The 52,536-nt window shown below is 33.5% G+C and carries 56 protein-coding genes and 2 pseudogenes; 9 read left to right on the forward strand and 49 right to left on the reverse strand.

The window, feature by feature from the left end; all coding sequences use genetic code 11:
• Positions 1 to 172: 172 nt before the first annotated feature.
• From WQ54_RS14670 to WQ54_RS32675, 13 genes are all read right to left on the reverse strand, one after another.
• The gene (locus WQ54_RS14670; RefSeq protein WP_046517722.1) at positions 173 to 1,147 is read right to left on the reverse strand and encodes a metallophosphoesterase; all 975 of its coding nucleotides are present in this window, start codon (positions 1,145 to 1,147) and stop codon (positions 173 to 175) included.
• Positions 1,148 to 1,217: 70 nt separating this feature from the next.
• On the reverse strand, positions 1,218 to 3,011 hold the full coding sequence (locus WQ54_RS14675; protein WP_046517806.1) for an ABC transporter ATP-binding protein: 1,794 nt from the start codon (positions 3,009 to 3,011) through the stop codon (positions 1,218 to 1,220).
• 13 nt (positions 3,012 to 3,024) lie between these two features.
• Complete coding sequence (locus WQ54_RS14680) at positions 3,025 to 4,215, reverse strand: nucleotidyltransferase family protein (protein WP_046517723.1); 1,191 nt, start codon at positions 4,213 to 4,215, stop codon at positions 3,025 to 3,027.
• Positions 4,208 to 4,627 (reverse strand): lasso peptide biosynthesis B2 protein, encoded by a 420-nt coding sequence (locus WQ54_RS14685; protein WP_046517808.1) that lies wholly within the window; start codon positions 4,625 to 4,627, stop codon positions 4,208 to 4,210. Before WQ54_RS14685 ends, WQ54_RS14680 begins: the two co-directional genes overlap by 8 nt.
• Positions 4,628 to 4,694: 67 nt before the next feature.
• Entirely contained in the window at positions 4,695 to 4,991 is a 297-nt protein-coding gene (locus WQ54_RS14690) for a lasso peptide biosynthesis PqqD family chaperone (protein ID WP_046517725.1), read from the reverse strand.
• A gap of 3 nt (positions 4,992 to 4,994) precedes the next feature.
• Positions 4,995 to 5,924, reverse strand: a complete 930-nt coding sequence (locus WQ54_RS14695) for an aldolase (protein WP_046517726.1) — start codon at positions 5,922 to 5,924, stop codon at positions 4,995 to 4,997.
• A gap of 143 nt (positions 5,925 to 6,067) precedes the next feature.
• Positions 6,068 to 6,196, reverse strand: a complete 129-nt coding sequence (locus WQ54_RS33615; RefSeq protein ID WP_046517728.1) for a paeninodin family lasso peptide — start codon at positions 6,194 to 6,196, stop codon at positions 6,068 to 6,070.
• Between the two features lie 4 nt (positions 6,197 to 6,200).
• Positions 6,201 to 8,144, reverse strand: a complete 1,944-nt coding sequence (locus tag WQ54_RS14705; protein WP_046517730.1) for an asparagine synthase-related protein — start codon at positions 8,142 to 8,144, stop codon at positions 6,201 to 6,203.
• A 556-nt stretch (positions 8,145 to 8,700) separates the two neighbouring features.
• Positions 8,701 to 9,750: a UDP-glucose 4-epimerase GalE gene (galE, locus tag WQ54_RS14710; RefSeq protein WP_046517731.1), complete on the reverse strand. Its 1,050-nt coding sequence runs from the start codon at positions 9,748 to 9,750 to the stop codon at positions 8,701 to 8,703.
• A gap of 383 nt (positions 9,751 to 10,133) precedes the next feature.
• Complete coding sequence (locus WQ54_RS14715) at positions 10,134 to 10,616, reverse strand: hypothetical protein (protein WP_046517733.1); 483 nt, start codon at positions 10,614 to 10,616, stop codon at positions 10,134 to 10,136.
• Positions 10,617 to 10,646: 30 nt separating this feature from the next.
• Positions 10,647 to 11,891: a hypothetical protein gene (locus WQ54_RS14720; RefSeq protein ID WP_046517734.1), complete on the reverse strand. Its 1,245-nt coding sequence runs from the start codon at positions 11,889 to 11,891 to the stop codon at positions 10,647 to 10,649.
• Between the two features lie 12 nt (positions 11,892 to 11,903).
• Positions 11,904 to 13,064, reverse strand: coding sequence for a ThiF family adenylyltransferase (locus WQ54_RS14725; RefSeq protein WP_046517736.1), 1,161 nt, complete (start codon positions 13,062 to 13,064; stop codon positions 11,904 to 11,906).
• A 212-nt stretch (positions 13,065 to 13,276) separates the two neighbouring features.
• Entirely contained in the window at positions 13,277 to 13,423 is a 147-nt protein-coding gene (locus tag WQ54_RS32675) for an anti-repressor SinI family protein (protein WP_156177957.1), read from the reverse strand.
• A gap of 277 nt (positions 13,424 to 13,700) precedes the next feature.
• Between WQ54_RS32675 and WQ54_RS14730 the strand changes: the two genes are divergently transcribed.
• On the forward strand, positions 13,701 to 15,746 hold the full coding sequence (locus WQ54_RS14730; protein ID WP_046517738.1) for a LuxR C-terminal-related transcriptional regulator: 2,046 nt from the start codon (positions 13,701 to 13,703) through the stop codon (positions 15,744 to 15,746).
• A 544-nt stretch (positions 15,747 to 16,290) separates the two neighbouring features.
• Positions 16,291 to 19,674, forward strand: coding sequence for a chitobiase/beta-hexosaminidase C-terminal domain-containing protein (locus WQ54_RS31945; protein ID WP_052737803.1), 3,384 nt, complete (start codon positions 16,291 to 16,293; stop codon positions 19,672 to 19,674).
• Positions 19,675 to 20,184: 510 nt separating this feature from the next.
• Here the strand turns inward: WQ54_RS31945 and WQ54_RS14740 are convergent.
• The 22 genes from WQ54_RS14740 to WQ54_RS14840 all read right to left on the reverse strand — a co-directional run bounded on the left by WQ54_RS14740 (position 20,185) and on the right by WQ54_RS14840 (position 42,834).
• The gene (locus WQ54_RS14740) at positions 20,185 to 21,273 is read right to left on the reverse strand and encodes an acyltransferase (RefSeq protein WP_046517739.1); all 1,089 of its coding nucleotides are present in this window, start codon (positions 21,271 to 21,273) and stop codon (positions 20,185 to 20,187) included.
• 175 nt (positions 21,274 to 21,448) lie between these two features.
• Positions 21,449 to 22,993, reverse strand: a complete 1,545-nt coding sequence (locus WQ54_RS14745) for a lipopolysaccharide biosynthesis protein (protein ID WP_046517741.1) — start codon at positions 22,991 to 22,993, stop codon at positions 21,449 to 21,451.
• 59 nt (positions 22,994 to 23,052) lie between these two features.
• On the reverse strand, positions 23,053 to 23,613 hold the full coding sequence (locus WQ54_RS14750; RefSeq protein ID WP_046517743.1) for a DapH/DapD/GlmU-related protein: 561 nt from the start codon (positions 23,611 to 23,613) through the stop codon (positions 23,053 to 23,055).
• 1 nt (position 23,614) lies between these two features.
• Complete coding sequence (locus WQ54_RS14755; protein WP_046517745.1) at positions 23,615 to 24,799, reverse strand: glycoside hydrolase family 88 protein; 1,185 nt, start codon at positions 24,797 to 24,799, stop codon at positions 23,615 to 23,617.
• Positions 24,800 to 24,816: 17 nt separating this feature from the next.
• A complete protein-coding gene (locus WQ54_RS14760) occupies positions 24,817 to 26,004 on the reverse strand; it encodes a glycosyltransferase (protein WP_046517747.1) in 1,188 nt (395 codons plus the stop codon).
• 13 nt (positions 26,005 to 26,017) lie between these two features.
• Complete coding sequence (locus tag WQ54_RS14765) at positions 26,018 to 27,211, reverse strand: glycosyltransferase (protein WP_046517748.1); 1,194 nt, start codon at positions 27,209 to 27,211, stop codon at positions 26,018 to 26,020.
• Between the two features lie 13 nt (positions 27,212 to 27,224).
• Entirely contained in the window at positions 27,225 to 28,385 is a 1,161-nt protein-coding gene (locus WQ54_RS14770) for a polysaccharide pyruvyl transferase family protein (protein ID WP_046517750.1), read from the reverse strand.
• A gap of 15 nt (positions 28,386 to 28,400) precedes the next feature.
• Entirely contained in the window at positions 28,401 to 29,432 is a 1,032-nt protein-coding gene (locus WQ54_RS14775) for a glycosyltransferase (RefSeq protein ID WP_046517752.1), read from the reverse strand.
• Between the two features lie 41 nt (positions 29,433 to 29,473).
• Positions 29,474 to 30,667 (reverse strand): glycosyltransferase, encoded by a 1,194-nt coding sequence (locus WQ54_RS14780; RefSeq protein ID WP_046517753.1) that lies wholly within the window; start codon positions 30,665 to 30,667, stop codon positions 29,474 to 29,476.
• A 9-nt stretch (positions 30,668 to 30,676) separates the two neighbouring features.
• A complete protein-coding gene (locus WQ54_RS14785) occupies positions 30,677 to 31,414 on the reverse strand; it encodes a glycosyltransferase family 32 protein (RefSeq protein ID WP_046517755.1) in 738 nt (245 codons plus the stop codon).
• A gap of 24 nt (positions 31,415 to 31,438) precedes the next feature.
• The gene (locus WQ54_RS14790) at positions 31,439 to 32,602 is read right to left on the reverse strand and encodes an aminotransferase class I/II-fold pyridoxal phosphate-dependent enzyme (protein ID WP_046517757.1); all 1,164 of its coding nucleotides are present in this window, start codon (positions 32,600 to 32,602) and stop codon (positions 31,439 to 31,441) included.
• On the reverse strand, positions 32,589 to 33,233 hold the full coding sequence (locus WQ54_RS14795) for an acetyltransferase (RefSeq protein WP_046517759.1): 645 nt from the start codon (positions 33,231 to 33,233) through the stop codon (positions 32,589 to 32,591). Before WQ54_RS14795 ends, WQ54_RS14790 begins: the two co-directional genes overlap by 14 nt.
• Positions 33,230 to 33,838 (reverse strand): sugar transferase, encoded by a 609-nt coding sequence (locus WQ54_RS14800; RefSeq protein WP_046517761.1) that lies wholly within the window; start codon positions 33,836 to 33,838, stop codon positions 33,230 to 33,232. Before WQ54_RS14800 ends, WQ54_RS14795 begins: the two co-directional genes overlap by 4 nt.
• A 170-nt stretch (positions 33,839 to 34,008) precedes the next feature.
• Positions 34,009 to 35,079, reverse strand: a complete 1,071-nt coding sequence (locus tag WQ54_RS14805; protein ID WP_046517762.1) for an EpsG family protein — start codon at positions 35,077 to 35,079, stop codon at positions 34,009 to 34,011.
• A gap of 23 nt (positions 35,080 to 35,102) precedes the next feature.
• Positions 35,103 to 35,984 carry a glycosyltransferase family 2 protein gene (locus WQ54_RS14810; RefSeq protein ID WP_046517765.1) on the reverse strand — a complete coding sequence of 294 codons (882 nt, stop codon included), beginning with the start codon at positions 35,982 to 35,984 and terminating at the stop codon, positions 35,103 to 35,105.
• Between the two features lie 5 nt (positions 35,985 to 35,989).
• On the reverse strand, positions 35,990 to 37,099 hold the full coding sequence (locus tag WQ54_RS14815; RefSeq protein ID WP_046517766.1) for a glycosyltransferase family 1 protein: 1,110 nt from the start codon (positions 37,097 to 37,099) through the stop codon (positions 35,990 to 35,992).
• Positions 37,084 to 38,238, reverse strand: coding sequence for a glycosyltransferase family 4 protein (locus tag WQ54_RS14820; protein WP_046517768.1), 1,155 nt, complete (start codon positions 38,236 to 38,238; stop codon positions 37,084 to 37,086). The genes WQ54_RS14815 and WQ54_RS14820 overlap by 16 nt, the downstream gene beginning before the upstream one ends.
• A 55-nt stretch (positions 38,239 to 38,293) precedes the next feature.
• Positions 38,294 to 39,178: a UTP--glucose-1-phosphate uridylyltransferase GalU gene (gene galU, locus WQ54_RS14825; protein WP_046517770.1), complete on the reverse strand. Its 885-nt coding sequence runs from the start codon at positions 39,176 to 39,178 to the stop codon at positions 38,294 to 38,296.
• Positions 39,179 to 39,196: 18 nt separating this feature from the next.
• Positions 39,197 to 41,020, reverse strand: a complete 1,824-nt coding sequence (locus tag WQ54_RS14830) for a nucleoside-diphosphate sugar epimerase/dehydratase (RefSeq protein ID WP_046517772.1) — start codon at positions 41,018 to 41,020, stop codon at positions 39,197 to 39,199.
• 21 nt (positions 41,021 to 41,041) lie between these two features.
• Positions 41,042 to 41,197, reverse strand: coding sequence for a hypothetical protein (locus WQ54_RS34285; protein ID WP_197089599.1), 156 nt, complete (start codon positions 41,195 to 41,197; stop codon positions 41,042 to 41,044).
• Between the two features lie 241 nt (positions 41,198 to 41,438).
• Positions 41,439 to 42,116, reverse strand: a complete 678-nt coding sequence (locus WQ54_RS14835; RefSeq protein WP_331435121.1) for a CpsD/CapB family tyrosine-protein kinase — start codon at positions 42,114 to 42,116, stop codon at positions 41,439 to 41,441.
• Positions 42,097 to 42,834 carry a YveK family protein gene (locus WQ54_RS14840; protein WP_046517775.1) on the reverse strand — a complete coding sequence of 246 codons (738 nt, stop codon included), beginning with the start codon at positions 42,832 to 42,834 and terminating at the stop codon, positions 42,097 to 42,099. The genes WQ54_RS14835 and WQ54_RS14840 overlap by 20 nt, the downstream gene beginning before the upstream one ends.
• A gap of 493 nt (positions 42,835 to 43,327) precedes the next feature.
• Here WQ54_RS14840 and WQ54_RS14845 point away from each other — a divergent pair, with 493 nt between their 5' ends.
• Together WQ54_RS14845 and WQ54_RS32680 are read left to right on the forward strand one after the other, a co-directional pair.
• A complete protein-coding gene (locus WQ54_RS14845; RefSeq protein WP_046517778.1) occupies positions 43,328 to 43,711 on the forward strand; it encodes a helix-turn-helix domain-containing protein in 384 nt (127 codons plus the stop codon).
• Positions 43,704 to 43,841: an anti-repressor SinI family protein gene (locus WQ54_RS32680; protein ID WP_084822083.1), complete on the forward strand. Its 138-nt coding sequence runs from the start codon at positions 43,704 to 43,706 to the stop codon at positions 43,839 to 43,841. Before WQ54_RS14845 ends, WQ54_RS32680 begins: the two co-directional genes overlap by 8 nt.
• Before the next feature lie 87 nt (positions 43,842 to 43,928).
• Here WQ54_RS32680 and WQ54_RS14850 read toward each other — a convergent pair whose 3' ends face one another.
• Entirely contained in the window at positions 43,929 to 44,168 is a 240-nt protein-coding gene (locus WQ54_RS14850; RefSeq protein ID WP_046517780.1) for a hypothetical protein, read from the reverse strand.
• Positions 44,169 to 44,287: 119 nt separating this feature from the next.
• On the opposite strand from WQ54_RS14850, the gene WQ54_RS14855 reads away from it, so the two are divergent.
• Positions 44,288 to 44,602, forward strand: a complete 315-nt coding sequence (locus tag WQ54_RS14855) for a DUF3889 domain-containing protein (RefSeq protein ID WP_046517783.1) — start codon at positions 44,288 to 44,290, stop codon at positions 44,600 to 44,602.
• A gap of 216 nt (positions 44,603 to 44,818) precedes the next feature.
• Here the strand turns inward: WQ54_RS14855 and WQ54_RS14860 are convergent, their stop codons facing one another.
• The 13 genes and pseudogenes from WQ54_RS14860 to WQ54_RS14900 form a co-directional block, all read right to left on the reverse strand.
• Positions 44,819 to 45,010, reverse strand: a complete 192-nt coding sequence (locus WQ54_RS14860; protein ID WP_046517787.1) for a YqzE family protein — start codon at positions 45,008 to 45,010, stop codon at positions 44,819 to 44,821.
• 33 nt (positions 45,011 to 45,043) lie between these two features.
• Positions 45,044 to 45,559 (reverse strand): shikimate kinase, encoded by a 516-nt coding sequence (locus WQ54_RS14865; RefSeq protein WP_046517789.1) that lies wholly within the window; start codon positions 45,557 to 45,559, stop codon positions 45,044 to 45,046.
• A 43-nt stretch (positions 45,560 to 45,602) separates the two neighbouring features.
• On the reverse strand, positions 45,603 to 45,983 hold the full coding sequence (gene comGG, locus WQ54_RS14870; RefSeq protein ID WP_046517792.1) for a competence type IV pilus minor pilin ComGG: 381 nt from the start codon (positions 45,981 to 45,983) through the stop codon (positions 45,603 to 45,605).
• Between the two features lie 3 nt (positions 45,984 to 45,986).
• Positions 45,987 to 46,355 (reverse strand): competence type IV pilus minor pilin ComGF, encoded by a 369-nt coding sequence (gene comGF / locus WQ54_RS35650; protein WP_084822085.1) that lies wholly within the window; start codon positions 46,353 to 46,355, stop codon positions 45,987 to 45,989.
• 52 nt (positions 46,356 to 46,407) lie between these two features.
• On the reverse strand, positions 46,408 to 46,734 hold the full coding sequence (gene comGE, locus WQ54_RS14875) for a competence type IV pilus minor pilin ComGE (protein WP_046517794.1): 327 nt from the start codon (positions 46,732 to 46,734) through the stop codon (positions 46,408 to 46,410).
• Entirely contained in the window at positions 46,721 to 47,167 is a 447-nt protein-coding gene (comGD, locus tag WQ54_RS14880) for a competence type IV pilus minor pilin ComGD (protein ID WP_046517796.1), read from the reverse strand. The genes comGE and comGD overlap by 14 nt, the downstream gene beginning before the upstream one ends.
• Positions 47,148 to 47,459: a competence type IV pilus major pilin ComGC gene (gene comGC / locus WQ54_RS14885; RefSeq protein WP_046517798.1), complete on the reverse strand. Its 312-nt coding sequence runs from the start codon at positions 47,457 to 47,459 to the stop codon at positions 47,148 to 47,150. Before comGC ends, comGD begins: the two co-directional genes overlap by 20 nt.
• 9 nt (positions 47,460 to 47,468) lie before the next feature.
• Positions 47,469 to 47,882 carry a type II secretion system F family protein gene (locus WQ54_RS31950; protein ID WP_197089600.1) on the reverse strand — a complete coding sequence of 138 codons (414 nt, stop codon included), beginning with the start codon at positions 47,880 to 47,882 and terminating at the stop codon, positions 47,469 to 47,471.
• 32 nt (positions 47,883 to 47,914) lie between these two features.
• Complete coding sequence (locus WQ54_RS31955) at positions 47,915 to 48,301, reverse strand: hypothetical protein (RefSeq protein ID WP_231597536.1); 387 nt, start codon at positions 48,299 to 48,301, stop codon at positions 47,915 to 47,917.
• A gap of 53 nt (positions 48,302 to 48,354) precedes the next feature.
• Positions 48,355 to 48,483 carry a hypothetical protein gene (locus WQ54_RS35300; RefSeq protein WP_269431574.1) on the reverse strand — a complete coding sequence of 43 codons (129 nt, stop codon included), beginning with the start codon at positions 48,481 to 48,483 and terminating at the stop codon, positions 48,355 to 48,357.
• 6 nt (positions 48,484 to 48,489) lie between these two features.
• Positions 48,490 to 48,861, reverse strand: a pseudogene (locus WQ54_RS14895) (ATPase, T2SS/T4P/T4SS family); the annotation flags it as partial.
• A gap of 51 nt (positions 48,862 to 48,912) precedes the next feature.
• Positions 48,913 to 49,080, reverse strand: coding sequence for a hypothetical protein (locus WQ54_RS33620; RefSeq protein WP_231597537.1), 168 nt, complete (start codon positions 49,078 to 49,080; stop codon positions 48,913 to 48,915).
• Between the two features lie 160 nt (positions 49,081 to 49,240).
• Positions 49,241 to 49,729 (reverse strand): GNAT family N-acetyltransferase, encoded by a 489-nt coding sequence (locus tag WQ54_RS14900; RefSeq protein ID WP_046517800.1) that lies wholly within the window; start codon positions 49,727 to 49,729, stop codon positions 49,241 to 49,243.
• 135 nt (positions 49,730 to 49,864) lie between these two features.
• Between WQ54_RS14900 and WQ54_RS14905 the strand changes: the two genes are divergently transcribed.
• The 4 genes and pseudogenes from WQ54_RS14905 to WQ54_RS14915 all read left to right on the forward strand — a co-directional run.
• Positions 49,865 to 50,188 (forward strand): metalloregulator ArsR/SmtB family transcription factor, encoded by a 324-nt coding sequence (locus WQ54_RS14905; RefSeq protein ID WP_046517802.1) that lies wholly within the window; start codon positions 49,865 to 49,867, stop codon positions 50,186 to 50,188.
• A 267-nt stretch (positions 50,189 to 50,455) separates the two neighbouring features.
• Positions 50,456 to 51,322, forward strand: coding sequence for a permease (locus tag WQ54_RS14910; protein WP_046517804.1), 867 nt, complete (start codon positions 50,456 to 50,458; stop codon positions 51,320 to 51,322).
• A gap of 19 nt (positions 51,323 to 51,341) precedes the next feature.
• Positions 51,342 to 51,518 carry a hypothetical protein gene (locus tag WQ54_RS33625; protein WP_156177961.1) on the forward strand — a complete coding sequence of 59 codons (177 nt, stop codon included), beginning with the start codon at positions 51,342 to 51,344 and terminating at the stop codon, positions 51,516 to 51,518.
• Between the two features lie 159 nt (positions 51,519 to 51,677).
• A pseudogene (locus tag WQ54_RS14915) lies at positions 51,678 to 52,536 on the forward strand (IS1182 family transposase); the annotation flags it as partial.

Genomic DNA, 52,536 nt, shown 5'->3' on the forward strand with positions numbered 1-52,536 from the left:
TTGCCGCTCACTTCCTTCAGATTCCATGTCACCATAGACACCCTTGTGTTAGGCTAACTGTTACTTCTGTCTTCACAGTTCGGGACTTTCACCCTATAGATTACACCCATGCTGGGCGCACTTAGACTAAAAAAGGTCATAGGAATATGACCTTTTTTGAACGATAAAATATTTAGTCTTTTTTCTTTAATGTAAGCACATTTATTTCAGGAGTATTAAACAAGCGAAACTTCAAGAAAGAAATCGTTTTGCTGCTCCCTAACCCGGCACTGACATATTGCTTCGTTCCTTTATACTCCCAAAGTCCCTTTACTCTGTCTTGCGGCGGGAAAAGCCCGCCATTGTCATAGTATGGTTCCGGGACAAATAGAGCGCCAATGAATGGGAGTCTGATTTGTCCACCGTGGTAGTGGCCTGCGATGATAAGGTCGTAGTCTCTGAATTTACGAGTTCGATCGTTGATCAGTTGGTCGATTTTGGCGTCTACAACAGGATAGTGAGTTAAGGCGATAAGTGTATCAGAGGAATTAGCTGAATCAAACTTAGACATTTCACCTAATAATTGATTTTGATGACGGACATGATTTGCTAATCTTTCTCCCTTTGGTATGGCTGCTCTCTTTCCTGTATCAAGCGTTGATAACTCAAAATCAACAAAGTGCAGATAAGAATTTCCCTTTTTTACTGTATGGAATGATTCGAGAAGCTTCACTCCTCTTTTTTCTAACCCTTCAATAAACTCATGTTTTATCATATTATGATCCAAATCATACACATACGTCCAAGGGTCTGAATTACCTGGGACAAAAATGGCGTTCTCTTTGTTGTTGATTCCATCTAGTAATTCATATATTGGCTTATAATTTGTACTGATTTTGTCAGATAACAAATCACCAGTTAAGAAGATTGCATCATAATCAATCGCATTTATTTTCTCTATCAATTTTAACTGATTATCACCAAATTCTTTTTCATGAAGATCTGTTATCTGGAGTATTTTATAGTTTTCAAATTCTGTTGGTAAATTTTCAATTTCTATATCTTGTTTCACTACTGTTATACGATTATTATCCCAAACTGTATAACTAACTAAAATAATTAACATTAGCAGCAGACATATAATCACTTTACCAACCGCTTTCCCCATTTACATCTCTCCAATTTCTATATTTACATCATAAAATTAAAGGCGAAAACACCCACCATTTAAGTGAGTGCTACAAAGTGACTTTAATTTGGTGACTTAGCAGTTCCCGAAACATACTTCGTTTATCATCTGCAAGCTGACCAAATTCCCCTTTTTGAATAATTGAGCCGTTATCCAATACAACAACTTGATCTGCGTTACGTATCGTAGATAAACGGTGAGCAATAACAACAATGGTCATTCTTCCTTTTAAGCGATCAATGGCTTGTTGAATTTTTGCTTCATTTTCCGTATCAAGTGCACTTGTCGCCTCATCTAATACAAGGATTGAAGGATTACGTAAAATAGCCCGCGCAAGAACGATCCGCTGACGTTCGCCGCCAGAAAGGCGAATACCTCTATCTCCTATAAGTGTATCTAGACCATTTGGAAGCTTCCTAACAAATTCTGCAGCTGAAGAAAAATTCAATGCCTCCCAAATTTGTTCTTCTGATGCTTCTGGTGCAACTATTTTCAAATTCTCTTTAATGGTTGTATTAAAGAGAAAAGGATCTTGCGGAACATAACTTATGGCCTTTCGTAAGGCTATCAGTTTTTCATTGGTTAGAGGAGTACCATCTATTAATAACTCCCCTTTTTGCGGTTTATTTAACCCCATCAACAGGTCAATTAGCGTACTTTTTCCAGCTCCAGACCTTCCGACAAAAGCTGTCATTTTATTAGCGGGAATCACTATATTTATATTCCCTAGAGCGTATGAATCATTTTGCTGATAACTGAAACATACATTACGACACTCAATTTCCTGCAAAACTTGAACTGGCTGTGATTCTAGGTCTTCACTCAAAGTAAACTCTCGCGCCTCTCTGCATTCGTCCTGTAATTTCTTAACCGCTTTAAACGAAGGAAGAGTTGTGGCAATTTGCTCCATTGAACTTTGAATACCAGCAACTCTCGGCCATAATCTTGAAAAGATAATGATAATAAGCATTAACTGCCCGCCCTGAGCATGAAAGATATTTACCGCAAGATAAATAAACACAGCAATTAAGACAGCCGAAGCAATTTTATAGTACATTTGAGAAGTCGTTTTCATTTTTGAATATTCGATTTGTTCATCTAACATCCCTTTGGTTACCTTACGAAACCAGTCCATTCTTGAATCTTCTAAGGTGTTACTTTTTATATCTTTTATTCCATTTATTTGATCCGTTACTCCCGCAAGATATTCCTTACCTAACGTATAATTTTTGTTTCCTAACGCGAAGGATTTTTTTAGAAACTTACGATTGAAAAAAATAAGGACTAACCCACACAGCAATACAAATACCGTAATATTTGGCGAAAGTAAAAAGGCTAAGCCAACTTGTATAAAGGTAAAAATAAGAGAGGACATAAATTGTAAAAAAGAATGAGTTCCCGCGCTCGAACGAGCAATTTCGACTGTTAATAAATTAATAAGATCTGATTTTCGGTGTTTGATAAAAAAATCCCATTTTGCATGCAGCAAAGCTTCATATGTTTCGATACGTAAATAACGAAAAAAGCCATGTTGAATGTTTGTATTTCGAATCGTAATATTACGCTGGATCAGATTTTGGCCAATTACGATTAAGACATAGATTGCTAGGATGACAGATAAACCTATTGTATTTGGGATATCTTGCAGAAAACCAGAGAAGTCAAAAGGAAGTGAGTTACCTGCATCTATATTGACGATTCCGCTCATACTAATCATCGGAATTAACAGTAAGATTCCTACTCCATCTAATAGACTGATCAAAACCATCGCCATTAAATTGAGGTATAGTATGTTCCCTGCATAGGAATGAATTTGCTTTAAAAAATACAATACATGTGACAAGAGCTCCCCTCCCTTACGATAGTGCATGCTTCCTCGTTCGCCTCCAGATCCATAAGAAAGGACGTAAAGGGAAATATAAGAAATGCAATTGTTTAGGCAATGGCAAAGTTTCGGTATCCTCAAAATATGGATGCAGCATACTTAAGTAAAATAATACTTTTTGTCTTACAGACATTAATGATACGATATGACGTAAATGATAACGAGAAACATCTTCAGGAATCGGTTCTGTGTGTAAATTAACCATATGTTCAAGATAAAAAATGGCATCTTGCGCCAGTTGAAAAGAATGTTTGCTATCTAATATAGGCTTCATCTCTTCCGAAATGTTTGAATTTAAAAGTTTGGCAGCTAAATGCAAAGCCTGTGCCCCAATATGTTGGAAATGGTATTTTCTTAATAAGTTGTATACCTTCTTCCAATCCATGTCTTTTTCAATCATCATGTGTACATCTAACAACCAACGAAGCCTTGACCAGCCGTGCCTTGCACCATGCGAAGCGAGGAATAAAAATAAGTCTTCTTTTCCTAACAAATAAACCGAACTATGTGTAAGAAGATGACTCTTCCTTTTTCGTTTCCATAATTCATCGAACCTAGGTTCAAAGCTTGGACCAGGATTTAATCGCCAATGAATTTCAAGCTTTATTCTTTTTTCGGGATGGAAATATGCAACATGATGATGTCTCCATTTCCAGTCATTCAAGACAGATTTAATATAATCGTCCTTTTCATAGCCAAGTTTTCGCAAAATATCCTCTGCTTTAGAAAGGTCTTTTATAGGGATAAGAAAATCTAAATCACTAGATGTCCGTAAAGAAATATCTCCATATAAGTCATGAGCGATCACTGGCCCCTTTAAGAAAAGAACACGTATTTTATCCTCAGCAAAAACCTTACTCACTTGCTCCATTTCTGCACTTAATTGCAGCATGTTAATTGTATTTCTTTTATAATCGTTGGCTAGTTTTTGCATAACAAATGGAGGGATAAGGCCTTCCCCTATTCCTTTTAACTTAGAATACAGAACTGGAAACAAGCGGTGATGATGGGCCAGCTTTAGAAACAGATTCCAATCCACTCCAGCAAATAGCTCTGAAAATTTTTTTGTCATACATTCACGGTTGGTATTCTTTAGCAATTCAAGAATAACCGTTAATTCCTTGGGTACGTTTGCTAGATTAAGATCAGATTGTTTAATCATCGTTGTTTCCTCCAAGTTTTTTAGCAAATTTCCCTACAACCGTAAACTTGTGCATTTCTTCAAAGCCAGTTATGTAATAAGGACCACTGCGCAACCAGGCATGTGCAATAAGTTCGCCATTCTGATCTCGTGCTGTGCCTAAATAAAGAGTGCTTTCAATTTGCCGTTTTTCTAGCATTTTCATTGCAGCAATCGCTTTAACAAGACATTGACTTTCCCAAAATGTATAACGGCTCATGATTTGAATAGCTTGCGAGATTTTAGGTAACACTTTTTTATTCACGACTGGTGGATCAAAAGTCGTTTCTTCCATATGTTTACCTAATGTTGGAGCTACTTTTGAAAAAGGAATACTCTTTAGATATTTGCCAATTCCTAAATAGAAAAACGATTCCATTAGAAGCCGTTTCATTTCCCAATCCAATGATAAAAAAATCTTTAGCTTATTCAAGGTCTCACGTTCCCTCTTCGATATCCTTTTATTGTTCTTTGATAATGATTAAATCTTCTTCATATAATTTCTTTAAAAAAGAAAGAACCTGTTCCTCGCATTCCTCTTTTTCTACTTCATATTGTTCAAGCAGAGTATGAACCAATTGATTCAATGTGATGGGTGATTGAATCAGATCCCAAATCTCTCCGCCCATTTCACCCAAATTATAATATTTACCGTTTGCAATATTTAACATGACTTTTTCTCCGTCCATATCGCTAACAATATTTCCTTCTTTTTGACAGACGATAGACGCAGATGAAATTTGTAAAGTTTTACTCATGCACTACTCCCCCTTAGTTATTCTAGTTAACATTAAGTTTGTTACATCCTGTACTGTAAAACGTGAAAGCGGACGACACAATTGAAAAATATCAATATGTTCACAAATCTTAGCAGTTAGATTAAAATGCCAATCCATTAAGCCTGCTGGGGCAATAAAAAAATTACGGTATGTGTGCTTATATAGTGTGTGTAGTCGAAATAGATTCTGAATGGATTGTAATTCAACCTCATTACCTTCTGTTTTAACGAGCTCAAAAACACCTGCAAGCGGCAGTGGCGTTGAAACAAAATGATCTGTAACAGGAATTGCAAATTTTGTTTCTCTATCGAAAATTGGACGGTAGTCATTCGATTCCATTCCAAAGTGATTTAAACTTTCTAACCATAACTTTTGCTGTGGATAAGCTGGAGTTACCATTGGAATCATCTCTTTATTTAATGTGACTGGTATGACATCATCACTTATGAGCCGATATCCTTTATTTATAAGTGCTGAAGCAAGTGTTGATTTACCGGCGCCTGAATCCCCGACTATTGCATATGCCTTCCCATTAATTTCGATTGCGCTGCCATGTAATGGAAGAATTTTTCTTTGCATTAGAAGTGCACCCATACAAGTTCCTAGGAGATAAAGACGAATGTGATCTTCATTTATATCCTCGATAGGAGAATAATAGATTTCTGTACCATTTTGGATTTTAAAAATTGTTTTATTTGGCAATTGGAACATGATGATATCTTCTTTTACAACAAAATATTTCTTATTTTCACCAATTTCATTCCATAATCCAGTTAGATCTTCTTGTTGGATGAGAATATCTTCTCTATTTCCTTTATCTACGGACAGTGGCAATTCTGGCAGTTGAATGTCACTTAACACATTCAAACCAAAAGCATTATAACGTTTCTTATTTGTAATAAATGTGTTCAAACTTAACTTCCTCCATGAAAATTTTCCAATCTATCAAAAGATAGAGAAAACATATGCTTTTTTCGTTTTGAAGGTGTTTATTTTTAAAACCCCTACACAAAGAATGTATAAGGGCATTAAATTCAACTTAAGATTTTAACTGATTAGCTTTCATAGTGAATTGTTTCATTTGGATCAGGTTGTACTGCGTCTGGAATTGTAGATCCTGGACCTGCCATTGTCATATTAACATCAAGAATTTCTAATTCTGGTGTTTTCCATGTCTTTTTCATAAAATCACCTCCTTTCAACGTGTTTTAAAAATCGATAAAGTATAAGTGTTCGCATTAATACTTTAAATTCAAAATTGTATATCATTTCAGGCTTTGGACTATTTTTAATTCTTTCTATTGAATCATGAACAATTTTTGGGTTTATCAGTTCGGACAATGTAGAATCAGTTGTAAGTTGTTTTAGCTCTTCGATAAACGGCTCCCAAGAATTAAGCATTCTATTAACACCATCTGCTCCCTGAATTCCTCGAGATCTTTGGTTAAGTCTTATCTTATCCGGTAAGTAGCCTTTTGTAGAACGACGGATAAGAGAACGATCGACGCCATTTTGCACATATTGATCCTCAGGTACATTCAAACAATATTGAACCACGCGTAAATCGTTTGTAGGATCACGTTCCCATAAAGAATACCGAAGAGACAACTTTGTTCCTATCGTACCGTTAAGCCCCCAAAAATGTACTTGTTGAAACTGGTTATTTCGAATTTGATAAACATTCGATATAGATGTCCCAGTTAAATCGATCCCTTGTTTTTCAAGTTTTTCAAATACATTCGTACGCTTTGCAAACTCATCATTAATCCAAACCGGAAAATGTTGTTGTTCATCAGGTGAAAAAAAACTTGAAAGAGCAGGAAATGCCTTTTTACTAACAAATTTCCATGTTCGTGATTTTTTCACACCAATGTTCTTACTATATAAATCGATCTCTCGAGATAGTTTTAAGATTTTAAATCTTTTTAAGAGAACAGCATAAAAGTCTAATGCGTGTCCCCAGGATATTGTCCAATTCCCTCTTTGACCATTTAAAAGGATGCCAACTCCATCATTAGAGGCATGTTCATAGATTCCTTTTAACCAATAGGAATTTTCATAAAATTTGTAGGGCATTTCCATCGTTTCGATCCAATCGTCGATGACCGATAAGGGACTCAATTCTGGAAAACTTAAATATTGATCAGAAATATTTCCAACATAATGAACAGTTGATTCGATAAATGGTCTCTCATTTGCAACTCTATACCTGTGTGTCCAATCAACAAATTCAACTACAGGTACATAGCTATATGACTTTATTTTCTTATTCTTTTCTTGAAGAGCCCTAGCTGCAAAACTAACAACCGAACCCGAGTCCAACCCTCCACTTAAATGAGCACCTACCTGTTTGTGGGTACGTAGCCTTGAAGTCACTGCTTTTTCAAAAACTTCCCTAAAAGCCTCCTCATATTCATGATTTGATTTTAACTTCAACTTTTCCCCTGCTACTATAGTAGAATATCTTGATAACTCAACCTTTCCTTTACTTACCATTATTGTATGAGATGGAGGTAGCTGCTTAATTTGTTGATAGACCGTTTCATCAGTTGTTATCGAGTCAGATGTTACTGGGATTGCTATGAATTCAGCAAGCCATTGTTCATTTAGCTTTTTATCAATATGGGGTAACGAAAAAAGAGGTTCAATAATAGTAGAAAAGGCAAATTTCTGTTCATTTTTATAAAAATACAGGGTCCTAGTTCCAGAAAAATCTCTTGCACCAAACAAACGCTGCTTTCTTGCATCCCATATCATAAAGGCAAAATCACCTATTAAATAATTTGTTACTCCTTCTCCCCACTTTTCATATGCAAGTAAGATAAGCTTACTATCAGGCATATGCTTTCTGCTAGAACGATCTACTTGCAAACGCTCAAATAACTCGTCTCGGTTATCAATGATTACATCTGCCGTGATAAGCAATTGTTTTTCATAATCGTAATAAGGCAATTGCTCACCAACTGATTCAGGGGTAATCCATTGAGAATGACAGCCAAAGAAAATACGCTCATTATGCCATATTTGAACATCGTCAGCGGGAAATTTTTGCAAAGCTTTCATGATCTCTTCGCCTTGTTCGATATTTATTGGTTCGTTATTAAAATGATAAATTCCAGCGATTGCACTCATTTTCCCACTCCTATTTCAAAACCGAAATTTGCTGACAAAAATCATTTAGTTCTTTTTAAAGAACTAAATGATAATCTAAAGCTATTATTTTAAATTGTTATGAAGTCCCTTATTTTTCTAACAGATTATGCTTCAGAGAACGTTGCATATGGCTATATGTTGATAATCCTTTTTGATGATTTATGATTTGCTGTATTCGTTTTACATTTAATGAATGATTTACTCTCCTTGCCTTTGTTTCTGTAAGGTCATTTTTACAGTAGGGACATATCCACTGAAAGGTGTAATGACTACTGAATGAGGAACTTTTGCACCGTGAACATTGCTTGGTAAACAATGATTCCTCGCCTTTTCGTTCTTAATAAAGGACTTATATGTAGAATTCTACATTTCTAACTGAATTTTTAAAAGAGTGTTTCATTCATACCTTATATATTTCAATGAAAAATATTCTATATAAAGAACATTACAATATATTTTTAACGAACACAACTGTTTTTTTACGTTCTCGCTAAAAATTTTTCTATAAATACGATTTATAAATAAACGATTACTATTATGGTGTGACACTTAGATTTTCTTGCTCTTTTTCTTCTAAATCATATCCTCTTGGATTGTTCATTTGCCAGCGCCATGAATCTGAGCACATTTCATATAGCCCCTTTTTAGCTTCCCAGTTTAATTCTCTTTTCGCCTTTGAAGGATCTGCATAGCTAATACCAATATCTCCTGGTCTCCGTTCAATAATTTGATAAGGAATCGTCTGGCCTGTCACCTCTTTAAATGCTTCAATCATTTCTAAAACACTATATCCTGTACCTGTTCCAAGATTATAAGCAGTTACTCCTGAAGATGACATGACCTTTTCAAGGGCCTTAACATGACCAGCAGCAAGATCTACAACATGAATATAATCACGAATTCCCGTTCCATCATGCGTATTATAATCATTACCAAATACCTTAAGTTCAGGTAATTTCCCTACAGCAACTTGAGTAATATATGGAACAAGATTGTTCGGTATCCCATTAGGATCTTCACCGATACGTCCGCTTGGATGAGCGCCAACCGGGTTAAAATATCGTAACAACGCGATGCTCCAATTTTTATTTGATACATATACATCTCTTAATATTTCTTCTATCATTAGTTTTGTTCTTCCATATGGATTAGTCGCTTGAAGTGGCAGCTGTTCTATAAGCGGAACCTGCACTTGCAAACCATATACGGTTGCTGATGAACTAAATACCATGTTATGTACATCGAATTCATTCATCACTTCACATAAGTTTAATGTTCCAGTGATATTGTTATGATAATAGCGTAACGGTATCTCAACTGATTCTCCAACCGCCTTTAGCCCAGCGAAATGGATGACTGCTTCAATATGGTTTTCTAAGAAAATGTATTGTATTTCAGCTTTATTCAACAAGTCAGTTTTATAGAATCTAAAATTCTTTCCAGTAATTTCTTTTATTCGATCAAGGGTATGTATCTTACTGTTTACTAAATTATCGAGAACAATAATTTCATAACCTGCATTTAATAGTTCTACGCATGTGTGGGATCCGATGTATCCCGCTCCGCCTGTGATGAGGATTGCCATAGACTATTACCTCCAAATAATTATTATGATCACCAAAATCTTCTTAATAAAGAACATCCATTCATAGAAATAACCTATGAATAGTATATAATTCCTAGTACACTTAAAAAAAAACAGAAAATTTTGGGCTTCCATGATAAAAAACTACCACTTTGTTCTTTATAAAGAATACAATTACATTTTACACTCTTCCATTGTTTTAATCAAACATTTCTTACAAATTTTAAAGGTGAAAGGACAAAGGTTTTAGAAGTTTAACTTTTTAAATGTAACGAGGAAAGGACATATCTATACGTGGATATGTCCTTTTGGAGTATGGCCATTGTTCTTGGGAACGTTTCATAAATGATCTAAATGATAAAATGCATACTTTATTTAAGTAGTCAATTCTCATAACAACTAGCTTTAAGATTGGTAACTTCTGAAATCACATTTCCACCTGCATCAACCGTAACATGAAACGTGCCATGTATCATAAAATCAGAGCCCATTTGTCCAAGTGCTATGACATGAGAATGAAATACCCCTGACTGGGTTTGACCAGTTTTCACATTAAGGACAAGGTTATCCATTGCTGTAAGTACATACCTCGCACCGCTCTCCAATCCAATTCCTTTGGCATTTGCATAGTTCCATTGTATTTTGATATGGAGGCCGCCTTCTTGGTCAACCGTTACATTTTGTATATAATGAACATTTCCCTCAAAAGCGACCGATTCCTCACATGTTTCAAACGTCACATCGGTAAGAGAGATTTTTTCATTAGAACTATTTTCAGCATAGGCAGGTTTTAATCCAGACATTGTTAATAAAGAACCAATAAGCATGATGATGAGTAATCTCAAAACCTTTTTTATATCGATCAAACCCTTCTATTCAAAATAAAAACTATTCAACTATCCATCTACTTCAGTGTTTTTCGCGTATTTCCCCTTTTCGAAGCGATTATTTTGATATTTTTTTATCCATGACCAGATCAGTAAGGCAAATTCGATTAGAGAAAGAAGAATAATAATGATGCCATCAAAAAAGTTCCATGAGATCATTTCACCATTAAAAGTTTGAACAATCGCATCAGATACAAAGGTAAATGTAAGAGGAAGTACATAAAAAAGAAAAAGAACAATTGCCCAACAAACGCCGATTAGATAAAACCAGGAATACCATTTAACTATTTTCTTTTCATCCTTATCAATATATTCCCATTCTTCCAGCTGATGTTTTTTCATTAAATTAAGGCATTTTCTTATATATAAACGGCTGTTATGGAGTAAATTCTTACAATTAAACTTTGTAGTAAATGCGTAATAAACATCTGTTTCCATAAAAAACATTAGCTGGAAAGCCAATGAAAATAATGCGTTTAAGTTACAAAATTTAATAAGCATAATCATTGCAGATGGTAAAGCAAGAAAACCAACATCTTGCAGCAATAAAAGCAAAACCCCAATCCCAAACATTCCGCCATCTACTGCCATTCCTGCAAAGATCGGCTTATATCTTTTTTTGGCTGGTAAAAGAATAATATTTGACATATCTGTTTCTGCCACAAGAAACACGAGCCTGTGGCTAATCCCGATTCGACTTGGAACACCTACTGACCGGCTGGCCATCAAGTGAGCTAATTCATGAGTAAAAAGAAGAACCCAGCTTAAAATCATTCCTGCAGCTAACGATGAAACTAAGGATGATGAGAGGAAAAAATCAGAGTAAACTGGTATATACTTGGAATTCCATATACAAATGATGAGTCCGAAAACAAAAGCTGCGGTCAAGAAAGTAAAGGTTAATGGGTTAAAAAAGAATTGACTAGTCCTTTGACTTATCCAAGAAAAATGGCCCTTTAATTCCAACTTTTCGTTGACTACCTTCCCGTCTATCTGATGTACTAATTGATATTCAGTAACTAAGTCTTTTGTAAAATCCAACACATCAACAACTTCACCCATCCTGTCAGAAGCGATTTTTTCCACTTCACCAATGGTTCTTCCTTCATTTAGAAGCTCAATAATGTCTATTGCAATCAAAGGCAGGATAATGTATTGACCAATATCTGGCCTTCCAATTAATACTTCTTCTTCATTTTCAGGTCTTTGTTTTAAATGATGCATCTGAACAACACTGTCTTTGGTTAGTTTCACAAAAACACTCTCCTATCTTTTAACCATAGACCAGTTTTGAAACCTAACATCTTCCAAAATCTTAAACATGTCAGAATGGCCATGGCCACAAGTAGGACACTCATCGGGTAAACGTTGCCATTCAAAGCGAACTTCACTTTTAAAGGTGCGGAAATCAAGATGAAGAATTTTCCCTGAAGAACTCGGTACTCCTAACCCAGCAAGCAAAACTTTTGCTTCATGGCTAATCATGCCGGTTATCATCATTAAATTTGGTGCAGTGGCCCAGTTTGGCGGTACAAAATTAGCGATAATCTTGAATTCTTCATGATCTTCTTCATTGTCTTCTCGATGGAGATGAATAAAATTACAGTCAACACACCCTGTTTTACCAGGAAGAATTGTATAAATATCTGCTGAAGAAATGTTCAGCCTTCCTGCAATAAATGGAATGTCTAACTTCACACAGGCTTTATTTACCCAGTGCGGCAATAAAAAAGGCGGCTGGTCAGCAGCAAGCAAAACCAAATCACTTCCTTTGATAAGATCTTCAACCATTTCGGAATTACTAATCATTGCAGAAACTGTTTCAATTTCCATTGCAGAATAAAATGAAGACATAAAGTTCTTTGCTTCCTCAATTTTAGGCTGACCGATACTTTGCTCGTTAAACAGCATTTGACGGTTTAAATTACTTAATTCTACTGTATCATAATCAATAAGCTTAACCTTTTGGACACCGAGTCCCGCTAAATTAAACAAAAGACTGCATCCAAAAGCGCCCATGCCAATAATCGTCACATTTGCATTTTTTACTTGTTCCTGAATGTCATATGGGCTTTTTGAAAGATTTGCATTGTAAGAATAGTAATTTAGATTTCCTTTGAATCTCTCTTGTTCTACCGCTGTAAGCGATGATTTATCCTTAAACGATGCATCAATAAGGTAGCCCATGCCGTTTAATTCTTCAATGGCTTCAACCATTTCGAAAAAATGAATTTCAGGATAATCGACAATTAATTCTTGATAAAGTTGATTGAAGGTTCGTGAACCATCCATTAAGGTCATTAATCGATAGATGGCTCCATTAGGATCCTCAAGATCGATCGCATCCTCCATCATTCCTAACCTAACCGTATCTTCTTTTTTCTTATAATAAAGATGAATGGGTTTCATCATTGGTTTTTGTGGCAACTCTGTTCCTCCTCATCATTTTTCATTTTTAAAGCCAATATTCCATTCTGACTGAAAGGAATATTGGCTTTAGCCTAATTAGCAGCAACCACAGCAGCAGCAGCATCCTGCAGCGACCGTCGGCTTAATTTTCTCTACTTTTTTCGCTTTAATTTTCATTATTGTTCACCTCCTTTCAAAGGCTTTAAGCATTTCTAACATATAGTTGGAAATCAACTTTTTATTTTTAGATCAACATTGTGATAGTTTCCTAAAAACCTTCGAATTTCTTCAGGACTAATCCCTTCATTTAATGCAGATAAAATCAACTCTTCCCATTCAGGATCTATTGTTATTGGCTCCCCATTACTGTTCATCATTAGTACCCCCATTTATTGTCTTCATTCTAAATAAGCGAAAAAGAAAATGTTGATAAATTGCTTAGATACTCATTGTTGATGTTCTTTTTTACCAGCCTTCCTGCTTTCTGTTTTAAGAATAGCACGATCACATTTTTTACATAATGATCCTTTCGGATATAAAATAGGTATCCAAAAGGATACCTTGTCGAGAAACAAATATAGTCAATTTTCAGAAAATATGTAAAATAGAAAATAAAGGTTTAATTCCCCTAAATTGGAACAAGCGGGTGATAAAATGCTAAAAGAAGAAAGATTGGATGAAGTACATCACAATTTATTAGTCGGACGTAAACAAGAGAGTCAAACGTTCATTCAACTATTGGAGGAGACAATCCCATCCAAAAACATCATTAGTGTCTATGGCACTGCAGGAATCGGTAAAAGTTTCCTTTTAGACAAATTTGAAAGACTGTCACGTGAATATTCCGCAGTAACCATTACAATAGATAGCGAAGGTTTTGTGAAGACGCCTCATGCTTTTTGTGAACATATTCTTGACAAACTTCCGAATGTAGAGCCTTCGTTAGAGCCATTACAGATGCCTCTTACATGTGTTCACATACTAAACAAAGTTGCTGCACTTCAACGAGTCGTATTAATTATCGATGCATACGAGTATATGGAAAGTTTGGATCAATGGCTTCGAGACTATTTTTTAAAGCATCTAAACAAAAATGTCATTATAGTCATCGCTGGTCGCTATCCTTTATCACAAGCATGGTTTGTTTCGCCTAGCTGGAGATCATCCATTGTTCGCATGCCATTATCTGAGCTGGATTATCAATCCGTGGCTCAATATGCGAAAAACAACGATGTATTGGAAGAGGAAACCATTCAGAGACTGTGGCGTTATTCAAATGGTCATCCTTTAACACTATCTTTAACCGTTTTTCTCCACGGGCAAGATGGTTTTCAAGAATTGGCTTCTTCCATTGAAGATGACCTATCCCTGCCTTTCTTGGTGAATGAATGGATTCGTGAAGTTCCTGATGAACATATGCGTCCGTTTATTGAAGCCGCTTGCATATTAAGGCACTTTAATCAGGAAATGTTGTCATTTGTCATGGATCAAGAAATATCTGCCTCAGAGTTTTATCAATTGATACGTTTTTCGTTCATACGGAAAGTGGATCGCGGATGGACCGTACATAACTTAATGAGGGATGCCGTCAATCGGGAGCTGTTGGCGAGAACTCCCCAGCTTTATGAAAAAATAAGAAATCGCGCTTTGCAGTATTATTACAAATTACTTACTGAAAATAACAAGCAAATGCCTAACACAAGGGACGCTGTTGAAGTGATGTATTACACTGGTGATTCATTGATTCGGGCATTGATGAACTGGATCGACCTGGCTCCTAAGCATTTTGAAGCAGTAGACAGTAAATCTTTACCTGAATTAGAGGCCTATGTACAAAAGCGATTGAATCATGCCAAGGACACTAGAATTGAACTGTTCGATCCCTATTCGAACAAGCGGTTTGATTTTTTCCTTTCCGCAGAAGAAACATGTTTTACAGTGAAGCAGGTTGATTTCCATACACTTTTTTCTTTGGGATATGATGTCGTACGTATTATGAGGGACAATGCTGGTGTGATTATCGGTTTTGCTGTGATCATTCCAATTAATAGCAGAACTTTACCTTATCTAAAAAAGGCCCCTCGTTCATCAACTTATTTTAATCATTTATCACCAAACATGGAAAAACGTTTATCCGTTCCGGCAAATACTCGTGCAGGCTGGTTCATCGAAACAGTTGATACGCTCGATTATGGAGACTCTTCCCAGCAGGCAGCAATTGGTCATTTACTTTACTCCATGATTATTACAGGTGAATTAATTGTTGAATCCCCTGCACCGATTCCATATTTTATCGAATCACATCTTAGTTTGGGCTACGAAATTGATTCTAACGGCTGGCATTACAATTATGACGGTAAAACGAAAACGCCAACTTTTGTGATTGATCTTCAAAGTGAAAACGTTGTGACCTATATCAACCGAATGCTAAAAAAGACAGGTCAGGAATACATTGTACAATTACAAGAAGAATCCCCATCACAAGTACAACAGGTTCCATCTGATCGGATCCTAGAAAGAAATGACATTACGCCTCGGGAAAAGGAAGTGGCAAAGCTAATTGAGCAAGGGTATACTAATGCGGAAATTGCGTCTACTTTATTTTTGAGTGAGGTTACTGTGAAAAAACATATTAAATCGATGTTTGATAAACTAAATGCCAGTAATCGGACGCAGTTGTTGAAGAAGTTGTTGGAGTGAGTGAGGAAGTTTTATGAGAGAAATAATCAGAATATGAGGTGTCAATTGACACCTCATAAAATATTGAATCCATCAATCAAATTACCTTTTTCCATTAACCATTACTCCTGAATCCGTAAATCACTCTATAATTTTAATATTCTTTAAGAAACTTTTAAACAACTCCATTTCATTTTACTTCATAAAGAACTCACTTCTTATTTTTCACTCTCCCATTATGATACTTCCCGCATTCATATTAAGAGAAACGCTCTTGTTAAACAAATCTAGATTTTTAGGTATAGCCCTAACTATATATCTAATTGAATTTATTAATAGAAAACAAGTTCCTTTCTTTAAGAAGGGCATTTTTTTCATATATAGAAAGTGTCCAACCATTCTTCCATTTTCAAACATATGATGAATTAGTAATAGAAAATATTATTAATTTTTTCACCAACGGACAAGTATATACATTAATGTTTTCAAATTTAAGAAAGGAACTGTTATACACCGTGGTTCCAGAGAAAGTCTTAAAATGTGATTCAACGAGGATGATGAAAAAATGTTATTAGTAATAAAGGATTATTTTGAAGGTAACTCTACCATTACAAAATCGTATCAAGAGGATATGATGGGTTTTAGAATTACAAATGATCATAATACTACCGACCTTACTTTTACAATCAATGGCATTACCATTTCAGTTAAACCAAAGGAAACGTTCAAGGGGAAATTCGCTCCATTTAGAAGGGTGGCTATTAACACAACTGCCTCCTATCGTGCCACTGTATTAGCATCCTTTAATAGGACCGAACCCGACACCACTCCTCCAGAAGACGTTACAAATTTATCCGCAAACAATGTGACAGCCACCACCTTAACTTTATCTTGGACTCCTTCGCAATCAAGTGATATTGCAGAGTATGATATTTATCAAGATGGAGCGTTTCTAGTATCAGTAACAAATACAACTATTGAAGTGACAAGCTTAAGTCCATTAGCGCAGTATACATTTCGAGTTGTGGCTAAAGACAGTTCTGGGAATGAGTCAAGCGGGACCGATGTTATTATTACTACAGCAGCTGCAGATACTACGCCTCCAGTGCTTACAATCACGTCTGGGGGAACTTTTACTGATACCCAAACTGTCACCATGGCAACAAATGAATCAGCAACGATCTATTATACAATTGATGGAACTGAACCTACTTCCTCAAGTCTTCTCTATTCAGCCCCTTTAACCATCACGGAAACAACCACTATAAAGGCCTTCGCAAAAGATACAGCAGGAAATGAAAGTACAATTCAAACAGCAACCTTTACGAAAATCGTATTCATTACTGACGGGCTTATCTTACACTATGACTTTACCAATAAAGCTGGAACGACCTCAAATACAATTACCGATAAAGTAAATAATGTTCAGGCTACTTTGGTTGGAGTTACGCATGATGGTACAACTGATGGATACGTAGATGATAAAGGATTATTATTGCAAGTTCAGGATTATGTACAGATTCCTACAAATACAAGTCCATTAAATCAATTAATCAATTTAAATGGCGGTATAACAATTCAAATGATTAGTTATGATACGAATGGCTCGCATTGGAGAACAGAGGATTTGAAGTTTATTTCTGCTAAGTCTGGTTCGTTTACGAAATACAAAAAATCTGATGGCAGTGAAGGATCTAGAGGAATAGATTCCTTTTGGTTTGATGACAGTACTGGTTACAGACAAAGCTACCAAGGTTGGGTACATCCAATTGGTTCTAATGCTGTTAATGTCTTCACACTAAGGATAAATGAAGATAACACTGCAAGCATTTTTATTAATGATGCAATTAACGCAAATGGACGTATTCCAGTTCCACAAGACTTCATATCCTATATTAATTCTATGGCATTATCACCACTTCAATTAAGACGCAATTATGTAGGACATAACACAGCTCCGGAAAAATTGGTTGCTTTTGTTATTTACAATCGTGAGCTTACAGACAATGAAGTAAGAAACAATTATCAATTTTATCAAAATAAAGAGCCGCTAGAAGGAATTTCGGTAATTCCGACTAATGTGCAATTAAACCCTGGGGAAAGTCAACGGATTTCCGTGCAAGGATTACCAAATCGGTATACAGAACTATTAAGCATCAGATTTCAAAGTGGCAATGAAGGATATGTAACAGTAGATCAAAATGGATTATTAACAGGAGTATCTGATGGGGAAACTAATGTTTCAATTACTGCTACCTATGAGGGTCAAAACTTTACAGAATACGTAAATGTTAAAGTAGGGGGACAGGTTGTTTCTCCCCCTTCTTCTACAAGAACAATTATAGGGATGTCCATTAATCGAAAAACCCATACTCTTCAAGTAGGAGAAAATTTCGTAGTTATGGCTACGGCTTTGTCTAGTAATCTCTTGTATGATATTTTCCATGATAATATTGTGCTTTGGGAAAGTTCTGATCCTAGTGTAGCCAAAGTACAATATGGTGTAGTAGAGGGTGTTTCCCCAGGAACTACGACACTTACTGCTTATGATTCAACAAGAACCTATTCCAAAAGTTTCGATATTACCGTTGTTAATAAAATTGAAACTCCTTTGACAGAAGGAGAAATCTATCATGTTGATGTAAATGACTATTCGATAAAATTAGATAACACAGATTCTACTAATACAACTAATGGCATCCAAAATGCATTAGATCACGCTGCTGCTAATGGATATAAGAAAATTGTTTTTCCAAAAGGCAAATATTTAATTAGTCCTGCCGTAAGGACCATTTATCCACCATCTGATATGATTATTGATTTCAGTGATTCCATTCTCAATATTGAACCAAGCGTTTTAACTACCACAGGCTACAAAATGTTCTATTTTACTAATTTAAAAAACACAAAGTTAATGAAAGCACATATATTTGGAGAAAGAGATTCAACAACTATTCAAGATTCTGTTGAAGGATGTATAAGTGTTTTAATTGATGATTGTTTAACCACAGGATTTGAATCCTGCACTTTTAGTAAATCCCCAGGGTTTAATGTGATTACTGGAACACTCACAAATAGGAATATGGGAAAAACCACTCAAAGTATTTCTGTCAGTAGATTTAATTTTGAACCAGGTAATATAGAGGAAAATGGAAATATCGATAATAGTAAGACTACTAATTATTATCGATACAATCAATACATGGATGTTTCTGGGTTAGGCGAATATTATTTGCTAGGATATACTCAAGGATACCATGGATATCCTCATTTAAGATCAAGATTATATTCTATTCATTTTTATAGCGAAAATTTTACTCATTTAGAATCACAAATGTATAATTTACAATACTATATTTATCCAAAAGCTCCCAATGCTAAATACGCTAAAATTGTCATTTACCAAGAAGGTCCTCCTTCATCAGGAGACAGTGACTTTAATGGTGCTGTTGCTTTTATAAGAACAATTGGCATGCCAAGAAACTGTTACATCAATGATTGCAGGTTTGAAGATAATTTTAGTACAGGTCTTGCTATGTGTGGTGGTCAAAATTGGCTCATTAAAGGAAATACATTTTCCAATAATGGTGGGAGAATGCCTGGTTGTGACATTGATTGGGAAGACGGCTGGGAGCATATGGTTGGGGATGTCCTAAAAAACAATACCTTTGACTCTAAATTAGGCGTCATTTTTAGTTCTGGCAGCAGTTTATCTGCTTTCAATAATACTTTTAATCAATCGACAATGACTGTTTGGGCCAGAACTCAGAACTTCAGAATATTCAATAATATATTTTATGGAAAAGGTTCCTTAACGAACGACTTTAAAACACAAGGTGATTCTGTTTTAGGTAGAAATATTTTTACAGATAACGCCAATTATACAACAGGTATTTTCCATACGGGTGCCTATTACAAAGTTCACGATATTCTTAATTCAATCATTTGAAAACTATAAAAGAAGATTAAATATTTATTTCAAAAATCCACCAACTATTTTTACAAATTATCAATAGAATACTTTTAAAAATTTTGTTTTGCTTTTGAATGCTTAAATGCCGCTAAAACAACTCCATTTAAGCATTCACTCCTATGGTATTTAAATAAGCATATAAAAACATTTTACTAATAAATCCACCTAGGAATTCTTGACTGTTTAAAAGTCTTTTTTTAATCATTTTATTCATTAGAGCCACTTTCACTATAATAACTATTCAAAGCTATGATAATTGTTTAATTTGGTTTTAAAATACATTATAGAAATATATAATTTTAAAAATTCAGTACTTAGTATTTTCCTCTTTCAAGTATAAATTTTAGTAGCCTTTGAGGTATTTTATATAAAAACCTTTAATATTAATAAAGAATATAAATATCTAGTATTTAATATGGATTAGGTGAAAAATGTATAAAAAGAAAAGAGTTTATTCATCCATATTAGAGGTAATATATTAATACATTAAATTCCCTTACGATCAAAACCACCTGAATAACCTTTACTTCTATAGATAATTTTTCTATCAATAACTCGTATAATTGGATTAGTTATAAAGTTAACTGCATAAGAAGAAACAATACATAATATTAATAGCCAGAAAAAGATTAATAATGGATTTCTAGGTGCAAAAGTTAGTTCTGGAAAAATTGACATATAAAAAAACATATGTATTAACCATATGTTTGTGGAATGATTACTAATATAGTCTAATATTTTTTCTACCACTTTATTTTTATTCATGAACCAATATATAATAATAATAGCTATACCATTAATAGGAGCAATGATTGCAGATTCTATAATAGCGTGAAATACTATTAAAAGAACAATGCAAATTGTACTAATAATATTCCTAAATCTTATTTTTTGGATTTTTTTATGTAAGTTTGACAAAACCTTTTCTTTTGAAAAAATAGCTCCAATAAAAAAAGATATTTGAGATGTACCGAGTAAAAACATAACTCTAATTAATTCAAGTACCAGGGTATTATCACCAAAATCTATAAAACCTCTATACCTTTGAAAATGAGAAACTACATATATAATACTTGATATAAATAATATTACTAGGGGATTATATTTTTTAACTATCTTAATTAGAAATGGCGAAAATAAAACAAATATTATATATATTTGTAAATACCACCAAGCGCCATTATAGGAGTTTGACATTCCAAATATTGATAAAATAAACGTTATTATATTAAATGTAAAATTTTCATGTTTAGAAATTTGAAAACCTAATGGTACAAAAATAATAAATACAACCCAGAAATTTATGTAGAGTTTTAGGATCCGTTTTAAATTTTTTCCTAAAACTGATACATTTGAATTGTTATTTATTATATAAAAGGCATAACCAGTAACAAATAAATAAATAGGTACACAAGCGTCGCCTAATAAAGCAATATAATAAACCAGTGGTGTATCATTTATCAGTGGAAATGTACTATATAAACCATCTTTTTTTGTGGCAAAGAGATGTAATAATATCATTAAGAGTATTGCAATCCCCTTCAGTATTTTAGTATCCTTTTTTGATAATTCCATAACGAACTCTCCATTTCAGTTTACAAATAATTTTCAAAAATTTCCATCTAACATTTTCACTAATTTTCAGAGTAATATTATTCAGCTGTCTTTAACCAACTTCCAATTTCCTAAAAGTCTTTATTTTGACAATTTACTACTAGTCATGCCTCACTATTACAAGGTATCAAGCAACTCATGCACTTTTCTGCTTCACCGCTGATTTCTTTTTCAAATTTAACATTAATATATTTACTATTTTGAACAAATATTTAAACTCTTCTGTTTTATAAAAAATACCTATATATAATAAATTAGGTAAAATTAAACAGATTAAGCCGATTAATATTAAATTGAAAAAAGTGTCAGCCACTACAAAACTACAAATAGAATTTGTAATCCAATAAGTTCCTATACCAATAGCAATGTAGAGTATATATTTAGAAAAATAATTCATAACTGGTTTATGAAACACTTTTTTGTATACTAAATAAGGAGTTGTCCAGAATGGTACAGCTAGAGCACTTATTACAGTTCCAATAAAAACACCGACTATACCTATATTTTGAACCAATATAATAGAAATAATTAGGTTTATAGCAGCTTGAATTAATGGAGCGAATCGATCTTTATAAAAAATTCCTGACGTTGTTTTTAAAGTGGTTATCGAATTTCTCATTCCTCTTTCATAAAAAATGATCATTAATACGATAAGAACACTTTTACTCATAATAAATTCAGTGCCAATCCATAATTTAATAAAAGGTTCGATTGTAATTAATAATAAAATTGTAAAAAGGGAATATAACCAAAAATTAACAAGCATATACACTTTGTAAATATTATAAACCTTATCAACATTCTCTTTTGCAACTAAATTACCAATACTATGATATACGTTATTAAAAATTTGATTTATAAAAGACCTACATATTTCAATTAACATATGATAATTAGAATACAGTCCTACTGCTGTAACACTTACAAATGAAGATATTATGATATTATCAGTACCAAACACTAAATAATTCCCTATGTTTTGCAATATAATAGCTTTTACATTTTTAGTAATATTATATTTAGTATCAGTATCCAATTTTTCTTTTACCTTACCGCGTAAAAACGGATACATTTTATTAACCCAAAATGATAACAAAATTGTTGTTATAATAGTTATTATACTATCAATGATTAAATATAAAATATAATCTCTAGTGAAATGTAAGATTCCTATTTTGAGACATGTAGTAATTATAGCTGATACTGAATAAATTCCTGTAACAATATATCCTTTTTGACAAACATTCAAAAAAGAGTTTTTGTGTACATATAAATATGGTAAAACAGTATTTAGTAAAAATATACAATAAATTAAATGAATGTTTTCAATACTTGAATCCTTTATAATTAATCCAAGAAAAGGCATAATTAGTAATCCTAGCGATAATACAATTAATGCAATTACCATATATGCATTTCTATAAAAATTCATAAGAGCTTTAATTTTTAATTGATCATTTTCTGCTACAGGTTTATAAAGACTGTACATAATACTAGCCCCTATTCCTGCTTCCGCCAACGTCAACATAGCCAAAATATTTGTAAGTAGTCCATTTATCCCTAAGTATTCAATACCCAGACTGTTAATAAATACAGTTCTTGATATGAAACTTAGTGATGTGATAATTAGTTGGTTTACTAAACCGACAGATATATTAATTATAGAATTTCTTATTCTCATTTTGGCCCCTTTATATAATACTTTTTATATTGTAAAAACTTGATATTAAATTGAAAGTACTACTCTATAAATCCAAGTTTGTTTTTTAGTTCTTCGTACATATTTTCTTTATTTATATTAGAAATATTTCCCGCTAAAGTGTAACCACTATCATATTTCCAAGTACCATTTTTTAACTCATTAATCTTTTGGGAGTAATTTTCGATGGTTGATATAACCTTAGCAGGGTTTCCCGCAACTATACTTCCTTCCGAAACTGATTTAGTTACAATACTTCCAGCTGCTACTATCGAATTTTTTCCAACTGTTACTCCAGGCATAATTAATGCTCTTGCGCCTATAAATACATTGTCTTCAATAGTGATACTTCCAATCTTAGTATAATTAATTAAATTTTTTGTACTCGCATCATGAGCCAAAAAATAAGCTTGTGGTGCAATAGTTACATTATTACCAATCTTAATCAACCAACAATGGGAGTAATCAAAAATTACACCAGGTTGAATAGAACAATTTTCACCTATTTTCATTCCCATTTTTATATAATCTTCTAACCATATTTCTTCTAGTAAATATTTTCTAAATCTTGCCTTTAAAAAATTTATTATCTTTTTTACCATTCTAATTCACTACCTTTGAATTATTATTTATCACTCTAATACAAAACCCTTGAGTAAATGGTAGTATATTAAATAGCATAGAATATACGCCGATATCTTTTGTGTCACCTTGTGAAAAATCTACAGCTCCATTTCTTCGTGTAACTTTCTTTAAATAACTTATAGCTTTATCTGTACTAGTTAAACATTCATTTGAAATCTCCTTAATTTTAGAAGCTTTTAACAAAAACCATCCAATTGTAGCTGTAGTTGATGAATCAGATCTGCATTCTTCTCTTGTAACAGTCCAATTCCAACTTCCATTTTTTTGTTGAAAACTTATAGCAGCTTTGGCAAATTTTTTGACACTTTGTTCTAAAACTATTTTTGATTTATGATTTTGTGGCAATTCATCCCAAGCATCTATAAGCCCTATGGCAAACCACCCAAGGCCTCTTCCCCACCCGTATAAGCCAAGTGGTTCTTTATCTTTAAGCTTATATGCATGGACTGGTATGTAATGGTTTTTTAACATACCGTATTGTTCATATTCTTTAATTTGTTTTAATGCTAAATCAATACATTCATCTTTATTGTATTTAATCCCGTAAGCAACTAAAAAAGGACATATAAAACCTATGGTATCTACATATCTGTAGCTTTGCATAGACTTTCTATATCCTACTGTACCATCTTCGCCTATATGCTCCTTTATCAATTTCCATGTATAATCAAATGCATTTTTGTAATTATCTATATCTATAAAATCTAACTTCATGACTGAATAAACTAATATTGCAATATCTACATGCTCTGGTTTATTTATCCATTGGCCATGTTGATCAAATTTTTTGTTCAAAAACTTTGTTATTTCTTTTTTAATATTTTTATCATCTTTATTCTTTAAATATTCAGATAAACCTAATAATAATGCTGCTTCTTGCCAATGTTGTACAGCATTCTTTGTATAATTCCCTTTTAATATATCAATTGCAACTAATCTTGTATTATCAGTAACCTTAATCTTTGGCGTCTTATTTAACCACCTTACACCCTTTTCAGTTATTGACTGATTCCACTTATTCTTATCGTTATATCTTCCAATATGAATCCGACTTACCCAATCGTTAAAAATAGGAACAACATCTATCAAAATAATTAAAACTATTAAAACTAAAAAAATTATTCCTAGTATTAGAATGAACAAACGTTTGCACCTCTTATCTAAACTGCCTTTATTAATTTATATAATTTCTGTATTTCAGACTCAGTTCCCAAGCTTTCTCTTGATAAATTAACTATCAATTTTTTTCTTAATTCATTATCATCAATAAGTTTTTTAACACCTTCATATAATGATTGAGGGTTCAAGTCTACAATTAAACCATTTTCTTCATTTCTAATTTGATCTTTAGCTGTACTAAAATTTGTAACTACTATTGGCTTATGAAGTATTTTTGCTTCATCTATTGCTATTGACTTCCCTTCAAATAGAGAGGGTTGTACATATATATCAGCTTCTCTTATATAAGGATATGGATTTTCTTTTATTCCTAATAAAATAAATATATCATGGAGGTCATTTTCTATTATTATTTGCTCTAATTTTGCTCTTTCCTCTCCTTCTCCAATAACATACCACTTTAGATCATATCCACTTTGAATTAAGAATTTACATGCCACTATAGCAATTTCAAAACCTTTTTGATGATTTAGTCTTCCAACAGAAACTAGCTTTATTCCTGTATTACATAGATGTATCTTTTCTAAAGACATGTTAGAAATCACATTAGGAGAAACTATGTTGTACATGACTTCGATTTTTTGCTCATACATTGGAAATCTATTTTTTAATACGTTAGCACATTCTTCTGATACTGTTACTATATTATTTAACTTATCAAAATACTTAAGGTCAATAATTGGATCCATACCTAACTTGTCATAATCATTATGTATAAATCCTATTTTCTTTTTAGCATTTACTTTATCTACACAAAAAAATATTGGATTCTTTTCAAGATATCCAATTGCTACATCATATTTCTTATTAATGTTTTTAAGTGATCTTGAAATATATTTCCAAACTCTCTGCTCACATCTTGCCCTGTTTTTTTCTATATTAAAAATGTACCCTGCACAAACCCTTGAAATCGCAATTTTAAATCTCCTTTTTTTAATACAGTCTTTGAGAGCTGCTTTGATAGACATATCAAAATACTCATACTCATAAGGCTTTTCAAGTAAATTCACTTGTTTAGGTATTTTATTAAAAAATAGTCCTTCATGTTTAAATAAAAATAAATCTACATTATACAGAGAATAATCTATGGTCTCTAATAAAGAAATTAAGGCTTTTTCTGCACCACCACAATTTAAGTTGTTTATAGCAATTAAAATATTTTTTTTCAGAAAGCATCACCACCTAAAAAATCTCATACAACTTGTTTATCTCTTCTTCTGTTCCTAGTTTTTCTTTTCTTAGATTAGTCACTAAATTATTTTTACAATTCTCATTCTGTATTAGTTCCTCAATTCCAAGGGTTATCTCTTCTTCACTCAAACCAACAATCAAGCCATTTATACCATTATATATTTGGTCCTTTGCAGTCTTAAAATTGGTTAAAATAATAGGTTTCCCAAGAATTTTTGCTTCATCTATAGCTATGGACTTACCTTCATATCTAGATGGTTGAACATAGATATCAGATTTTTTTATATACGGATATGGATTACTTTTAATTCCTAATAATATAAAATGATTTTTTACACCTATATTATTTATTAAACTTGCCAATTTTTCTCTCTCGTTTCCATCACCCAAAACATACCATTTTATATGGTAACCTTTTTCTATTAATAATTTACAAGATCTAATTGCAAGATCTAAACCCTTTTCGTTACTTAAACGGGCAACAGTAACAATATTTGTACAATTCTTATTGAACAGATGGTTGTCTTGTATTTCCTCATTTGATAAACTTTCTATTATGTTTGGTGATACAATGTTATATATAACTCTAACTTTATTTTTTATATGAGGAAAAGTAATTTTCAAAGCATTTGCACATTCTTGAGATACTGTTATAATATGGTCCAATTTATTGAAATAAAAATTATCAAACTTATAATCCATTCCTGAATTAGTATAATTAGTATGTACCCAGCCGATCTTTTTTTTCGATTTAACTTTATCCACTACAAAGTAGATTGAAGACTTTTCAAGATATCCAATAGCTATATCGTACTCTTTGTCTAACATATCAATTGATTTACTCTGATATTTCCAAGTGTATTGTTCTGAAATAGCTGGACTCTTTATCACTCTATTTAATAAAGTAAACATTAACCTAGAATAGGCTAGTTTATATTGGCCCATTTTCAAAAAATTAGTTACAGAGTTTTTTAATGAATTTGAAAAAACAATGTGATTTTTTTTTGATTCCAACAAATTCACTTCAATAGGTAGCAAATTTAAAAAAACCCCATTTTTACTAAATAAAAATAAATCTACATTATATTCCTCGTAGTTTAAATGTGATAATAAATTCACTAAACTTTTTTCTCCACCACCAGCAGATAAACTTGGCATAACAAATAATAAATTTTTTTTCTTCATAATTTCCCTCAGCTTACTTATCGAGTTCTTTTAAATATTTAACCGATTTATAGGACATTTCCTTTATAACTGGAATAGTATGTTTCAATTTTTGTTTTATCACTTTTTCTTCTCCAACCATTTCATCAAATGCATTCATTAATTTTTTACTATCCGAGATTTCTTCTATACCTAACACTAATTTTTCTTCTCCAAAAAGATCCTTTGCTATCCCCTTTGACTTAACACTATATCCAAGAACCATTGTGGGAACATAATTTGAATAGGCAGCAATTGTTGCATGTGTTCTTGCTCCAATGAAAAATCGCATTCTTGCTATATATCCCTTATACTGAATTGCGTTTAAATTATCTGGTAAAATAATGACTCTTCCTGTATTCTTAAATTCTTCGAAATATTTAAAGAGAACTTCATAATCATTATTACCATGATCAATCACATGAGGTGTAAGTGCAATTGACATATCAGTAGTATTTAAAATATGATTTATTAGGTCTCTAACTGCAGTTAGAGATTTTTTATTTTTTTTCCAAACTAGAGGACTAAAATTTAATCCAACGGTATTACCAACTTGCCACCCTCTAGGTAAATCCAGCTCTTCCTTTTCCATAGTAAATGCAGGATCGGCACATAATTTTACATTTTGAAGACCTTTACTATTCAGCAATTGATACGTAAGGGTTTCCCGTGCCAGAATTAAGTCAAATAATTTTAGGTCTTCCAGCTTTCTTTCAGACAAATCTTCTTCTCCTATAGAACAACCCCATAATACTAATTTCTTTCCTTTTGCCTTAACTCTTCTATCAACCTCATACCATCCAGGTTGCTCCCCGTAACAATAATTATCCCCGCCAATTGATAAATAAACATCCATATCATCTATATGTTTAATTATGTTATGGTAAATTTTTCCTAAGGAGTATGATTCATCATTAAAAAACTTAACTTTATATGAAGAGATCCACCAATCAAACGAATACTTCTTTATACTGCAATTTGCACCATCTACTATTCCATCTAACTTAGTAATAATCTTATCAGTTTCTGGCCTTCCTGAAGCTAAATATACCTTTGCTCCTTTTACTTTTTCTTTAATTATCTCCGTAGATGAACGAACAATAGCCTCACAGCCTCGATTGAGACTACCGTCATGAGCAAACATCATGATTTTCATACAAATCCCCCATTCTTACTTATTTCTAAGTCGGCTATATGTAGTAATGAAATATAGTCCTATAATAGATCTTCTTTTTATCAATTCCAAAATTGCCTTTTCATATCTGCCAAAAGTGCTATACATTTCGTTATAACTTACGAGCAACGCCTTTCTAACATCTTTATCAATTATCATTTTATCGATATATTTAAAACGTTGACGCAAGCTTAGCTCTTTTGAATGTGTAAAATAAATATAGATATAAGACATAACATTCTTAATTAACTTTATAGACCTTAACTTATGTATTTCTTCTATCATCAATAACTCTTTATAGATTTCCGGCAGCTTCATATTATACACTTCTAGAGCTCTATTAAAATAATCTTTCTCAGCTATATTTCTCGTTGCACTCCCCTTTACTTCTCTATAAAAATACCCTGTATAATCTAGGTATTTCATTTTATCTGCTAAAGAAAAAAAACTCATATTAAATAGTCCATCTTCTCCTAGTGGAACTTTCTCCGGAAATGTTAAGTTATTTTCTATTATTATTTTATTTTTATATATCTTGTTACATACTGTGTTTAAATTATCTTCCTTAAGAAAGTAAGGTAGTATATCTTGTTTAATATACTCTTTAACTAAAGTTACTCCGATTGGGAATGGGTATCTAGTGATAGCCTTATGTCCTTCTATTTCACTTTCAAAATTTGAAAGGATAATATCACAATCGCACTGTTTTGCCGAAGTATAAAGGATTTTATACATATTTTTTTCAATTGTGTCATCTGCATCTACAAAGCCTATATATTCACCTTTAGCTACTCTTAAACCCTTATTTCGAGCAATGCTCACACCTTGATTTTCTTGGTTTATTAACATAATCCGATTATCTACTTTTTGGTAATAATCAATTATTTTCCTACTGTCATCCTTTGAACCGTCATTAATAAATATAAATTCACATTCTTTAAGCGTCTGGTTAAGAAGTGACTCAATGCACTGAGCAATATATTTTTCCGCATTATAAACTGGAATAATGACACTTACCTTTTTACTCATATATATCACTCCTAACTTGACAGATTCTTTACTTAAATTAGTTAAATAATTTTATACAATTTATCAAGCTCATATCTATTGCCATAGTTTATATCTCTGCAATTATTCATTAATTCTTTTCTCATTGGACCGTTTTTATAAAGTTTTTCAATTCCACTAACAATTCCCTCAATTGATAATTCTGTAATATATCCATCAAATCCATCTCTTACCTGACTTGTTGCAGTTGTGTAGTTTGTAATCATTACAGGCTTTGATAATATCTGGGCCTCTCCTACTGTCACTGCCTTTCCTTCATATCGAGATGGCTGAACATACATTTCTGCTTCTTTAATAAACGGATATGGGTTTGTTTTCTTTCCTAATAGAATAAAACTATCCTCAAGATTTAATTCTTTTATCAAATCTTTAATCATGGATTCATCTCCGCCATATCCAACAACATACCATGCAATATCATGATAGCCTTTTTCTTTTAATATCTTTAGAGCCTTTACTGCATTATCAATACCTTTTGCATGAGATAATCTAGCAACTGTTATTATTTTAAATCGATTATCCTTTACCATAGGATTATAAACTTTTTCTTTGGCCATCTCTTTAATGAAATCCGGTGAAGTAATATTTTCGATTACAATAACCTTTTTTTCTAGATTTCCATATTTTCTTAAAAACGCAGCTTTACATGCTTCAGAAACAGCAATAATGTGATCAAATTTCCTCCACATTTCTAAATCTAATTCAATATCTGTTGCTACATTTGAATAATCTGTATGAATCCAAGCAATTTTCTTTTTCGCCTTAACTTTTTCAGCAACAAAATAATGCGGCCATAAATAACTAACTGCAACATCATATTCTTTGTTCAATTTAGGAAGAAAAGGTAATGCATACTTCCACATTAACTGCATTTGGTAATATCCTGGCTCTGTAATTCCTTTTATTTTCCCTTTAAGGTCTGCATTTATCTTAGCCAGAATTCTTGAAAATCCTATACTAAATTGTTTATTTTTAAACGTTTCTCCTATTGATTTTCTAAAAGTGGTGTATTGAGGTATTTCACCTATTAAAGAAACATTGGTAGAAACTAGATTAAGGAAATCACCTTGATGTCGATACAACATCAAATCAATAGTGTATTTATTGTAATCAAAGTTATCCAGTAAACTAATAAGGCTTCTTTCTACTCCGCCAACTTCCATATCATAAGAGGCTATCAATATATTTTTTTTCATTTGTGCCTCCTACACCCTTGAAACGATTTTTCTAATTTTGGCAATATTTTCTCCACCTATTACTTTAGCTGCTATTGTTTTTATATTACTTTTCAATTTAGCTTTGGGTGGCAACCAACTCTTATAAAAATGATGCATTGCATAAGTATTTTCAGTAATAAACTTTCTACAGTTTATATAATCAAACGGAGAAAAGTACGTCTGAGGATAAAATGATCCAAGTCCTTTCACCTCTTGAAATTGTCCATTCATTTTTACTCCGATGTTTTTTAGTAATTTAGAAACAATAGCAACATTAGTTAATTCGTTGAAACTACCATCTTCATTAATAAAATTCTTTTCATGATATGTTTCCAAAAATGACTTTATTAATTCATTACCTTTCTTTGCGCCAATCGTACTTGTTGCAATATAGTTTTCTTGTTCAAAGCCCCAGAAGGATTCATGATGTAATAAATCATCAAATGATTTAAACACTTCAACATCAGTATCTAGATATATTCCTCCGAAATTATATAAAGCATAAACTCTTACATAATCACTTACGAATGCAAACTTACCTGATTTATAAGCTTCATTGACATAGGTATTGAAACTTATATCAAAGTTTTGTTCATTCCACTCAATAATTTCATAATCTGGAAGGTATCTTTTCCAGCTTACGATACTTTTTTGTACTATATTCGGCTTTTCTTTTCCACCAAACCAGCAGTAATGGATGATTTTAGGAATTTTTTTCGTATCCATTTATAACCCTACCTTTTTAGAACTCTAAACTCTAACCTTCAGACAATTTTTTAAGCTATTAATAACTCTTATTTGATCTGTATCTGACATATTCGATCCTGATGGAAGGCACAAACCATAATTAAACAAATACTCAGATACATTTATTTCTTCACTATGCACATAATATTTAACATTTTCGAAAAGAGGCTGCATATGAAGTGGTTTCCATACTGGACGTGCCTCTATATTTTCTTCAGCCAAGGTATTTAATAATAAATAATTAGAAATTCCTGTTACTTTATCATCAATGGTTAAAGCTGTAAGCCACCTGTTCGAATTTGTTTCATATAATTCTGGCATGAAGTTAATACCAGGTATTTCACCTAATTCTTGATGATACCTTTCAAATAATAATCTTCGAGCCTTTACTCTCTGCTCCAATACTTCTAATTGTGCCCTGCCAATACCAGCAAGTACATTGCTCATCCGGTAATTAAATCCAAGTGTACTATGCTGATAAAAAAGTGCCGAGTCTTTTGCTTGTGTCGCTAAATATCTGGCTTTTTTTAATACTTCCTGATCATTGGAAACAAGCATACCGCCACCTGATGTAGTTATAATTTTATTTCCGTTAAATGAATACACACCAAATTTACCGAAAGTCCCACTCGCTTTCCCTTTATAAGTAGAACCAAGTGATTCGGCTGCATCCTCAATGATTGGTACTTCATAACAGTTACATAAAGAAACAATTTCATCCATTTTTGCACTCTGTCCATATAGATTTACTACAATAACTGCTTTTGGCAGTTTTCCATCAAAAGCTGCTTCTTGTAAAGCCCTCTCAAGAGCTTGAGGGGACATATTCCATGTATCAGGCTCAGAATCTATGAACACTGGTTCCGCACCCTGATAGAGTATCGGATTCGCACTCGCTACAAAAGTTAGCGTCGAACAAAAAACCCTATCGCCCTTTTTTATATCTAATAAAGAAAGAGCCAGATGAATGGCTGCAGTACCTGAACTTACTGCAACAGCATCACTGACTCCTACGTATTTTGCTAACTCTTTTTCAAACGCATCAACATTTGGCCCTAAAGGTGCAATCCAATTTGTATCAAATGCTTCTCTAATATATTTCATTTCGTTTCCACTCATGTGAGGAGAGGATAGAAATATTCTTTTATGTTGATTATTCTTTTGCATGAGTTCCACCTCCTACTAGTTTTGCTGGTACACCAACTGCTGTTGTATTAGCTGGAATAGAATGGATAACCGTTGCTCCAGCTCCAATGGCTGACCAATCATTTATTCTTACATTAGGGATAACAGTAGCACCAGCTCCAATATGTACTCCTTCACCAATATGCACATTTCCTGTTAACGCTGCATTTGGGGAAACATGAGAAAAATCACTTACTATATTGTCATGTTCTACAATTGAACCTGTATTTATAATAACGTGATTGCCAATAACAGTATCAGAATTTATTACAGTGTTTGCCATTATAACGGTACCTTTTCCTATCCTAACACTTGGACTTAAAATAGCTGAAGGATGAATAAGGGTGATATAAAAATAATCTTCAAGATTTAGGTCATTAACGACCTTTTTCCTTAATTCATTTTTTCCAATTGCCACAACAAATTTGATATCATCATATTTATTAACAAGAAAAGTATAAGCTGTTATTGGACCATAAAAGATATCATCTTGAAATATGTGTTCTTCATATTTGTCATCCAAATAAGCAATTACTTGAGCCTCATCTTTATATCTAATAATATCTCTAACCACTTTACTGTGACCACCCTGACCAATGATAGCTATATTCATCCCTGTCCCTCTTTCATGGCAGAACCTTTAAATTTTTCTACAGTTGCATTTCCCGGCTGATTTATTCCTTGTGATTTTATTACCTTATATACAGTTAAAAATAGGATTTTTAAATCCAATAAGAAAGTACGATTTTCTACATACCAAACATCTAGTTTAAACTTTTCTTCCCATGAAATACTATTGCGACCATTTATTTGTGCCCAACCTGTTATCCCTGGTCTTACTAGGTGTCGCTTTGCTTGTTCATTCGTATATAATGATAGATATTCCATTAATAATGGCCTTGGACCTACTAAACTAATGTCACCTTTCAAAACATTTATTAATTGTGGAAACTCGTCTAAACTTGATTTTCTTAAAAAAATACCAAAAGAAGTAAGTCTATATTGATCAGGTAACAATATACCATTTTCACCTTTTTCATCAGTCATTGTTCGGAACTTATAAAAATAAAAAGGTTGAGTGTGCAAACCTGGACGTTGCTGTTTAAATAAAATTGGTGAGCCTAATTTTATTTTTACCAGTATTGATATTAAGAGCATGAGTGGAGAGAGTATGATGATTAATAGCAACGACACTGTAAAATCAAAAAAGCGTTTCATTATTCCCCCTCTTTCATTTAGAAGTGTATGTTAAAAAATGCTTTTTAATCTCTTCAATTAGTTCGATTACACTTATGTTTTCTGTTTCTTGTCCTTTTTTATAAACTTTCTTTAATATTTCGTGTAGATTCTCTTCTGTTATTTCCCTAAATAAATTCATATTGCTCCCCTTAAAAACTTATATAATCACTTTTATAAATTAAACTTAATGAAATGACTTGTTCATAGTAAAAATACAGTAAATAACAAATTAATAAACCATAATAGATAAATTTTCTATTATTTTCTTTAAATAAGTAAATAATCCATGATATCAAGATTAAGTTATATAAACTAAAATATATGTTAAATCTAGCAAATATCCAATTTTGTGTAGCTATGATCATAAATAGCAAACCAATTAATGACATATTTACGATAATATCGCTTTTTGGCCACATTTTCCGCAATTTATGTCGACCTAAGTAAGCTATTATAATTGGGACAGAATCAACAAGAACTCTAATTTTATTTGCTCCACCCTCTGCGAAATCACTATAATGACCGTACTGGGTATCCTCGATTGCAGAGAATAATAGATTTGAAAATTCATTAAATCCCATTACAAGTATGATTGTAAATGTTAATAACAAAAATGTAACGTGTGTCCATGCCTCTCTTCGAACAATAAAATAAACCGGTAATAGAATTAGAGCACTTCCATGAAAAGTAGAAGCAAATAATATAATAAAAAAATACTTTTTAAAATCACCATTTAGTAAATACTTTGTAGCCCAAAATATTAACGAAGCTGCAAAAAATTGACGAATTCCATTCATTGAAACAATAAACATACCTGACGTGATAAAAACATAGATACCTATTTCAATCATTCTGGAATATTTATATAAGGTAATAATGATTAAAAAGTTCGTTATCAACGCAGTAACTATTAAAAGAAGTTGTGGGTCATTTGAAATGTTCTTTAATAACATTTGTAGAACATTAAACCCTGGATCCTTCTTCTCAAGAATGTATTGCCAAGTAAATTCTTGTGTTTCATATACATGGATATAAAAGAAAGTATCACCTATGTTATTCCTTAAGCCTGATACGAGTACTAGGCATGCTAATGCTAAACCTATCATTATTTTATTTGGTCTCACTAAGACACCATCATAAACAGCACTGTTTACTGCAATGTATCTCGATAAATAAGCAAAAATGAACACGATTAAAAGCATGGCCCATAGTACCGTCATTTTTTTATCCTTTCATTAATTAACTAAGTTTTTGTTTTAAACATAATTAAGAAATATAAGATTAATCCTAATGGTGTTGCAACGATTGTTAGTAACTTTAATGGTGATTCTTTAATAAAATCCTTATTTTTAGAAATCAGACTGCTCGAAACATAATGAGTCGCCTGTCTAAACTTGAATTTCACGTCAGCAAATCGCAGTTTCATTAACTCCTTACGATAAAAAGCAAAACCTTTTGGATTCACCCGATACTGTTTTAACATATTCATTGATGATCCATCGGGTAAATACTCAACTATACAAAGAACTTCATTCATTAATAACATAGGGTACTCTTCATCTAGTTTGTGATATTTATAGGCAAGCCCGACATATTTTTCATTTTCAAATAGTGGGTAAGGGTATTTTTTTGTTAATTCTGTTCGATAAACAAGCTTCTTATCGCCTTTTACACCATGTTTGTTATACAAATCAAAGAGTGTTGACTTATATAAAAGAGCGGGCATCTTTGTGCCAATTATTTTTCCATTTTTATATGCATCGAGCCCAATCATTCCGCTCACTTGATCATTTCCTTGCTTTTCCCAGAATGATAGAATTTTTTCTACTGCATCAGGTGGCATATAATCATCTGAATCAATGCAAACGTTTAATTCTGAATCGATATTCTCATATGCTGTATTATGTGCACCGTGCATTCCCTGGTTTTCTTGAAAGATATATCGTATTTCAATTACATTTTCTTTTATCCACTGTTCGACTATTTCCCTTGTATTATCAGTAGATCCATCATCAATTACAAGCCATATAAACCCTTTGTTAGTTTGACTTTTCAAACTTTCATAGCAAATATGTAAACAATAGGCTCTATTATAGGTTGGGGTAAAGACAGTTAGTTCCTTCAACAAATTCACCTCGCTGTTTCCAAGTAAAAATCATGAATAAAATTAGCAGTTTTTTTTATATCATATCCTTGTTCAAATAAAGCCATTTTTGAAATATTTCGTCTTGATTCTTTTGAAGATATTTTTATTACTTCTTCTACCCATTCTACTTTATTAGTTAAAGGCAAAAATTTCACAAGACCTATTCCCATATCAACTTCTGCTGTTATCTGATCAGAAATTATACATGGAAGTCCAGACCCTTGGGCCTCAATCAAAGTTACAGGGAGTCCTTCATGAAAGGATGGAAAAATAAAAAGATCGAATGCCTGTAACAAGTGATTAATATCACTTCGTACTCCTAAAAATAAAATATTATTATCTAGACTGAGATTCCTTACTTTTTCTTCTAAATCATTTCGTAAAATTCCATCACCTACTAAAATTAAATAGGATTTGGGTATCACTTTATTTAACTCATAAAAAATATCAATTAAAAATGAATGATTTTTTTGGTTATTAAAACGTCCTACATGCCCTAAAACTAAACTATCAGCTTCCAGACTAAGATCGTTTCTAATCTGATCTCTTACTTCCTTAGAAAATATAAAGTTTTCAGTCTCGATGCCATTTTTCAGAAGCATAATTGCTTTGGTCTTGTTTTTAAATAACCATTTGGCAGCTAAATTGGAACAAGCTAAATAGTGGGTTGCTGATTTTTCAATCTTTCTTCCTGCATATTCTTTATACAACTTTGCTGCTAAGCCACCTTCACTTTCAGTATTATGACTATGCGCAATCCGTACAGGAATCCCAGCCTTCTTCGCAGCCTTCAATACTAATCCACTCATTTTATCCAAATGAGAGTGAATAATTTTATACTCATTATTCGTTCTAAAAAATTGATTTAAATTCTTTATGTATTGAAAATGGCCACTATCTGTAATATAAGGAATACGGTGGATCTTTCCGCCCAAGTCCATAATCTCCTGGTCAAAGACTCCTTCTTTACATGTTAAAAAGTCGAATTGTATTTTCGAGCGGTCAATATTCCGGTATAGGTTCATGATTAGGGTTTCCGCTCCGCCACGATTCATATTAACAACCACATGTAAGACTCTTATTGGGCTGCCCATTTTAATCCCTCCGTTTCTTTGATGTATTTTTCGTATATAAGGCTCGTTTCAGTCATAACTGCTTTTATGTTGTAGGTTCTTTCAATGCTTTCGCGGCCATTTTTTCCTAAGGTATTTATCAATTGTGGATTTTTTGCTAAATGTAATATTTTCTTTGCCATAGCCTTACTATTCTCAGGCTTAATCGTCCAACCATTATATAGGTTTTGAATGAGCTCATTATGCCCCCGATTCTCCGTAGCCACCACAGGCAATCCGCAAGCCATAGCCTCCATAATATTGACAGGCAACCCCTCACGCAAACTGGAAGCGACTGCCATATCACAGATCGGAAGTAAATTGACAATGTCGTTACGATAACCTAAAAACTCTATCATACTATCAACACCAAGCTCAGAGGCAAATTTTCTACAGGAATCCTGAAGTACACCTTCCCCTGCTAACAGAAGCTTCGCATTCGGTAAGGATTCTTTGATTTCAGCCATTGCTCTTATAAGAAGCTGCTGATTCTTATTTTTATTAAATTCGGCAGCATAAAAGAGCAGGAAATCCTCTTGTTTGAAACCTAGTTTCATTCTTAGCTCGTTTTTCTCCGTCAAAATCATAGGTTTAAATCGTTCCGTATCTACTCCAACACCATGTACATGCTCCACCTCACTTGATTTAAAACGGTGAGAGATTGCTAGGTTGTAATCCTCTTCGTTTATCGTGATCAAACAGTCTGTATAGGTAGCTAGCAGTTTTTCAATCGGATAATAAAGAAGCCAATTCATCATCGGAGCCCCTTTACAAAAATGAAAGCCATGAGCTGTGTAAAGCACCTTTGTTCCATTTTTTCTTGCTTGCTTTGCTGCCAGGCGTGTTAGAACGCCTCCCATCGGAGTGTGGCAGTGAATGATTTTAAAGTCATTTTTAGAAATGATCGACTTAAGTTCCTTAAAGGCAGAAAGGTTCATTTTGTGAAAAGGTGAGCGTTGAATCGGTATATTATACTTCTGATCAACATAGGGAAGCTGGGTCTCACCGTTTGCTGCAACGTGAACCTCCCAGCCGATTTCCTTAAACCATTTCAGGATTGGCAGATGAAAGGCTTTGAAATGATAGTCAACGGTTGCACAGAATAACACTTTATTTGTCATGGTTTTTTCACCCTTTTTAAGAGCATGAAAAAAACACCCTGATATCATATGGGTGTTATATTTCAGTCATTTCTTTTTCGATTACCGTATTTAAAAACTGCAGTAGTTCGTACTTTAGTTCTTCTCGCTGTAATGCGAGCTCAATGGTTGTTTGAATAAAGCCCATTTTCTCACCAACATCATAGCGTTTGCCATCAAAGTTATAGGCATAAATGGCTTCAAAGCGGTTAAGTGATGCGATAGCATCTGTCAGTTGAATTTCACCGCCAGCACCTGGACTTTGCTCCTCCAGCATGTCAAATATTTTAGGATTTAAAATATAGCGACCCATGATCGCCAGCGTTGAAGGCGCATCCTCTTGCTTTGGTTTTTCAACTAGATTGCTACTAACATTATAGAAACGCTCGCCAATTTCTACTGCATCAACAATTCCGTATCGCGAGACTTCTTCTTCTTTTACATGCTGTACACCAATGATTGATGCGTTGTAGCGCTCGTATTGTTCAATCATTTGCTGGAGGCAAGGCTTTTCTGCTCTTACGATATCATCTCCAAGTAAAACAGCAAAAGGTTCATTGCCGATAAACTTTCTGGCACACCATATCGCATGTCCTAAACCGCGTGGTTCTTTTTGTCGAATATAGTGAATATCGACTAATTTAGATGCCTTCTGCACTTCGCTCAGTAATTCCAGTTTTCCTTTTTCCATTAACGTGTGCTCTAGCTCAAACGAGTGATCAAAGTGATCTTCAATCGCACGTTTTCCTTTGCCTGTTACGATAATGATATCTTCAATCCCTGATTCAACGGCCTCTTCGATAATGTATTGAATTGTTGGTTTATCAACGATTGGCAGCATTTCTTTTGGCATTGCTTTTGTTGCAGGCAAAAATCTTGTTCCTAAGCCTGCTGCTGGAATAATCGCTTTTCTTACCTTCACCGCCGACACGCTCCTCTATTAAACTGACACTAATTTCTTCTGATAGGCAATTCGTTCATTTGCTAGATCGACCAATACTTTTCTTAAATGATTTCGTTCTAGCGATCTAAAGTTATTGATAATGTACTCAATTTCTTCTATATATAACTCCGAGGTTTTTCCAATATAGATCTTAGGATAAATCTGCTCTTCATGAACTTCATCTTTCTTTAGCAGCTCTTCGAAAAGCTTTTCACCCGGCCGCATGCCGGTAAATTCAATGCCAATGTCATCAATATTATTTCCTGAGAGCTTTATCAAATTTTTTGCTAGATCGACTATTTTAACTGGCTCTCCCATATCAAGGACAAAAATTTCACCGCCCTTTGCTAATGCACCTGCTTGAATGACTAAGCGTGATGCTTCTGGTATGGTCATAAAATATCGAACCATATCAGGATGTGTCACGGTTACCGGGCCGCCATTTTGAATTTGCTTTTTAAAAAGCGGGATTACACTTCCTCTGCTTCCTAATACATTTCCAAAGCGAACGGCAACAAATCTTGTTTGGCTCGATTGGTCGAAATGCTGAATGATCATCTCAGCTAAGCGCTTAGTGGAGCCCATCACACTAGTCGGATTCACCGCCTTATCCGTTGAAATCATGACAAATGTTTCGACACCATGTAAACTTGATGCTTCGGCAATATTCTTTGTCCCTATAATATTGTTTTTTACCGCTTCCTCTGGACTTCGCTCCATTAATGGGACATGCTTATGTGCCGCAGCATGGTAGACAACATCAGGTTGATAAATGGTCATGACGTTCATGAGCTTATCATAATCCTGAAGATCCGCAATTTCTGTAATGAATTCGATACCAGTGTCCTTAAAGCATTCCTTTAACTCCATTTCAATGGTATAAATACTGTTCTCTCCATGCCCAAGTAAAACTAGTGCTCTCGGATTAAATTTTGAAATTTGCCTGCAAATCTCAGATCCAATGGAACCACCAGCACCTGTTACAAGCACCACTTTATCAGTTACATAGTCACAGATGCTTGTCATGTCAAGCTCGACTGCTTCTCGTCCGAGCAGATCCTCAACCTGGACATCACGAAATTGGTTAACAGAGACCTTTCCTGTCATCAGGTCCTCAAGCATTGGAATCATTTGTGTTTTTGCTGATGTTTTCGCACACTCCTTAAAAATTTCATTAAGCTGTTTTTTATTTAAGGATGGTATCGCAATGACAATATTCGAAATGTGTAACGAGTTTGCCAGCTGCTCAATTTGCTTGACACCGCCGATAACAGGAATGCCTAAAATGTCCAATTTTTGCTTATTTACATTATCATCAATAAAGGCAACTGGAAGCAGCTCAGCTTCATGGTTGTGTAATAGTTGTCTTGCGACCATTGTTCCGGCAGCACCTGCTCCTACAATCAGTGTTCTCTTTTTATTTAAAGGGTGTTTTAAGTACGTATCTCGATAAACCCTCCAAAAGAAGCGCGAACCCCCAATCAACAGCAAATGAATCATCCATGTGATAGTTAAGATCCGGTAATCAACCTGTTTTTGGACAAGTTGTTGAACGATGCCTGTCACTATAATGGTATAAGTGATGACCTTAAAAATGCTGATTAATTCCCCAATGCTAGCATATTCCCATGCTTTTTTATAAAGCTTATATAAAAATGAAAATAAATGATGGCCAAGCAATAACGAGATGGAACTGATAAACAATTGGATTGTTAAGGCTTGAAGAGTTGGATTAATTAACAATTGGCTAAAATAAATCGTTGATAATACAATACATGAATCTAATAGAATCAATAACCAGATGCGACTATGATAAGACATTGTTTTCTCACTCCCTTCCGCTTAATCTTCTAACATTTTCTTAAGCATGATGATTCGTTTTTCAATCGCATAATCGAGAACTTTTTTAAATTGCTCAAGCTGGTCAAGTGATGCATCCTGTTTTATGTAGCGCACGAGCTTTTTCATGACCTTTGGAAATTGATCAAACTCCTTCATGGTTTCAGCTCCTTTATTAAAATCCTTACCTATATATCTCATGGTCGAGACATATACGTAACCATTTTAATAAGTTGGGCATTTAACCCGCCCTCACACCACACTCTTGACGACTTGCGTCTAAGGTTTCTTTCAACCCACAGTATGGCCGAGTACCTCCATTGATAAAGGAAAGGAGATATCCCCTGAAAAAAGATATAAAGTACGTAACATTCTTAATAAAGAACAAATTAGCACATAATTATTCTCGCTCGTTCAAAATGACACCAAGCACTTTTGCCCTGACGAGGTTTAACATTCGATTTGCCTCTGCAGCTTTTTCCCGGTCAGATTTCCCGCTGTTTAAGACCAAAACAACACCATCACATTGTCCTGCTAAAAGCTTTGTATCTGTCGTTTCAAGCACCGGGGGACTATCAAATAAAATCACATCATATTCTTCTTTACTGTCTTTAATGAAATAACTCATTGCCTTTGAGCCAATTAATTCCGTAGGGTTCGGAGGAATCAACCCGCTTGTTAATACTTCCAGTCTGCCAATTTGGGTTTGAAAGATCGCATCTTTTAATGACGTGCGCCCCATAAGCACATCAGTTAATCCAAAGGAATCCTTTAAATTAAAGGAAGTATGTATTGTTGGCTTCCGCAGGTTTGCATCAACAAGTAAAACTCTATCGCCTTGCTGCGACATGGAAATTGCTAAATTAATCGCAGATGTCGTTTTTCCCTCACCTGTAGAAGGTGAGGTGATCATTAATGTTTTATGCTTATAATCGATCGATGAAAATTGAATATTTGTTCTAATTGTCCGAAATTGTTCTGCAATTTGTGAATTAGGGTTTGTATGTGAAACAAAATGGCGTTTTGACATTTCCTTTATGGATTTTTTCTTATTTAAATTAAGAACCAAGTGTCTCACTCCTATATTCGAATTTCGTTTGCTTTTTTTTCTTTTTTTGCATGTTTTTCCTTTTCATTTTTGAAACAGATCCTAAAACGGGAATACCCAATAGCTCCTCAACTTCATATTCTTTCCTCACGCTGTTATTTAACGAATCTAATAAAAAGGCAATTCCTATCCCTATTACAATCCCGCCGATAAATCCGATCATGACCGTTTTATCTTGATCCTCATTGATTGGTATTGGGTTAACTTTTGCCTCAGAAAGTGGCTTCACATCTTTAAAATCCATTATCTTTGGAATTTCCTGTTGATACGTTTCAGCAACTGAATTCGCAAGGATTGCCGCCTGTTCAGGATTAGAATCAAGAACTGTAATGGTAACAACCTGGGAATTTTCTATGTTGCCTACCGTAATTTTATTGCTTAATACTTCTGGTGGGTAAGGTAAATCTAACTTTTTTACTACCTTTTCTAATACGGTTGTATCTTGAATAATGACCTTCAATGTTGTAATTAAACTGGCATCAGCGCCGATAATGATTCGTGATGTTGCCTGATACATTGGCTTGTAGGTTGCAAAAGAATAATAGCCTGCAGCAGAAGTTGTGAAAACCGTTAGTAGAATAATAATCCACACATACCGCTTTAATATTTGAAAAACTTCTCTTAAATTAATCTCTTTCGCTTGCTTATACTCATATTGCCTGTCATCAAACTCAGGAAAGCTGGACATGTTACACATTCACCTTCTTATTAAGATTTCATTCTTAATAAAGAACAAAAAATATTTATACATTTTCACGATGGTCCCTGTTCTATAAAACTAGAATAGTTCACTATAAAGAACAAGTCAATATATTTCGTTAATTTTTTAAAATTTTACAATTAGTAAACAAATAGTCTCATCGGGAATTCGATCGTTTCTGTTCAATTATCTTATTTTGTTTGCATCTTGAATATGACAAAAATGACCTAAATTACTGTTCTTTAAAACATTTCCTTCATGATCTTACCCGATATTGGCTAAGATCAATATATGCCATTTCTCCTATTTTACAAAAGTTTTAAATTCTGCTGTTTTTTCTTTAAAAAGAACATTAATCCCAGTTTTTCTCTATTTTTCTTTGATTTGCATATTTATTCGATATTTTATTACGAACGATTTGTTTCATATAATGAATGATGAAGGACTATATTATGGTGATGAAGATAAGGAGAACATCTACATGGTGGGAGAACGTTTAAGGGAGCTGAGGGTGGAAAAGGGATATTCAATTAGTGAGCTAGCTGAGTTAGCCGGCGTTTCAAAATCTTACTTAAGTTATATCGAACGAGATGTACAAAAAAATCCCTCGCTGCAATTTTTAAGGAAGATTGCATCAACATTAGAAATAGATGTTGAAGTATTGCTAGGTTCTTCGTCTTCTGAAAATCATACAAAGGATTTTGTGTTTGATGACGAGTGGAGCCGATTGTTAAATAAGGCCATTGAAGAAGGTATGAGTAAAAAGGATTTTAAAGAATTTAGAGATTATTTAAGATTTCGGAAGTGGCAGGAAGGAAAGATACAAGAACCTACTTTTATCCAGGAGGACAAGCCGAATGAATGAAGGAAAGGCAAAGCTTCAAACAGAGCAGTTAGACAAAGAATGGATCGAATTAATGAAAGAGGCAAAGAAGCTTGGATTGTCCTTTGCTGATATTCAACAGTTTCTTCAGCATGGAAGGGTAAAAATGTAGCAAAAAGGCCGTCATCTGACGACCTTCTTGTTCGTTTTCCCGTCAACACAATTATAAAAAATCACTGATCACTGTGGAGAGAAAATGTTAATCTCCCCCGCCTCCATCTCCTCCTGAATCTCCGCCAAAGCCGCTAAATGAATCATTTGTTGAATCACTGTGCCCTTGATCATGTTTTTGATCCGAATCACCAATCATATATGGGGGAATAAAGGTTGAGTCATTTTTTCTCGCTTTTTTATTTTTCTTGCTCTTAATACTGATTATGACAGCTATGATAATAATAATCAAAGTAATGAAAAAAAGAGTAGAAATAATGGCATCCATTTTAAATCCTCCCCTTTATTATTCGTTTTTCTTCCATGCAATCATTTGTTTCACCCTTTTATGAACATGTATAGCTTTCATTTAAATGGAAATAAATACATAGTAAGGGTGGTGTCAAAATGAAAAAATGGATATTTTTTCTTACTTTACTATACGGTTTAACGTTTTCTCCGGTTTCATTTTTATCGGAAGCTCAGGCAGTTTCCCAAAAAGCATGGGAAGATGTTGCTGTAAATGAAACAAAAAAGCGATATCCTTTATCACAAGTATTGTTTTCACAGAAAATTTGGGACAATTCAAAAAAGGATATAACCGTAAAGCAGTATCGCTTAACTTTACGAGAAGGAATGGAGGACTTTGCGGTCTACACAACCATTACCTATGACTCTTCCACTGGTGAAATAAAAAAGGTCCAGGTTATTCCTGAAGCATAAGTACAATAAGGGCTGGCTCTAAAATAATAAGGAGTCAGTTTTTTTATTACTTTCATGATAACATAAAAATAGTGTGAAGGTTTTTCAAAAAAATTGTAAAGCACTTTTTTAATTAAGAAGTTGTTTGCCAAACCTTGTTGTTAACTGAATATATAGGAATGTTGTTTTCAATAAAAAAACAGTACAATTCACAATAAATTGTACCGTTTTTCAAGGTTATTTTTTTCGTTTATTCATCATCAGTTTTAAAGAAAAGGGAAGAACGCCAAACCACCTATTGCTGTAAAAGGTTGATGTTGTTTCTACATTCTTTCGCTCTTCTCGTTGCTGCTTTCGAGCTTCCTTTGGAGTGTCCATATATTTGACAATTTGTTGTGTTACGTATTTTACATAGTCATTTGCAGACAAGGTAAAAACACCTCTATCCTTTTGTTTTCACCTCTATTTATTGCCAAAACCCTTATATTTTAATCGTGTTTTGATTTCATTTACGATATCTTCTATGCACTTATTTGAAGTTTCAATTAGAAACGTACAGTCTTGATAGAACGATTCTCGAGAAAGATACATATCAGTAAGCTCCGCTTTTGTTTTCTTACTGGCAAGCGGTCGATTTGTATCAGTATGAACACGTTCATAAATAATGTCTAAGTCGGCATGTAATGAGATCACATATCCATGCTTTTTCATCCAATCACGATTTTCTGCATTTATGACGATTCCTCCGCCTGTGGTAATGATAACATCATCAGTAGGAAGCTCTTTTAGAATATTCGTTTCCTCTTTTCGAAAAAAGCCCTCTCCGTGGTTCGTAAATATTTCTTTTATCGTCATATTCAGCTTTTTCTCAATTTGTTGATCTGTATCAAGTACAGGCAAATTAAGCTCTTTTGCTAAATTTTCTCCAATTGTTGTTTTTCCAGCTCCCATAAACCCTGTCAAATAAATTGCCTTCAACTTAAAAATCCTCCACGTTTTTCTTTCTACAATAACACAATTGCTAATATTCAGACCATAAAATCATTTCATTTTTTGTTAGATCAAATTGATATCTTGCTTTATTCACCTTATTCCTTATTGTTTTAACAGTTAATTGCACTTCATAAATGCTTGGCGAAATTTCTTTGATTACATAAGAAAAGCTTCCATTTATAGTGTTGGATTCTGTGGACACATTCATTATAGCTGGTTGGTTTTGGATTTCCAAAAGTGACTGATCTACAGCAAGCTGCATTAAATTATCAAGCATATAATATTGCTCAGTTTCCGAATAAAATAGCTTTTCACTTATAAGGACACTTGAAATATAGGTAACGATAAACAAGCAAAAGAGAATAACACCAAGAGTGGTAGGAAAAATAAACCCTTTTTCATTCCTCATATTTCATGTCCTATCCTTCATAAACCGAAAGGTATGATGATAGTTTTTTCCTGCTTTACTTATCAAAGTTAATCGAATTCCTGAAGAGACCTGATTAAACTCAATGGTTTTTACCTTAAGTAAAAATAATTCATGTCCTGTTCCATTAACCTGTCTGCGGATCATGTTAGGATAGTACTGAACACTTACAAGTTTCCCTTCATTATTTATAAAGGTTATTTCTGTACTTTTCACAGTAAGATTTTGTGCTTCGTTTAATTCTTTTTGAAATTGAATAACAAAAAGCTCCCATTCAAAGGGCTTTAAATCATCTGAATGCCGAGAGTGAGTAAGCAGAAAATGGAGAATGACAGATAACGATGTGATAATGATCGATTAGATTAAGAAGGTTAGAATCAGATTCAAAAACGTATATCCTTTTTCATTATGAAACCAGATAGCAAACTGATTTTGTTTTTTTGTATGAGTTTTCCCAAGATAAGCAAGCTTTTGAATAGCTCTTTTCCTCCTCCCAAGTTAAGGTATAGTGTACATCCTCCTTAACAAGCTCTTCGTTTATTTTTGGAGCCTGATCATATAGCACCTGCTGTGTTTTTTCGTATAGATGCTTATAGGCTTGCAGAGATTGTTGGGCGTTTTGTCTTTCTTGTGTTAACAGGACAAGCTGAGGAATGAGGATTGTCACAATCAAGCTCCACATACTGAATGCTGCGATTGTTTCTGCAAAGGAAAAACCTTTACAATTCTTCAATATTCATCCTCCCCTTTCCAAGATAAAAAACAGCCTTAAAGGTTGATTCATGATAAGTGATGTGCAATGTACCGCTTTTTTGAATCGAACCATTGCCGTTATACGTGACCCGATTTTTTAACGTAACACCTTCGATTTTTATTTCAGCATGATAATGCCTTGTAAGCAAAGTCTTATTTGTATCAACTGATACCACTTTGTATTGTTGCTGATCTACTAAAAATAAAATATATACGGTTGTTTCATTAACTAAAGCAAATTGTTGAGTAAGCATCACATCCTTCTCAAATTGATCTAAAAATGTATCTATGATTTTTTTATGATACATTGGTACAATGTTCATGATGATGGTTAAGCTCATAATACTTGCAATTGATAGGACAAGCAGTGATTCAATAAGTGTAAAACCATTTTTACGGTGTTGCGGCTGCACCTTCAGTAACCTCACCATTAGCAGATATCGTCACACTGTTTCCATTCGGGCATACGGGTTGATCTCTCAAGTACTCTTCACTAATTAATTGATCCACAGTTGGAGTGGCGTTGTTTTCGATTTCATATGCGGTTACTTGAGCTTGTACCATATTTAACAAGCCTTCACAGCCTTTTTCTTGAATACTGGCATTATGCTTCGTTACATTCGGTATGGTGATTAATAATAATACCGAGATTACCAATAAGACAATTAGCATTTCAATAAGCGTGAATCCCTTTTGATTGTTCATTTTCTCCTCCTACATATTTTCCATCATATTGTACATAGGCAAAAGCATCGATAAATAGACAAACAGAACGACTATTCCGACAAAGATGTAAATGGAGGGTTGGATAATCGCCATCGCCTTAATGATTTTATTCTCCAGCTTTTCGATAACAAATTGGCTATAGGTAAATAACTCCCTGGCAAGCTGTCCATTCGCTTGTCCATGTAAAATAACAAGTGCAAGCTCTTTCTCATAAAAATGGCTATCTTCAATTATTTGATGGAGCTGCAAACCTGCTTTTAATTTTTCAATAAAACGGCTGGCCTCAGTTCGGTAAAATGGCAAAATCGTTTGCTTTTCAAAAATTCTTAAGCTTTCAAATGCAGATAGTCCTCCTCTTAATAAATTACTAAGCTGGAGAGCAAAGAAATAGCTATGGAGCATACAGAAAATCCTTTTAACAATGGGAAGTTTAATCAACACCTCCATTTGTTCATTGATCTGCTTTTTTTTAAAATAAAGAAATAATAGACAGTGATCATCAATGCGATGATTAATCCGCCTATACCACACCACTTCAAAGCTTCAAATAGTATTAAGAGGAACACCGAAAAGAAAGATGCTTCTATATTCATTGAATCGTAAAGCTGCTGAAATTGCGGACTTATAACAGACTGTACAATAGACAGGATGATTCCAACGGTGATAATCAGAAAGATTGGATAGCGAAGGATTTTTTCCAGCTTATCTAAATGAGTCATTTTTTTGTGAAGAATCTCGCTGCTTTCCTTTAAAGCAAACTCCATATCACCGTACTGCTCTGCAAAATATAGATAACTTAATACGTCACGGTGAAAATGCAATTTTGAGAGTACAATGCGGAAGGAATGCCCTGATGAAAGCTCGTTTATACAAGTTAATAAATCATTTTTTTACTGCCTTGTTCATTAACGTACAGGAAGCTCAATGCTTCGTTCAATGTATAGCCCTTTTCAAGCATGCTGCTTAATCTTTTTAATATCTCCGCTTGTTCTTCAAGCTCCATTTATTTTTAATCTTCATAATGAAACACCCAACGGTCATATGAATTTGGGTATAAATAACCTAAAGCAATTCCCTTTTTAATGACATCCTTCAGCATCGGATAGGAATAAGCTGCCGCTTCACCCTCTGCTTCCTTCACTACGGCAGCAAGGTTCTTGCCAAAAAGTAATTCATAGACACTTAATCTTCTTTTTCTTCTCAGCTTTTTACAGTAAGTCGGACATTCTCCTTCACAAAAGGGGCATTTTAACTGAACGAGCCGTTGTGCAGAGACTGCAATCAGAGTTTGTTCAATCTCTGATAAACTAACATCAAACTCCAGAAGCCTGTAAATCGCTCCTTTCGCATCCCTTGTATACATTGTTGAGAAGACCAAATGTCTTGTCCTGACAATAGGACCATGCATTATTAAACTAAGACTAATTCTTACTTATTTTATATAGAGGTTATTGTTGTCTCTTCTATGAAATTCTCTGATAAATCCAGCCAACGAATGGATTAGACGGTAATCGTATGAATCGATTAATGGATAATAGAATTTCAACTTGCCAGCAAGTCCTACTTCTTTCCAATAGATTGGTAATGCAATATATAACATGAAATTCACCGAATAAATTTATTCCAGTAATAATTGCCACAATACGAATAACATTAGAAGAATGCATGGTTTTCTTGGATATCAGCATTAGGGAACTCGCCTAATTTCATCACCCATTTTTGTTAGTTTATTAAAGTTAATACGATAAGAATTAATTGATTCATTTGACATCACTTCTTCTTTCAAGTAAAACAACATCTCTCCAGACACCATTCATTTTTCCAATCCGTTCTCTAATCCCTACCTCTCTGAATCCATTTTTCTTATGTAATGCCAAACTTGCCGTGTTTTCTGGAAAAATTCCTGCTTGTAACGTCCAATATCCATTTTCTTCACTTGTTTTAACTAACTCTTGAAGTAATGAGTGGCCAATTCCTTTTCCTTTATATTCCGAATGAACATAAATACTTACCTCGGCAACACCTGCATATACACATCTACCTGAAACAGGACTTAATGCTGTCCAACCTATTACTCGATTATCGATAGTAGCAATTAATCGGCAATTTTCTGTATGTCCAGCATCCCATTCATTCCATGTAGGAGTTTCCGTTTGAAAAGTTGCATGACCTGTTGAGATTCCATCTAGATAAATTTTTTCAACTTGATCCCAATGTTTTTTTCTCATACTTTGAATCATAACGTTCATATTTCTACTTCCTTTCTATAAAAAATCCAAATATGGATTAAATCAATTTTTTTTGATTAATTTTTGTTGACAAAAGAAAATTCTGGATATATATTTAAAATATCAAAAAAAATTGATTTAGAAAAGGTGTATTTCATGAATCAGGAAATTAACTTACAAGATGTATCTTTAGAAAGAGTCTTTGAAATGTATGAAGGAAAGTTTAAAGCAATCGCAGATAAAAAGAGACTGCAAATTATGAACCTTCTTACACAAAAAGGCGAAATAAATGTTAATGACCTCGCTATAATGGTAAACATGACACAATCAAAATTGTCCTATCATTTAAAAATACTTTTAGATGCGAACCTCATTATAAGAGAGACTAGAGGTACATGGAATTACTACAGACTTAATCTAGATGAAGTGAACCACTTGTTGTCAGCAGAACTCTGTTGCTTATTTAGACCTACTTGCTGATAAAAATTTTTATGTTAAACATCAATTTTTTTTGATTAATAAATCAAAATAATTTGTTTTAAGGAGGATAAATTTATGTTTAATGAGTATGAGATTTATTTACTTTCAAAATTAATGAGGGAGGAAATGTTTGAGTCATCCAACGTTCGCAAATCTGCTACACTAAATCAATTCTTAAAATTTAAGGAAAAGCCCCAAGTAAAAACGAAAACTATAGATTCAACACTTTGCTGCGAAACAGCTTGCTGTTAAAAGGAGGGATAAATTTTGTGGATCGAGACATTAAAAAATTTTATTTATATCGCTTTAGAATTAACGATTTTATTTATTGTTATTTCCTTTCTTATTAGTCTTTTGCAAGAGTATATCCCCTATGAAAAGATTGAGAAAAAGTTGGCTGGTAAAAATCGAATTGTAGCTGCTTTAGCAGCCATTGTTTTTGCTTTTATTACACCATTTTGTTCTTGTTCCACCATACCCGTAGTCGTCAATATGCTGAAAAAGAAGATGCCTTTTGGAATCGTCATGATCTTTTTATTTGCTTCACCTGTATTAGATCCAACGATCATAACCATTATGGGCGTTGTACTCGGCTGGAAAGTTACGATCATCTACATCGTTATTACAAGTATTTTCTCAGTCATTATTGGATTTGCACTTGAAACTCTCTGTTTTGAAAAGTATGTAAAAAATGTTGTGATCTCTGGTTATGAGGAAAGTAACAAGAAGTTTAACTTTAAACTAGCCCTTAAAGAAACAATGGATCTAATGAAAAGTGTTTATCCTTACTTAATCATTGGTGCAGCAATTGGTGCGGTCATACATGGGTTAGTCCCAACTGAATGGATTTCATCTGTTTTAGGTGAAGATCATTGGTGGTTGATACCGATTGCCGCAATTATAGGAATCCCTTTATATATTCGGCTATCCAGTATGATTCCTATCTCACAGATTCTCATTATGAAAGGGATGGCTTTAGGTCCTGTTATGGCTATGATGATCAGCTCTGCGGGGGCTAGTTTACCAGAAGTAATTTTATTGAAATCAATCTTTAAAAAAGAATTAGTTGTAACCTTTGTATTATCAGTGGTTACCATGTCTACATTATCAGGTTTTATCTTTTATCTAATTTAAAGAAATGGAGTGGATATTCGTGTTAAATTTTTTCAAAAAAAGTTCTAAGAAGGATTCAAACTGCTGTAACATCCAGATTGAAGAAGTAGAAGAAAACAAAATGCCATCTTCTGAAAATATAAAAGACACCCGTCTAAATAAGGAAGAAAACGAAGGATGCTGTACACCTAGAGATGAAAAGAAAACTTGTTGTTAAGCAGACATAGAGCATATGTTATTAAAATTCACTGATTATATAATAAAAGGTCTCTTTAATAAGAGACCTCAGCTTGTAGACAAAGTCTGATTTTCAGGCAGGTCTACAAGCTTTTTTTGTCGAATAATGTAGTAAAGTTGGTTTGAGGGGTGCAAATATATGTTATCGAAACAATCAATGGAAGGTCGTTATCAAATATCGATGATTGCACTTGATGAAGTAGTTCCTGCTAATCATCTTGTTCGAAAGCTTGAAGCCGCTATTGATTTTAGTTTTATTTATGACTTAGTTGAAGATTTGTATTGTTTGGATAATGGTCGTCCAAGTATCGATCCAGTTGTGTTAATAAAGATGGTCTTTATTCAATATGTATTCGGAATTAAATCAATGAGAAAAACAATAGATGAAATTGATACAAGCGTTGCGTATCGCTGGTTTTTAGGCTTTGACTTCAATAAAAAGATTCCCCACTTTTCTACCTTCGGTAAAAACTATGAGAGACGATTTAAAGACACAGATCTTTTTGAGAAGATTTTCTACCATATTCTTAATGAAGCGATAGAAAAAGGGTTTGTTGATCCTTCTGTTGTTTTTATAGACTCTACACATGTTAAAGCAAATGCAAACAAGAGGAAGTTTATAAAAGAAGCTGTCAAAGCAGAAACAAAAAGCTATCAAACTCAACTAGAAGAAGAGATAAACGAAGATCGAATTGTACATGGAAAAAAGCCTTTAACCCCTCAAACAAAGGCGGAGATAAAAGAAATTAAAGTAAGCACAACAGATCCTGAAAGTGGCTATTATGTTAAGAATGAACGAGAGAAACAATTTGCCTATTCCTTTCACACAGTTTGTGACAATAAGGGATTTATACTTGCCAATCAAGTGACAGGTGGAAATGTACACGATAGTCAGGTAATAAATTCTCTTGTAGATGAATTGATTGAAAAAAAGTAGGTAAGCCTAATGCTCTTGCTGGAGACGCAGGATATAAAACTCCACCCGTTGCGAAATATTT

Origin of the sequence: Bacillus sp. SA1-12 (assembly GCF_000981385.1) — a bacterium.
Classification (GTDB): domain Bacteria; phylum Bacillota; class Bacilli; order Bacillales; family Bacillaceae; genus Metabacillus.

What these genes read in the sequence shown, in the direction of transcription:
- WQ54_RS14840 (WP_046517775.1), bottom strand. Translation starts at nt 42,834, where the DNA reads ATGTCCAGCTTTCCTGAGTTTGATGACAGGCAATATGAGTATAAGCAA.
- comGG (WP_046517792.1), bottom strand. Translation starts at nt 45,983, where the DNA reads ATGAGGAATGAAAAAGGGTTTATTTTTCCTACCACTCTTGGTGTTATT.
- WQ54_RS14740 (WP_046517739.1), bottom strand. Translation starts at nt 21,273, where the DNA reads ATGGAATTATCAAAAAAGGATACTAAAATACTGAAGGGGATTGCAATA.
- WQ54_RS14855 (WP_046517783.1), top strand. Translation starts at nt 44,288, where the DNA reads ATGAAAAAATGGATATTTTTTCTTACTTTACTATACGGTTTAACGTTT.
- WQ54_RS14780 (WP_046517753.1), bottom strand. Translation starts at nt 30,667, where the DNA reads ATGAAAAAAAATATATTGATAGCCTCTTATGATATGGAAGTTGGCGGA.
- WQ54_RS14805 (WP_046517762.1), bottom strand. Translation starts at nt 35,079, where the DNA reads ATGACGGTACTATGGGCCATGCTTTTAATCGTGTTCATTTTTGCTTAT.
- WQ54_RS14790 (WP_046517757.1), bottom strand. Translation starts at nt 32,602, where the DNA reads ATGCAAAAGAATAATCAACATAAAAGAATATTTCTATCCTCTCCTCAC.
- WQ54_RS14670 (WP_046517722.1), bottom strand. Translation starts at nt 1,147, where the DNA reads ATGGGGAAAGCGGTTGGTAAAGTGATTATATGTCTGCTGCTAATGTTA.
- galE (WP_046517731.1), bottom strand. Translation starts at nt 9,750, where the DNA reads ATGGCAATCCTCATCACAGGCGGAGCGGGATACATCGGATCCCACACA.
- WQ54_RS14690 (WP_046517725.1), bottom strand. Translation starts at nt 4,991, where the DNA reads ATGAGTAAAACTTTACAAATTTCATCTGCGTCTATCGTCTGTCAAAAA.
- WQ54_RS14795 (WP_046517759.1), bottom strand. Translation starts at nt 33,233, where the DNA reads ATGAATATAGCTATCATTGGTCAGGGTGGTCACAGTAAAGTGGTTAGA.
- WQ54_RS14820 (WP_046517768.1), bottom strand. Translation starts at nt 38,238, where the DNA reads ATGACAAATAAAGTGTTATTCTGTGCAACCGTTGACTATCATTTCAAA.
- WQ54_RS14750 (WP_046517743.1), bottom strand. Translation starts at nt 23,613, where the DNA reads ATGGTAAAAAAGATAATAAATTTTTTAAAGGCAAGATTTAGAAAATAT.
- WQ54_RS14800 (WP_046517761.1), bottom strand. Translation starts at nt 33,838, where the DNA reads ATGAAACGCTTTTTTGATTTTACAGTGTCGTTGCTATTAATCATCATA.
- WQ54_RS14705 (WP_046517730.1), bottom strand. Translation starts at nt 8,144, where the DNA reads ATGAGTGCAATCGCTGGAATTTATCATTTTAATAACGAACCAATAAAT.
- WQ54_RS14850 (WP_046517780.1), bottom strand. Translation starts at nt 44,168, where the DNA reads ATGGATGCCATTATTTCTACTCTTTTTTTCATTACTTTGATTATTATT.
- WQ54_RS34285 (WP_197089599.1), bottom strand. Translation starts at nt 41,197, where the DNA reads ATGAAGGAGTTTGATCAATTTCCAAAGGTCATGAAAAAGCTCGTGCGC.
- WQ54_RS33615 (WP_046517728.1), bottom strand. Translation starts at nt 6,196, where the DNA reads ATGAAAAAGACATGGAAAACACCAGAATTAGAAATTCTTGATGTTAAT.
- WQ54_RS14905 (WP_046517802.1), top strand. Translation starts at nt 49,865, where the DNA reads ATGAATCAGGAAATTAACTTACAAGATGTATCTTTAGAAAGAGTCTTT.
- WQ54_RS14745 (WP_046517741.1), bottom strand. Translation starts at nt 22,993, where the DNA reads ATGAGAATAAGAAATTCTATAATTAATATATCTGTCGGTTTAGTAAAC.
- WQ54_RS14775 (WP_046517752.1), bottom strand. Translation starts at nt 29,432, where the DNA reads ATGAGTAAAAAGGTAAGTGTCATTATTCCAGTTTATAATGCGGAAAAA.
- WQ54_RS31950 (WP_197089600.1), bottom strand. Translation starts at nt 47,882, where the DNA reads ATGCTCCATAGCTATTTCTTTGCTCTCCAGCTTAGTAATTTATTAAGA.
- WQ54_RS35300 (WP_269431574.1), bottom strand. Translation starts at nt 48,483, where the DNA reads ATGGAGCTTGAAGAACAAGCGGAGATATTAAAAAGATTAAGCAGCATG.
- WQ54_RS14730 (WP_046517738.1), top strand. Translation starts at nt 13,701, where the DNA reads ATGCTAAAAGAAGAAAGATTGGATGAAGTACATCACAATTTATTAGTC.
- WQ54_RS32680 (WP_084822083.1), top strand. Translation starts at nt 43,704, where the DNA reads ATGAATGAAGGAAAGGCAAAGCTTCAAACAGAGCAGTTAGACAAAGAA.
- WQ54_RS14815 (WP_046517766.1), bottom strand. Translation starts at nt 37,099, where the DNA reads ATGGGCAGCCCAATAAGAGTCTTACATGTGGTTGTTAATATGAATCGT.
- WQ54_RS14830 (WP_046517772.1), bottom strand. Translation starts at nt 41,020, where the DNA reads ATGTCTTATCATAGTCGCATCTGGTTATTGATTCTATTAGATTCATGT.
- WQ54_RS14770 (WP_046517750.1), bottom strand. Translation starts at nt 28,385, where the DNA reads ATGAAAATCATGATGTTTGCTCATGACGGTAGTCTCAATCGAGGCTGT.
- WQ54_RS33620 (WP_231597537.1), bottom strand. Translation starts at nt 49,080, where the DNA reads ATGTTATATATTGCATTACCAATCTATTGGAAAGAAGTAGGACTTGCT.
- WQ54_RS14765 (WP_046517748.1), bottom strand. Translation starts at nt 27,211, where the DNA reads ATGAAGAAAAAAAATTTATTATTTGTTATGCCAAGTTTATCTGCTGGT.
- WQ54_RS32675 (WP_156177957.1), bottom strand. Translation starts at nt 13,423, where the DNA reads ATGATGAACAGTAATGGGGAGCCAATAACAATAGATCCTGAATGGGAA.
- WQ54_RS14685 (WP_046517808.1), bottom strand. Translation starts at nt 4,627, where the DNA reads ATGAAACGGCTTCTAATGGAATCGTTTTTCTATTTAGGAATTGGCAAA.
- WQ54_RS14845 (WP_046517778.1), top strand. Translation starts at nt 43,328, where the DNA reads ATGGTGGGAGAACGTTTAAGGGAGCTGAGGGTGGAAAAGGGATATTCA.
- WQ54_RS14900 (WP_046517800.1), bottom strand. Translation starts at nt 49,729, where the DNA reads ATGAACGTTATGATTCAAAGTATGAGAAAAAAACATTGGGATCAAGTT.
- WQ54_RS14785 (WP_046517755.1), bottom strand. Translation starts at nt 31,414, where the DNA reads ATGGATACGAAAAAAATTCCTAAAATCATCCATTACTGCTGGTTTGGT.
- WQ54_RS31945 (WP_052737803.1), top strand. Translation starts at nt 16,291, where the DNA reads ATGTTATTAGTAATAAAGGATTATTTTGAAGGTAACTCTACCATTACA.
- comGC (WP_046517798.1), bottom strand. Translation starts at nt 47,459, where the DNA reads ATGAACAATCAAAAGGGATTCACGCTTATTGAAATGCTAATTGTCTTA.
- WQ54_RS14680 (WP_046517723.1), bottom strand. Translation starts at nt 4,215, where the DNA reads ATGATTAAACAATCTGATCTTAATCTAGCAAACGTACCCAAGGAATTA.